This window comes from Nostoc sp. JL31, from assembly GCF_017114965.1.
Classification (GTDB): Bacteria; Cyanobacteriota; Cyanobacteriia; order Cyanobacteriales; family Nostocaceae; genus Nostoc; species Nostoc punctiforme_A.
Genome location: NZ_JABXKO010000088.1, coordinates 1 through 57,671 on the forward strand (window position 1 = coordinate 1; position 57,671 = coordinate 57,671).

51 protein-coding genes, 1 pseudogene and 2 riboswitches (1 of these 54 running past the window's edge) are annotated in these 57,671 nt (G+C 42.6%); of the genes and pseudogenes, 24 read left to right on the forward strand and 28 right to left on the reverse strand.

Annotated elements, in window-relative coordinates; all coding sequences use genetic code 11:
• The first annotated feature begins 282 nt into the window (after window positions 1-282).
• Window positions 283-522 (forward strand): hypothetical protein, encoded by a 240-nt coding sequence (locus HWQ43_RS20075; protein WP_292737314.1) that lies wholly within the window; start codon window positions 283-285, stop codon window positions 520-522.
• Between the two features lie 634 nt (window positions 523-1,156).
• Here the strand turns inward: HWQ43_RS20075 and HWQ43_RS20080 are convergent.
• Entirely contained in the window at window positions 1,157-1,504 is a 348-nt protein-coding gene (locus HWQ43_RS20080; protein WP_292737316.1) for a hypothetical protein, read from the reverse strand.
• A gap of 40 nt (window positions 1,505-1,544) precedes the next feature.
• Between HWQ43_RS20080 and HWQ43_RS20085 the strand changes: the two genes are divergently transcribed.
• From HWQ43_RS20085 to HWQ43_RS20120, 8 genes are all read left to right on the forward strand, one after another.
• A complete protein-coding gene (locus tag HWQ43_RS20085) occupies window positions 1,545-1,784 on the forward strand; it encodes a helix-turn-helix transcriptional regulator (protein ID WP_292737318.1) in 240 nt (79 codons plus the stop codon).
• Window positions 1,785-1,788: 4 nt separating this feature from the next.
• Window positions 1,789-4,923, forward strand: coding sequence for a PAS domain S-box protein (locus tag HWQ43_RS20090; RefSeq protein WP_292737320.1), 3,135 nt, complete (start codon window positions 1,789-1,791; stop codon window positions 4,921-4,923).
• Complete coding sequence (locus tag HWQ43_RS20095; RefSeq protein WP_292737322.1) at window positions 4,920-5,396, forward strand: response regulator; 477 nt, start codon at window positions 4,920-4,922, stop codon at window positions 5,394-5,396. Before HWQ43_RS20090 ends, HWQ43_RS20095 begins: the two co-directional genes overlap by 4 nt.
• Window positions 5,396-7,363, forward strand: a complete 1,968-nt coding sequence (locus HWQ43_RS20100) for a response regulator (protein WP_292737325.1) — start codon at window positions 5,396-5,398, stop codon at window positions 7,361-7,363. The genes HWQ43_RS20095 and HWQ43_RS20100 overlap by 1 nt, the downstream gene beginning before the upstream one ends.
• 152 nt (window positions 7,364-7,515) lie before the next feature.
• Complete coding sequence (locus HWQ43_RS20105; protein WP_292737327.1) at window positions 7,516-7,950, forward strand: hypothetical protein; 435 nt, start codon at window positions 7,516-7,518, stop codon at window positions 7,948-7,950.
• 200 nt (window positions 7,951-8,150) lie between these two features.
• A complete protein-coding gene (locus HWQ43_RS20110) occupies window positions 8,151-9,377 on the forward strand; it encodes a pentapeptide repeat-containing protein (protein WP_292737329.1) in 1,227 nt (408 codons plus the stop codon).
• Between the two features lie 165 nt (window positions 9,378-9,542).
• Window positions 9,543-10,649, forward strand: a complete 1,107-nt coding sequence (locus HWQ43_RS20115) for a TRAP transporter substrate-binding protein (protein WP_292737331.1) — start codon at window positions 9,543-9,545, stop codon at window positions 10,647-10,649.
• A gap of 286 nt (window positions 10,650-10,935) precedes the next feature.
• A complete protein-coding gene (locus HWQ43_RS20120) occupies window positions 10,936-11,424 on the forward strand; it encodes a type II toxin-antitoxin system VapC family toxin (protein ID WP_292737333.1) in 489 nt (162 codons plus the stop codon).
• A 305-nt stretch (window positions 11,425-11,729) separates the two neighbouring features.
• Here the strand turns inward: HWQ43_RS20120 and HWQ43_RS20125 are convergent, their stop codons facing one another.
• Entirely contained in the window at window positions 11,730-13,067 is a 1,338-nt protein-coding gene (locus HWQ43_RS20125; protein ID WP_292737335.1) for a TRAP transporter large permease subunit, read from the reverse strand.
• Window positions 13,051-13,593: a TRAP transporter small permease subunit gene (locus HWQ43_RS20130; protein WP_292737337.1), complete on the reverse strand. Its 543-nt coding sequence runs from the start codon at window positions 13,591-13,593 to the stop codon at window positions 13,051-13,053. The genes HWQ43_RS20125 and HWQ43_RS20130 overlap by 17 nt, the downstream gene beginning before the upstream one ends.
• Before the next feature lie 324 nt (window positions 13,594-13,917).
• Between HWQ43_RS20130 and HWQ43_RS20135 the strand changes: the two genes are divergently transcribed.
• On the forward strand, window positions 13,918-15,447 hold the full coding sequence (locus tag HWQ43_RS20135; RefSeq protein ID WP_292737339.1) for a YifB family Mg chelatase-like AAA ATPase: 1,530 nt from the start codon (window positions 13,918-13,920) through the stop codon (window positions 15,445-15,447).
• Here the strand turns inward: HWQ43_RS20135 and HWQ43_RS33855 are convergent.
• Window positions 15,417-15,734, reverse strand: a complete 318-nt coding sequence (locus tag HWQ43_RS33855) for a hypothetical protein (RefSeq protein ID WP_366932868.1) — start codon at window positions 15,732-15,734, stop codon at window positions 15,417-15,419. The two genes, HWQ43_RS20135 and HWQ43_RS33855, sit on opposite strands and share 31 nt — an antisense overlap.
• A 141-nt stretch (window positions 15,735-15,875) precedes the next feature.
• Between HWQ43_RS33855 and HWQ43_RS20145 the strand changes: the two genes are divergently transcribed.
• From HWQ43_RS20145 to HWQ43_RS20160, 4 genes are all read left to right on the forward strand, one after another.
• Window positions 15,876-16,892: a YihY/virulence factor BrkB family protein gene (locus HWQ43_RS20145; protein WP_292737341.1), complete on the forward strand. Its 1,017-nt coding sequence runs from the start codon at window positions 15,876-15,878 to the stop codon at window positions 16,890-16,892.
• A gap of 199 nt (window positions 16,893-17,091) precedes the next feature.
• A complete protein-coding gene (locus HWQ43_RS20150; protein WP_292737422.1) occupies window positions 17,092-17,643 on the forward strand; it encodes a DUF421 domain-containing protein in 552 nt (183 codons plus the stop codon).
• A gap of 40 nt (window positions 17,644-17,683) precedes the next feature.
• Window positions 17,684-18,979 (forward strand): adenylosuccinate lyase, encoded by a 1,296-nt coding sequence (gene purB / locus HWQ43_RS20155; RefSeq protein WP_292737344.1) that lies wholly within the window; start codon window positions 17,684-17,686, stop codon window positions 18,977-18,979.
• 487 nt (window positions 18,980-19,466) lie between these two features.
• Window positions 19,467-20,006 (forward strand): DUF4126 domain-containing protein, encoded by a 540-nt coding sequence (locus tag HWQ43_RS20160; protein ID WP_292737346.1) that lies wholly within the window; start codon window positions 19,467-19,469, stop codon window positions 20,004-20,006.
• A gap of 101 nt (window positions 20,007-20,107) precedes the next feature.
• Here HWQ43_RS20160 and hemH read toward each other — a convergent pair whose 3' ends face one another.
• Complete coding sequence (gene hemH / locus HWQ43_RS20165; RefSeq protein ID WP_292737348.1) at window positions 20,108-21,274, reverse strand: ferrochelatase; 1,167 nt, start codon at window positions 21,272-21,274, stop codon at window positions 20,108-20,110.
• Between the two features lie 93 nt (window positions 21,275-21,367).
• Here hemH and HWQ43_RS20170 point away from each other — a divergent pair, with 93 nt between their 5' ends.
• Entirely contained in the window at window positions 21,368-21,991 is a 624-nt protein-coding gene (locus HWQ43_RS20170) for a class I SAM-dependent methyltransferase (RefSeq protein WP_292737350.1), read from the forward strand.
• A 748-nt stretch (window positions 21,992-22,739) separates the two neighbouring features.
• On the forward strand, window positions 22,740-23,570 hold the full coding sequence (locus HWQ43_RS20175; RefSeq protein ID WP_292737424.1) for a dienelactone hydrolase family protein: 831 nt from the start codon (window positions 22,740-22,742) through the stop codon (window positions 23,568-23,570).
• A 12-nt stretch (window positions 23,571-23,582) separates the two neighbouring features.
• Here HWQ43_RS20175 and HWQ43_RS20180 read toward each other — a convergent pair whose 3' ends face one another.
• The 4 genes from HWQ43_RS20180 to HWQ43_RS20195 form a co-directional block, all read right to left on the reverse strand.
• Entirely contained in the window at window positions 23,583-24,524 is a 942-nt protein-coding gene (locus tag HWQ43_RS20180) for a PHB depolymerase family esterase (protein WP_292737352.1), read from the reverse strand.
• Window positions 24,525-24,637: 113 nt separating this feature from the next.
• Window positions 24,638-24,880 (reverse strand): hypothetical protein, encoded by a 243-nt coding sequence (locus tag HWQ43_RS20185; protein ID WP_292737354.1) that lies wholly within the window; start codon window positions 24,878-24,880, stop codon window positions 24,638-24,640.
• Between the two features lie 279 nt (window positions 24,881-25,159).
• Window positions 25,160-25,432, reverse strand: a complete 273-nt coding sequence (locus tag HWQ43_RS20190) for a hypothetical protein (protein WP_292737356.1) — start codon at window positions 25,430-25,432, stop codon at window positions 25,160-25,162.
• 447 nt (window positions 25,433-25,879) lie between these two features.
• Window positions 25,880-28,999, reverse strand: coding sequence for an MFS transporter (locus tag HWQ43_RS20195; RefSeq protein ID WP_292737358.1), 3,120 nt, complete (start codon window positions 28,997-28,999; stop codon window positions 25,880-25,882).
• Between the two features lie 490 nt (window positions 29,000-29,489).
• On the opposite strand from HWQ43_RS20195, the pseudogene HWQ43_RS20200 reads away from it, so the two are divergent.
• The 3 genes and pseudogenes from HWQ43_RS20200 (at window position 29,490) to HWQ43_RS20210 (ending at window position 30,197) form a co-directional block, all read left to right on the forward strand.
• A pseudogene (locus HWQ43_RS20200) lies at window positions 29,490-29,690 on the forward strand (high light inducible protein).
• 49 nt (window positions 29,691-29,739) lie between these two features.
• The gene (locus HWQ43_RS20205; protein WP_292737360.1) at window positions 29,740-29,943 is read left to right on the forward strand and encodes a high light inducible protein; all 204 of its coding nucleotides are present in this window, start codon (window positions 29,740-29,742) and stop codon (window positions 29,941-29,943) included.
• A gap of 41 nt (window positions 29,944-29,984) precedes the next feature.
• Window positions 29,985-30,197, forward strand: coding sequence for a high light inducible protein (locus HWQ43_RS20210; RefSeq protein WP_292737362.1), 213 nt, complete (start codon window positions 29,985-29,987; stop codon window positions 30,195-30,197).
• Window positions 30,198-30,453: 256 nt separating this feature from the next.
• Here HWQ43_RS20210 and HWQ43_RS20215 read toward each other — a convergent pair whose 3' ends face one another.
• From HWQ43_RS20215 to ntrB, 4 genes are all read right to left on the reverse strand, one after another.
• Window positions 30,454-31,074 (reverse strand): universal stress protein, encoded by a 621-nt coding sequence (locus tag HWQ43_RS20215; protein WP_292737426.1) that lies wholly within the window; start codon window positions 31,072-31,074, stop codon window positions 30,454-30,456.
• A gap of 202 nt (window positions 31,075-31,276) precedes the next feature.
• A riboswitch (cyclic di-AMP (ydaO/yuaA leader) is annotated at window positions 31,277-31,479 on the reverse strand.
• Between the two features lie 17 nt (window positions 31,480-31,496).
• The gene (locus HWQ43_RS20220; protein ID WP_292737428.1) at window positions 31,497-32,333 is read right to left on the reverse strand and encodes a nitrate ABC transporter ATP-binding protein; all 837 of its coding nucleotides are present in this window, start codon (window positions 32,331-32,333) and stop codon (window positions 31,497-31,499) included.
• Window positions 32,334-32,383: 50 nt separating this feature from the next.
• A complete protein-coding gene (locus HWQ43_RS20225; protein WP_292737364.1) occupies window positions 32,384-33,826 on the reverse strand; it encodes an ABC transporter substrate-binding protein in 1,443 nt (480 codons plus the stop codon).
• An 87-nt stretch (window positions 33,827-33,913) separates the two neighbouring features.
• Complete coding sequence (ntrB, locus tag HWQ43_RS20230; RefSeq protein WP_292737366.1) at window positions 33,914-34,765, reverse strand: nitrate ABC transporter permease; 852 nt, start codon at window positions 34,763-34,765, stop codon at window positions 33,914-33,916.
• 98 nt (window positions 34,766-34,863) lie between these two features.
• Window positions 34,864-35,092, reverse strand: a riboswitch (cyclic di-AMP (ydaO/yuaA leader).
• Between the two features lie 441 nt (window positions 35,093-35,533).
• On the opposite strand from ntrB, the gene HWQ43_RS20235 reads away from it, so the two are divergent.
• Window positions 35,534-36,724 (forward strand): HAMP domain-containing sensor histidine kinase, encoded by a 1,191-nt coding sequence (locus HWQ43_RS20235; protein WP_292737369.1) that lies wholly within the window; start codon window positions 35,534-35,536, stop codon window positions 36,722-36,724.
• A gap of 157 nt (window positions 36,725-36,881) precedes the next feature.
• Here the strand turns inward: HWQ43_RS20235 and HWQ43_RS20240 are convergent, their stop codons facing one another.
• On the reverse strand, window positions 36,882-38,192 hold the full coding sequence (locus tag HWQ43_RS20240) for an aminopeptidase P N-terminal domain-containing protein (protein ID WP_292737371.1): 1,311 nt from the start codon (window positions 38,190-38,192) through the stop codon (window positions 36,882-36,884).
• Window positions 38,193-38,511: 319 nt separating this feature from the next.
• On the opposite strand from HWQ43_RS20240, the gene HWQ43_RS20245 reads away from it, so the two are divergent.
• Together HWQ43_RS20245 and HWQ43_RS20250 are read left to right on the forward strand one after the other, a co-directional pair.
• Complete coding sequence (locus HWQ43_RS20245; RefSeq protein WP_292737373.1) at window positions 38,512-38,979, forward strand: NUDIX domain-containing protein; 468 nt, start codon at window positions 38,512-38,514, stop codon at window positions 38,977-38,979.
• Window positions 38,980-39,637: 658 nt separating this feature from the next.
• A complete protein-coding gene (locus tag HWQ43_RS20250) occupies window positions 39,638-40,879 on the forward strand; it encodes a VCBS repeat-containing protein (protein WP_292737375.1) in 1,242 nt (413 codons plus the stop codon).
• A 92-nt stretch (window positions 40,880-40,971) separates the two neighbouring features.
• Here HWQ43_RS20250 and HWQ43_RS20255 read toward each other — a convergent pair whose 3' ends face one another.
• The 13 genes from HWQ43_RS20255 to HWQ43_RS20315 all read right to left on the reverse strand — a co-directional run bounded on the left by HWQ43_RS20255 (window position 40,972) and on the right by HWQ43_RS20315 (window position 54,787).
• Window positions 40,972-41,739, reverse strand: coding sequence for an MBL fold metallo-hydrolase (locus HWQ43_RS20255; RefSeq protein ID WP_292737376.1), 768 nt, complete (start codon window positions 41,737-41,739; stop codon window positions 40,972-40,974).
• Window positions 41,740-41,742: 3 nt separating this feature from the next.
• Window positions 41,743-42,342, reverse strand: a complete 600-nt coding sequence (locus HWQ43_RS20260; protein ID WP_292737378.1) for an aminodeoxychorismate/anthranilate synthase component II — start codon at window positions 42,340-42,342, stop codon at window positions 41,743-41,745.
• 303 nt (window positions 42,343-42,645) lie between these two features.
• Window positions 42,646-43,098 carry a diacylglycerol kinase family protein gene (locus HWQ43_RS20265; protein ID WP_292737380.1) on the reverse strand — a complete coding sequence of 151 codons (453 nt, stop codon included), beginning with the start codon at window positions 43,096-43,098 and terminating at the stop codon, window positions 42,646-42,648.
• A gap of 153 nt (window positions 43,099-43,251) precedes the next feature.
• Window positions 43,252-43,779, reverse strand: coding sequence for an rRNA maturation RNase YbeY (gene ybeY / locus HWQ43_RS20270; protein WP_292737430.1), 528 nt, complete (start codon window positions 43,777-43,779; stop codon window positions 43,252-43,254).
• A 39-nt stretch (window positions 43,780-43,818) separates the two neighbouring features.
• Window positions 43,819-43,974, reverse strand: coding sequence for a DUF3285 domain-containing protein (locus HWQ43_RS20275; protein ID WP_094350437.1), 156 nt, complete (start codon window positions 43,972-43,974; stop codon window positions 43,819-43,821).
• A 130-nt stretch (window positions 43,975-44,104) separates the two neighbouring features.
• A protein-coding gene (prfB, locus tag HWQ43_RS20280; RefSeq protein ID WP_292737382.1) for a peptide chain release factor 2 occupies window positions 44,105-45,227 on the reverse strand; the annotation gives its coding sequence in 2 pieces (ribosomal slippage) (window positions 44,105-45,154 and window positions 45,156-45,227; 1,122 coding nt in all).
• A 165-nt stretch (window positions 45,228-45,392) separates the two neighbouring features.
• The gene (locus HWQ43_RS20285; protein ID WP_292737384.1) at window positions 45,393-45,635 is read right to left on the reverse strand and encodes a hypothetical protein; all 243 of its coding nucleotides are present in this window, start codon (window positions 45,633-45,635) and stop codon (window positions 45,393-45,395) included.
• Window positions 45,636-45,765: 130 nt separating this feature from the next.
• The gene (locus HWQ43_RS33860; protein ID WP_366932869.1) at window positions 45,766-46,071 is read right to left on the reverse strand and encodes a peptide chain release factor-like protein; all 306 of its coding nucleotides are present in this window, start codon (window positions 46,069-46,071) and stop codon (window positions 45,766-45,768) included.
• Window positions 45,993-46,169, reverse strand: coding sequence for a hypothetical protein (locus tag HWQ43_RS20295; RefSeq protein ID WP_292737386.1), 177 nt, complete (start codon window positions 46,167-46,169; stop codon window positions 45,993-45,995). The genes HWQ43_RS33860 and HWQ43_RS20295 overlap by 79 nt, the downstream gene beginning before the upstream one ends.
• 241 nt (window positions 46,170-46,410) lie before the next feature.
• Entirely contained in the window at window positions 46,411-47,139 is a 729-nt protein-coding gene (locus HWQ43_RS20300) for a Bax inhibitor-1 family protein (protein ID WP_292737388.1), read from the reverse strand.
• 112 nt (window positions 47,140-47,251) lie between these two features.
• Window positions 47,252-50,011 carry a DUF3962 domain-containing protein gene (locus tag HWQ43_RS20305; RefSeq protein WP_292737390.1) on the reverse strand — a complete coding sequence of 920 codons (2,760 nt, stop codon included), beginning with the start codon at window positions 50,009-50,011 and terminating at the stop codon, window positions 47,252-47,254.
• On the reverse strand, window positions 50,004-53,480 hold the full coding sequence (locus tag HWQ43_RS20310; protein WP_292737393.1) for a hypothetical protein: 3,477 nt from the start codon (window positions 53,478-53,480) through the stop codon (window positions 50,004-50,006). Before HWQ43_RS20310 ends, HWQ43_RS20305 begins: the two co-directional genes overlap by 8 nt.
• Window positions 53,480-54,787 carry a Fis family transcriptional regulator gene (locus HWQ43_RS20315; protein ID WP_292737395.1) on the reverse strand — a complete coding sequence of 436 codons (1,308 nt, stop codon included), beginning with the start codon at window positions 54,785-54,787 and terminating at the stop codon, window positions 53,480-53,482. Before HWQ43_RS20315 ends, HWQ43_RS20310 begins: the two co-directional genes overlap by 1 nt.
• Before the next feature lie 454 nt (window positions 54,788-55,241).
• Between HWQ43_RS20315 and HWQ43_RS20320 the strand changes: the two genes are divergently transcribed.
• Window positions 55,242-55,439, forward strand: a complete 198-nt coding sequence (locus HWQ43_RS20320) for a hypothetical protein (RefSeq protein ID WP_292737397.1) — start codon at window positions 55,242-55,244, stop codon at window positions 55,437-55,439.
• A complete protein-coding gene (locus HWQ43_RS20325; RefSeq protein WP_229498888.1) occupies window positions 55,400-56,185 on the forward strand; it encodes an RNA polymerase sigma factor SigF in 786 nt (261 codons plus the stop codon). Before HWQ43_RS20320 ends, HWQ43_RS20325 begins: the two co-directional genes overlap by 40 nt.
• 67 nt (window positions 56,186-56,252) lie before the next feature.
• Here the strand turns inward: HWQ43_RS20325 and bchD are convergent, their stop codons facing one another.
• On the reverse strand, window positions 56,253-57,671 hold the 3' portion of the coding sequence (bchD, locus tag HWQ43_RS20330) for a magnesium chelatase ATPase subunit D (RefSeq protein WP_292737399.1). Its footprint extends 615 nt past the window's final position; only the last 1,419 of its 2,034 coding nucleotides appear in the window; the start codon falls outside the window, past its right edge — the gene reads right to left on this strand; the stop codon is at window positions 56,253-56,255.

Sequence of the window (57,671 nt, forward strand, 5' to 3'; positions counted from 1 at the left end):
TGGTTTACCCATTCTTGTTACTGTACTTTACCAGACTGAGAAATGCTATATAGTTCTAATTTTATTTATTAGCAAGCTACGCATAGCGTATCGTAGAAGCATATTGATTCTGACTCCTGTTAGCGCAGCGGGGCGTAGCCCATTCTGACTTCTGAATTCTTCTTCAATCATTTAACGAAAAACAAGAAATAGATGAGAGTACTACCGCCCTCTAAAGGTTGTAGGAGAATATAGAAGAGAACAATCTTGCCTACAGTATTAATAAATTTTGAGGGAAAAACCATGCAATCAGCTTTACGTATCACAACCAAGGTTTTACCCGGAAACAAAATAGAAATTGAAATTCCAGAAGCTGAAATAGGCGATAGCGTTGATGTATTTGTGATTTTACCAGAAAAAACTGAACCCAAACATCGTTCTGTACTGGACATTATAGAAGAAAGCCGTAGGAGACACCCTTCTCGATCTGCTGAGGATATAGACAGACAACTACAAGAAGAACGCTTATCATGGGACAGCTAATACTTCCAACAAGCGGCTCTATTTATATAGATACTTCGGTGGCTATTTATACTATAGATACTTCGGTGGCTATTTATACTATTGAAGGCAACCCTGATTATTACTCTCTTCTGCAACAACTCTGGTCTAAGTTTTATACAGGAGACATTCAAATCATCAGCAGTGAACTAATATTAATGGAGGTTTTAGTTGTTCCATTGCGTAATATGCTATTCATGCTACAACAGCTTTATCTGTTAATTCTAACCAATTTATTACTAACGATAAAGGCTTTCGTAATGTTCCTGGTTTACCTGTTGTTATCCTCAGTGAAGTTTTAGCATCTTGAACAATGCCTACCCACGATAGAATTCACAATCGCAATTAAAAACTAGTAGATCAAATTAAACTCATTCTTAGAGGTTGTTTTAAAAGTGGTTGGCTGTTATTTTAGGAACTTGGTGATCCCCCCTAACCCCCCTTAAAAAGGGGGGAACTGGAATTAAAGTCCCCCTTTTTAAGGGGGATTTAGGGGGATCTAAAACTTTTTGTTACCGAGAAGAGGACTTTTAAAACATCCTCTTATGGCGATCGCACAACCATCCTACCGGAAAATCTTCAACTACCCGAACATTAGAAAGCTCAAGTTTCACCCTTAGATACTGAAACTTGAACCTCTGAGCATCATCGTTGAATCTTTTAGCTTCACCGTTGAACCTCTGAGCATCATCGTTGAACCTTTTAGCTTCATCGTTGAACCTCTGAGCATTATCGTTGAGCCTTTTAGCTTCACCGTTGAACCTCTGAGCATTATCGTTGAGCCTTTTAGCTTCACCGTCGAACCTCTGAGCATTATCGTTGAGCCTTTTAGCTTCACCGTCGAACCTCTGAGCATCATCGTCGAACCTTTTAGCTTCATCGTCGAAGCTTTGAACTCAAACGGTTCACTTCGAGACGAAAACAGAGAAAATATTTCCCAAGTAAGAGACAATGAATAAGACATCTATCCTACGCTAATTATCCTATCGGGATAAAATACAGAGATGTCTGTAACAAAACGGCTGGAAATTTTAGATTTAATTCGGGAACTTCGTCAGCAGATCAATCTTTCTCAAAAACAGTTTGCTGCTAAAGTAGGAGTTTCCTGCAAAACAGTCAACCGTTGGGAGAAAAGTCATACAGTCCCTTCACACATAGCGCTAAAACTAGTAGAAGAAACGTTACCGAAAATGGGTGAACCCGGCAAAAGACTGCTAAATCAGTATTTTCCAGAAGCAAAGTAGGGTTATGAGTCGTAAGGCGAAGGCATCTGAACCTCAAAACATCTTTGCTAGTGGTAGAGACAAAAGCACATTCATCCGAGAGAAACTGCTGCACTATAGTGTTGCTTTGCTATCCGTTGCCTTAGCACTGTGGGCAACTCTGCTACTCAATCCATATCTTATTCCAACGCCTGCGGCGCTGTTTTTTGCTGCGGTGATGGTGAGTGCCTGGTACGGTGGTTTAGGGCCAGGATTAGTTGCAACCCTTTTGTCTACTTTTACAGTCAATTACTTCTTTTTTAAGCCACTCCATCCGCAGAACATTACAAATCCGAATATTGTAGTTCCCTTGTTAGCATTCATGCTGACAGCAGGGTTAATCAGCTGGCTTAACGAATCACGCCGCACAGCCCAACAGCAAGCTGAGGCGAACCTGAAGTCACTACACGAAAGCGAAGCACGGTTTGGTCGCTTAACAGAGTCTAGTATTATCGGGGTGATTGTGTCCGATCTCAATGGCTTAATCATTGAAGCCAATGATGCCTTTCTCAAAATGCTCAATTATACACGCGAGGATTTGCGCTCTGGTCGAATTCGCTGGGGCGAGATCGTTCCACTCGAATATATTGAGGTGAGTGAGCTATCAATTCAAGAACTGACAATTACTGGGAGTTGTAAGCCCTTTGAGCAGGAATACATCCGCAAAGACGGCTCTCTAGTTCCCGTTTTACTCGGCTTTGCTAAACAGGGAGATCGGACAATCATTGGTTTTGTTCTTGACTTAAGCGAACGCAAGCAAGCCCAAGCAGAAGCCCAGTATCGCTCCCGCCAAGCAGAAGAAGCCCAGAGCATTTTGCAAATGCTCCTAGAACACGTCCCCGAGGGAATTACGATCGCTGGTGGCCCCCCTGATTTCCCAATTATCGCTAACAGCAAACTCGCGCAAAAACTTTTGGGCAGACCGAATGAATCTCTCGTGGGTATGTCTTCTGAATCTTATGTTCAGCTCTACAGCCTGTTCTTGGCTGATGGTGTCACGCCCCTCACTTTAGAGCAACTACCTTTATACCGAGCTACGCGCTATGGTGAAACGATCCGCGATGAAGAATGCATCATTGAACGCCCAGATGGTACTACAATTACAGCGATCGCTAATGTAGTGCCAATTCGAGATTCCCAAGATCAAATTATCGGTGCAATAGATTGCTGGTGCGATATCACCAACCGTAAGCTCATGGAAGAAGCACTGCGGCAACGAGAAACAGAACTTCGTTTAATTACAGATACGCTGCCAGTTCTGATTACCTTTGTAGATTCAGAACAACGCTACCGCTTCAACAATCGAGCCTATCAAGATTGGTTTGGGCATTCGACGGTAGAAGTTTATGGGAAGCATCTTTGGGAAGTTTTGGGTGAACCCGCTTATGAAGTGCTTCGTCCTTATGTGGAACAAGTACTAGCAGGAGTGCAGGTTACTTTTGAAAGTGAAGTTCCTTATAAAGATGGTGGGACACGTTACATTAATGCTATTTACGCTCCCCAGTTTAATAAACAGGGAATCGTTGAAGGGTATGTAGCGTTAGTCACCGATATTAGCGAACAGCAAGCTGCGCTACGCGATCGCGATCAGGCAGAAGCGGCGTTGCGCGAAAGTGAATTACGCTTTCGCCACATGGCAGACATTGCTCCCGTACTGATTTGGATGTCCGGCACTGACAAACTTTGTAACTACTTTAATAAACCCTGGCTAGATTTTACTGGGCGGACTCTGGACGAAGAGATGGGCTATGGGTGGACTGAAGGTGTTCATCCTGATGATTTTCAGCGTTGCTTAGACACATACACCAATGCCTTTGATGCCCGACAAAAATTTAAAATGGAATATCGCCTCAGACACTGTGATGGCGAATACCGTTGGGTTTTTGATACTGGTGTGCCTCGTTTTGCACCAACGGGGGAGTTTCTCGGCTATATCGGCTCTTGTGTTGATATCCACGATCGCAAGTTGGTAGAAGAAGCGCTACGTGACAGCGAGGAGCGATACCGAATTTTAACGGAAGTCTCGCCACAGGCCATTTGGATGGGCAATAGCGATGGTGGTATTACCTATTGCAATCAACACTGGTTAGACTACACCGGACTGACAATGGAGCAGACCACTGGCTATGGCTGGATTTATGCCATTCACCCCGATGATCGCGATCGCGTCTTAAAAACTTCGATGCAGGCTATTGCTAACGCGACCAACTACGAAGTAGAAATTCGCTTTCGTCAAGTTTCTGATGGTAGCTATCGTTGGCATATTGTCCGGGGTTTACCATTTCGAGATGCAGCTGGACAGATTATCAAGTGGGTGGGCATCGCCAGCGACATTCACGATCGCAAGGTTGCCGAAGCCGCCTTGCAACAACTCAATGAAATGCTAGAGCAACGAATTCAAGAGCGCACTGCCCAACTCGAAGCCGCCAATAAAGAACTCGAATCCTTCTCTTACTCAGTCTCTCACGACTTGCGGGCACCGCTGCGCCACATCGCCGGATTTGTAGAATTGCTTCAGAAACGCCATAGCTCAACAAGCTTAGATCAAAAAAGTCAGCGCTATTTAAAAATAATTGCCGAAACTGCCAAACAAGCAGGGATATTAATTGATGAGTTGCTGACATTTTCTCGCATGGGGCGCACCGAAATGCGCTACATCAATCTCAATATGGAGGAATTGGTACAAGAAGTAAAACGCGACTCGCTCGCAGAAACCCCAGGACGCAGAATCCATTGGCACATTGAGTCACTGCCAGAAGTGCAGGGCGATCCCTCTATGCTACGGCTGGTGCTTCGCAACCTGATAGGCAATGCCGTAAAATATACCCAGACTCGAAACCCAGCAGAAATTACTGTTGGCAGTATTGACAATGAAAACGAAGTTGTCTTTTTTGTACAAGATAACGGCGTAGGCTTTAATATGCAATATGTCCACAAGCTATTCGGAGTATTTCAACGCCTGCATAGCGACCCACAATTTGAAGGCACTGGTGTTGGATTGGCAAACGTGCAACGCATTATTCATCGGCATAATGGTCGAGTTTGGGCAGAGGCTGTAGTTGACAGTGGCGCCACTTTTTATTTCTCGCTGCCTAAATTGTCCAAGAAGGAGAGTGAATGAAAGAACTGAAGCGAATTCTGCTAATTGAAGACAGTGCCAACGATGCAGAGTTAATCCTAGCTGCCTTGTCAGAAAACCATCTCGCCAATGAAGTAGTGGTGGTACGTGATGGCGAAGAAGCACTAGATTATCTTTATCGTCGGGGGTTGTTCCGGTTACGAATGGAAGGGTATCCTGTTGTAGTTCTACTCGATTTGAAACTGCCTAAAATCGATGGGCTAGAAGTGTTGGTACAACTCAAATCTGACCCCGTAATGCGAGTAATTCCAGTAGTGGTACTGACTTCTTCACGCGAGGAACCGGATTTAGTTCGCTGCTATGAGTTAGGGGTGAATGCTTATGTTGTGAAGCCAGTAGATTACCATGATTTTGTCGATTCTATTAAAGGTGTCGGCCTATTTTGGGCAGTGATCAATCAGCCTCCCGTTGGTGCTTTACCTCCCGCACCTCATCCTCAAAAGGAGAGCAACTGATGAATGTCCTGCGTTTCCTTCTTTTGGAAGATAGCCTGTTAGATGTAGAGCTAGCCCAAGCAATACTAACTGAAGGAGGAATTAATTGCGAACTGATCCGAGTCGAAACCGGTGCTGATTTCCTAGCTGCTTTGGAAACAGAGGCTTTCGATTTAATTCTTGCCGATTATGCCCTACCGTCTTTTGATGGAATTTCTGCCTTAGAAATTGCCCGAAATCGCACTCCAGAGGTTCCTTTTATCTTTGTCTCTGCCGTACTGGGTGAAGAATTAGCGATTGAAGCTTTGAAGAACGGTGCAACCGATTATGTATTAAAGCAACGACTAGGGCGGTTAGTTCCCTCAGTGCAACGCGCATTGCGGGAAGCTAAGGAGCGGCGTAAGCGCAAGCAAGCAGAGGAGTCTTTACAAAAGAGTGAAGCCAAGTATCGCCGAATTGTTGATACCTCTTATGAGGGAATCTGGATGATTGACTCCCAAACCCGAACAGAGTTTGTGAATCAGCGAATATCTCAGATGTTGGGTTATCCGGTAGAAGAAATAATCGGTCGTTCTATATTTGATTTTATGGATCTGGGTGATGATATTGCAGATCGAGAGAAACTGGAGTGGTTCAAAGGAGAAGGGAGCGATCTTAAAGAAGGGCGATTGCGCTGCCAGGATGGTTTGTACATCTGGACACTGATTTCTGCAAAAGCGATTTTGAATGAACAGGGTGAGTGCTTAGGTGCGATCGCCATGTTAACTGATATCACCGATCGCAAACGCACCGAATCAGAACGCGATCGCCTTTTGCAACTTGAGCAAACAGCCAGGGTGGAAGCTGAAGCTGCTAATCGCATCAAAGATGAGTTTTTGGCGGTACTTTCCCACGAATTGCGATCGCCCTTGAATCCGATTCTCGGTTGGGCAAAACTGTTGCAGAGCCGGAAATTTGATCAGGAATCGCTCAACAAAGCCCTGAAAACTATTGAGCGCAATGCCAAATTACAAGCTCAACTCATTGAAGACTTACTAGATGTTTCTCGCATCCTCCAAGGCAAACTCAGCCTTAACACGATCCCAGTCGATCTGGTATCCACCATTGAAGCCGCAATGGAAACAGTGCATTTGGCAGCAGAGGCTAAAACTATTCAGATTGAGATGATGCTCGATCCCAGCGTGGGGAAAGTTCTGGGCGATCCAGCCCGCTTACAGCAAGTTTTCTGGAATCTTCTATCGAATGCCATCAAGTTTACTGAGACTGAGGGAAAAGTAAGTGTGCAATTGGAGTGCATCAATGCTCAGGCGCAGATTACCATCAGCGATACAGGTAAAGGCATTGACCCGAATTTTCTACCTCATGTATTTGATTATTTCCGTCAGGGTGACAGTACAACAACTAGAAGGTTTGGTGGATTAGGGTTAGGTTTAGCGATCGCTCGTCACTTGATCGAAATGCACGGGGGAACAGTTTGGGCGGAAAGTCCAGGCGAGGAGCAAGGAGCGATCTTCACAGTGAGGTTGCCCCTCATCAAAGACAATGCAACAATCAAAGATGACACAAATACTGATTCCTCAACTGCCGTTTTTCCCTCCTCTCCCCTCATGGGTTTACAAGTGCTGGTTGTGGATGACAATGATGATACCCGCGACTTTTTCAGCTTTGTGCTGGAACAGTTTGGTGCGATCGTCACCGCAGTAGCATCAGGATATGAAGCATTACAAGCACTAACCGAGTCAAAGCCAGATATCTTACTTAGCGATATTGGGATGCCAGAGATGAACGGCTATATGCTGATGCAACAGGTGCGGACTCTGGAAGCAAAAATCGGGGGAAAAAAGATGCCTGCGATCGCTCTGACTGCTTATGCAGGCGAAATCAATCAGCAATACGCACTAAGGGCAGGGTTTCAACAGCACATCGTTAAACCTGTAGCACCAGAGGAATTGCTCATAGCGATTTCTAACTTAGTCCAATCTACTTAGGGTTTATTATCAACCTGAGTAATTAGATAAAGCTGATTAACGTTATAGATTTTGAACTATTCTTCACAAGTAATATGGCCTTTTTAATTGCTTGGAATACTCCGGGTAATGCAGAAAATGTTGTGTCAATACGGTTCGGTTAAGGTTTTTTGATGAAAATTCGAGATCGCAAAGACGCGATAAATCGCCGTATCTTGCCTTACAGTTATTTTCAGATAAATAGACCACGCTTAGGGGCGCAAGGGCTTCATTGGTGTCAACTTAACGCGAAATGGGCGGTTAGAAACCGCGTCTACACAAACAAAACCCACCTCCGTGGGTTTCAAAGCTTTGATTTGACCTTAGTCCGAGGAGGCGGACTGTGCCTGTGTAGCTGCGAATTCCATGACTCTGCTGGCGAATTCATAGGGGGCCTAACCCATCATTATCTATTGCTCTTGATTTCCCTGATTGGAGTCCGTTTCAACGGACTTGAGCTATTAGCCCGAAATTTATTTCAGGGCGGGAAAGGAACGCCAAACCAAGGTTTTAGGGGTGAGGGGTCAAACCCATCAAGAATTCGCCAACAGTCTCATTCCATTTGCTAAGGCTTAAGTTGACTTTTCTAAAAAGTCGATAATCTTGTCGATTGCGAATGATTCAGGACTGTTATATAGATAATTTTTATATAGTAGATTTAATGGTTCGCAAATTTTATCCGTGTTTGTACTCTATCATAACCTTACGGATACTCTTAGAATCAACCTAGATTTACTTCCGTAAGGAGTCGGATATGAAGACTTATGACATGTCTTTCATAAAGACCAATGGACTCACCACTTTGTTGGCATTTGTCTCAGTTATATTTATTTTATCATTCACTTTAATTATTTTATTTTTTGAAAATATTCAAGGATTTTCAAATCAAGAAAAAATTGAATACATCACGCAAGCCTTAACAACGATTGCCATAATTATTGGAGGATTGGCATTAATTATTAATGGTTACTATACCTCCAGACTCTCTCTGGATGAGAACCACAGCTTGTTAATGCAACTCTTAGCTGGAACACTAGCTTGGGATAACAATACCGGAAATTGTATCAATCAGACACAATTAACTCCCCAAAAAATTGTTTCCGAACGCTTTTCTAAAGCGATTGAACAATTAGGAAATGAAAAGATTGAAACGCGATTTGCCGCCATTTATGCTTTAGAACGAATTGCCAAAGATTCTCCGAAAGATCATTGGACGATCATGGAAATCCTCGCTGCTTTTATCCGCGAGAATGCCCCGGTGAATAGGGAATATGAGGATGAGTCACTACAATTATCAAAACTTCCTACAGATATTCAAACAGCCTTAACTGTTATTGGCAGACGTGACTCATATAAAGATCAAGTCAATCAAAAACTCGATTTACGCAATACAGACCTCAGTAATGCAGACTTAACCGAAGCTAACTTTTCTAGAGCAATTTTTGTCGGGGCAAACTTGCAATGGGTCAATTTTACCAGAGTCAACCTCTCTGAAGCAGACTTATCTGTTACCTGCCTTTGTGGCTCAATCTTCTATGAAGCCAACCTGCAAAAAGCAATCCTCCCAGAAGCCAATCTCCAAGGCGCAGTTCTTAGAAAAGCGAACCTTTCCCAAGCCATCCTTTACGATGCCAACTTGGAAGGGACAGTTCTTTGTGATGCCAACTTGGAAGGAGCAATCCTTTGTGATGCCAACTTGGAAGGAGCAATCCTTTGTGATGCCAATTTAGAAGAAGTCAACTTCGAGGGTAGCAATCTCCAAGATACAAACCTGATTGGTAGTAACTTGCAAAGGGCAAAACTTGCTGGTGCTAATCTAGAAAGTGCATTACTGAGTACAGCTAACCTCCAAGAAGCTAATTTCCAAGAAGCTAACCTCTGTGGAGCTAACTTGAATGGCTCAGAAAATGTAGAATCATACCAGATTGAACAGGCTATTGGCGATCGCACAACAATCCTACCGGAAAACCTGAAAATACCTCAACATTGGTGGTAATAACAAGCGAAAGTTTCAGCATCTAAAACTGGATTACACGATAGGGACGCATAGCTATGCGTCCCTATCGTGTTTAATTTAGTACTTAAAGCTAAAAAATTGCCAAAAACCTGATAAATATTCTCTATCAGTCTAAATTTTCCGCAATTTAAATCACGAACAATTATGAAACGCCGAGAGGTTTTTAACACAGCTGCGATCGCCACTGCAACTGCTGCTACTCTAGTTTCCTGTAGCCAAGCTGGTAAATCCCCTAGTGTACAAGCAGGATTGCCGAATATTCGTTGGCGGATGGCAACTAGCTGGCCCAAATCTTTAGGTACTTTTATCGGCGCTCAAACAGTTTCCCGGCGAGTTGAAGAAATGACCAATGGACGTTTCCAGATTACGCCCTTTGCCGCTGGAGAGTTAGTACCGGGATTGCAAGTACTCGATGCAGTGCAAGCCGGGACTGTTGAATGCGGACACACATCTAGTTACTATTACATCGGCAAAAGTTCAGCATTAGCCTTTGCCACCTCCGTACCTTTCGGTTTAAATGCTCAACAGCAGAATTCTTGGCTTTATAACGGTGGTGGATTAGAAGCCATACACAAAATTTATACCAACTTTAACGTGATTAGTTTCCCTGCTGGCAGTACTGGGGCACAGATGGGGGGATGGTTCAAAAAAGAAATCAAGTCTATTTCTGACCTCAAAGGTTTGAAAATGCGAATTCCCGGATTGGGTGGCGAAGTCATGTCCCGTTTAGGGGTAAACGTGCAAGTATTACCTGGAGGCGAAGTTTATTTAGCATTAGATAGGGGAGCCATTGATGCTGCTGAGTGGGTAGGCCCTTACGATGACGAAAAACTCGGTTTAAATAAAGCCGCAAAATTCTACTATTATCCTGGTTGGTGGGAACCAGGGCCAACCTTGGATGTGTTAGTTAATCTCACCGCCTGGAATCGCCTACCCAAAGAATATCAACAGGTTTTGAAGACAGCGAGTTTTGAAGCCAATTTGAATATGCTGAGTCAATACGATTCCTTAAATGGACAAGCGCTGACGCGGTTATTAGCTGGTGGTACAAAGCTAGTTCCTTACAGCCAGGAGATTCTACAAGCAGCTCAGAAAATCTCCTTTGAGTTATTTGAAGAAAATGCCAGCAAAGATGCGGCTTTTAAACAAGTTTACGAACAGTGGAAAGCCTTTCGCCAGCAGATTTTTAATTGGAATCGCGTTAACGAATTAAGTTATGCCAATTTTGTCACTTCTAATAACATAAGATAAAATCTTTGCTTTTCTCTCTGCGCTCTCTGTGCCTCTGTGGTTCAAAAGTAATTTATTTAAGCGCAGAGGCGCAGAGTCCACACAGTAAAGAGAAATTCTTTGCTAACAATTTTCTCGGTGAATTTGGTCGTCAGACCGCTAATCCCCTCCATATCATAAGGTTATGGTAGTTTTGCCACTGAGCGATCGCTGATCTTATAGATTGGGTTGACATAAGAAAATCCAAGACCCTCAGAAGGAGAATTAAACGCTGTAGATGAGGGATAAATAAATTCTAGAGATTTCTGTGAGCGAAACCGTCTATATTGAAACCAGTATTTTGGGATACTTGACTGCCAGATCGACAGAAAACTTGATTTTGGCAGCAAACATGAAAATCACGCAAGATTGGTGGAATATTCGTCGCGGTTCTTTTATCCTTTATGCTTCTGAGATTGTAGAGGATGAAGCGGCTAGGGGAGATGCAGCGATCGCGGCTCAAAGACTGAATTTGTTAGAGTCCTTAACGTTTCTTGATCTCACAAAAGAAGCGATAGAGCTTGCACAAGAGTTTTTGCAACAAAGCAACCTACCACCAAAAGCCTCTAATGATGCTTTGCATATGTCATTAGCAACAGTTTACGGTTTAGACTACCTGTTAACATGGAACTGTAAGCATATGGCAAACGCCCAAATCCAGAGAAAGCTATCACAAATTAGCTCTGAACTTGGATATGAATTACCAGTCATCTGTACACCCTATGAGTTAATGGGATACGATTTTACAGGAGAATAATCTATGTATAAAAACGAAATTTTAGAGGAAATTCACAAGTACAGAGAGGAATACGCTAGCTCATTTAACTATGACCTAAACGCAATCTTTAACGATCTACGAAAGAAACAGATTGCTCATGGGCGTAAAGTTGTAAAACTTCCGATCAAACGTCGGTCTAACAAATCACTGCACCCGACGCAAACTGAGAGCGTGTCTCCTTTAGCGTAGAGTATCTTTGCGCGAGTGATGATACTGCTGGGGGATCTGACTTTTTAAACATTATTATTGGGTTCCTTGATATTGCGCGATGTTTCTTAAAGGCACTAGTTTCCCAAAGAAGGTAAGAAACTGACAATTCCAGGGAAAACAATAATTAACACCACCACCAATAGTTGCAACAAAATAAACGGTATTACACCGCGATAGATATCTTTTGTCGTAACTTCTGGTGGGGCGACACCACGCAGGTAAAACAGTGCAAAGCCAAAGGGAGGGGTGAGGAAAGATGTTTGCAAATTTGCTCCCAAAACTACACCATACCAAATCAAATCAATACCTAAATTTTGGGCAACTGGTACAAACAATGGCACGACAATAAAGGCAATCTCGAAAAAGTCGATAAAAAAGCCGAGGATAAATACTACCGCCATACTGACAACCAAAAAGCCAGTTTTACCACCTGGGAGATTGGCGAGAACATCGAACATGAAGCGATCGCCATTTAATCCCCGAAAGACTAAACTAAAAGCTGTGGAACCAAATAGGATAAAAACTACCATGCTGGTAATTCGCAAAGTAGCATCACAAACTTGACGCAGAGATTCTAAGGTAAGTTTACGATTTGCAGCCGCCAGTGCGATCGCACCACCACAACCCACTGCACCCGCTTCTGTCGGCGTAGCAATGCCAAAAAATATACTCCCCAGCACCAACAAAATCAGTATCAAAGGCGGTATCATCACCTGAATTACCCGCCTTCCCAAAGCTTTACCACCAATATCTCTGACCTCAGCAGGTAAAGCTGGTGCTAAATCTGGCTTCAAAAATGCCACAATCAGTACGTGTAGGGCAAATGCACTAGCCATCATCAAACCGGGAATCACCGAACCGATGAACAAATCGCCCACCGATACACCCAATTGGTCGCCCAGTACTACCAACACCACACTTGGTGGGATAATTTGCCCCAAGGTTCCTGATGCAGCTATCACACCAGTAGCTAATTCTTTGCTGTAACCATAGCGGAGCATAATTGGCAGAGAAATCAAACCCATCGCCACCACCGTCGCCGCCACTACACCAGTAGTCGCTGCTAACAGCGCCCCCACCAAAATCACAGCTAAAGCCAGTCCGCCGCGCAAGCGTCCCAACAAAATCCCCATAGTTTCTAAGAGTCTCTCCGCTATCCCTGATTTCTCCAGCATTGCCCCCATGAAGATGAAGTAAGGGATAGCTAATAACGTATAGTTTGCCATGATGCCAAAAATCCGCTGTGGCATGGCAGTCAGAAACACTGGGTCAAATACACCTAAGCTAATTCCCAATATTCCAAATAAAATTGCCACACCACCCAAAGAAAAAGCCACCGGATACCCCAGCGACAGCAACACCAAAGCACCAGCAAACATCACTGGCCCCAGCCATTCATAAGCCAGTGTCATGATTTTCCTCCTTGCTTTGAAGAATTGCCAAATTTTTGATCGCCTGAGAAATTCCCTGGAAAATTAGCAGCACAAAGCCAACAATAATCATTGCTTTAATGGGATAACGACCCAATCCTCCAGGATCAGATGAGGCTTCCTTGATTTGCCATGAAGCCACAACCGCATCCCAAGAAAAAGCGATCGTAATGATACAGAAGGGGATGAGGAAAAATATAGTCCCTACTAAGTCTGCAAGTGCTTTTCGTCCAGGCGGCCAATTACTGTAAAAAATATCAACCCGCACGTGTTCGTTGTGCTTGAGGGTGTAAGCTGCTCCCAACAAGAAAACTAAATCAAAAATATACCATTGAGATTCTATATAGGCGTTAGAAGTGAAGTTATTACCGCTAATTCTTCCGAGATATCGCCCGATAACATTCCACACGCCAAGTACTATCATTACTAGCACCAGCCAACTAGTAAATCGACCAATGCGTTCAGTGCAATTATCAATAATATTTGATATTCTTAATAATTTTTCCAATAGTTATTTTACCTCTTGAATTGCTGTAAGAGACTTATTTGCAGTTTTGAGGGTTTGTAGTAAGGACTTTAGTGCTTAGGAAATAAGGACTAAAGTCCTTACTACTAACTTGCTTACCCATCAATTTGAAATTTATGGGTGAACTCATTGTTAACTTTTCTTCCTTTGCGCTCTTTGCGTCCTTTGCGGTTCGTTCTTTTATCCCTCAAAATTAATGGGACAGACCACTACCCTTAATTCAGAAAAATCGTCTATGTGGTTTCACTAATGCCAATCTACCAACTCATCTGCTAGAGATTTTAAAGGTTTACTGTTATATAAGCAATGCTTGCTAGAGTCTGGAGTGCATCAATTGTGGGCATCGATGCCGTCAAAGTAGGCGTGGAAGTCGATGTGTCAGGGGGATTACCGGGAATTGTTGTCTTGGGACTGCCAGATTCAGCGATTCAAGAATCAAGAGAAAGAGTCAAAGCAACTCTGAAAAATACTGGCTTTGCTTTTCCGATGCGTAAAATAGTCATTAATTTAACTCCGGCAGATTTACGCAAAGAAGGCCCCTGTTTCGATTTGCCTATTAGTGTGGGAATTTTGGCGGCTTCTGAGCAAGTTAGCGCTGATTTGTTGGGAGATTATCTATTTTTGGGCGAAGTCTCTTTGGATGGCAGTTTGCGTCCCGTGGCTGGTGTATTACCGATCGCAGCAGCAGCCCAAAAGATGGGAATTGCAGGTTTAGTTCTTCCTGCTGATAATGCCCAAGAAGCGGCAGTGGTTGAAGATTTGGCTGTTTACGGCTGCAAGCATTTGTCTGAGGTGGTGGATTTTTTAAATAATCCGGGGCGTTACAAACCTGTGCAGATAGATAGTACAACACAGACAGCAACAGTATCCTACCCTGGCACAGATTTGCATGATGTGAAAGGACAAGCTCATGGGCGTCGTGCTTTAGAAATTGCTGCGGCTGGTGGGCATAATCTTATTTTTGTCGGGCCGCCTGGTAGTGGGAAGACCATGCTAGCAAGGCGCTTACCAGGAATTTTACCACCGTTGAGCTTTGCCGAATCTTTGGAAGTGACTCGCATTCATTCGGTAGCTGGTTTATTGAAAAATCGTGGTTCATTGGTACGCGATCGCCCTTTTCGCAGTCCCCACCACTCGGCATCCGGGCCTTCTCTTGTGGGCGGTGGTAGCTTTCCTCGTCCTGGAGAAATCTCATTATCTCACAGAGGTGTGCTGTTCCTTGATGAATTAACTGAGTTCAAACGAGATGTGTTGGAATTTCTGCGTCAACCTCTAGAAGATGGCTATGTGACAATTTCCCGCACCAAATTATCGGTAATGTTTCCCGCGCAGTTTACTTTGGTGGCTAGTACGAATCCTTGTCCTTGTGGTTACTATGGCGATACCATCCAACAATGTACTTGTTCTCCCCGCCAACGCGAGCAATATTGGGCAAAACTTTCTGGGCCGTTAATGGATCGAATTGATTTACAAGTTGCAGTGAATCGTTTGAAACCAGAAGAAATTACCCAACAACCGACGGGAGAAACATCAATATCAGTACGCGAACGAGTCCAACAAGCAAGCGATCGCGCAATTACCCGTTTCCAAGGAGAAGTAAATCTGCGTTGCAATGCCCATTTGCAAAGTCGTCATCTCCAAAAATGGTGCAAGTTAGACGATCCTAGCCGCAATTTATTAGAAGCAGCAATTAGAAAATTAGGCTTATCGGCAAGAGCAAGCGATCGCATTCTCAAAGTAGCACGGACTATTGCAGATTTAGCAGGAGAAGATGAGCTAAAAACCAATCATGTAGCGGAGGCGATTCAGTATCGCACGATAGATAGAATGCAATAAAAGGGAAAAGGGAACGCTAAGACGTAGGAGAAATTAACTGACCAATACGCTTGAGAATTTGACCTGCGCCGCACGACATCCACAGAGGCTTTTTCCGCTTCCGTAATTTCAGACAATCCCTCATACCACTCTGAGAAAAATTGCTCGTCTTCAACACGGACAAAACCAAATCGATTTTCTGCATCCTCAAGAGTGGTAATCGCTATGGTCTGTGTCATTGCTTCGATCAACATCAGCGCATCTTTATTATCGCCAATTGGCAGGTAGGCGTATCCCGTCTTAAACATCGCATTGTCATGTGACTATAAAATTCTAAATTCCTCCCCAAGAACGCTTCACAAATACCCTTGGGAGGATGCCACAACTCACGAAATCAGTATCCAATATATCAGGGACTAAGCAACATCCCCTACAAGGAGACTGATTGGATGAATTTGCAAGAAATTTGGAAGTTATTACAAGAGACGTTCAAAGAGTGGAGTGACGATAAAGCCTCACGGTTAGCGGCGGCGTTAGCTTATTACACGATTTTTTCCATTGCACCATTGCTAATTATTGTAATTGCGATCGCAGGAGCAGTATTTGGAGAGGAAGCGGCAAGGGGTCAAATTGTCGGACAAATTCAAGGTTTAGTCGGGGTAGATGGCGCAAAGTTTCTCGAAACAGCTATCAAAAATGCTAACCAACCAAAAACAGGAGCGATCGCTTCGATCATTAGTGTTGTAGTTCTCCTATTAGGTGCTACAGGCTTATTTACTGAGTTGCAAGATGCCATGAACACGATTTGGGAAGTTAAACCCAAACCTGGACGTGGCATAAATAATATGATTCGCCTCCGCGTTTTGTCTTTTGCAATGGTGATCGGAATTGGCTTTTTACTTTTAGTTTCTCTAGTAATTAGTACGATATTAGCAACATTAGTAACGTACTTTAGTAACTTGTTGCCAGGTTTCGATTTCATCTGGCAGATTGCCAATTTAATCATCTCTTTTGCGATCACGACAGTGCTGTTCGGACTAATTTTTAAAGTTCTACCAGATGTCAAAATTGCATGGAGTGATGTTTTAGTTGGAGCGGGTCTCACCTCAGTTTTGTTCTCTATTGGGAGATTTTTATTAGGACAATATTTAGGTAATGGCAGTTTTGGATCGACCTATGGTGCTGCTGGTTCACTAGTGGTAATTTTAGCTTGGGTTAATTATGCCGCACAGATTCTTTTCTTCGGTGCAGAATTTACTCAAGTTTATTCTCGAAGGCATGGAAGCGGTATAGTTCCAACTAAAAATGCTGTACATATATCTGATGACACAAACTATAATGGCAAACCTCCAAGAGAACAAGCATCGGCTAATAAAAAGCCATCTTCTCGCTTTATCAATCGCTTCTTTCAGTATTTTAGAAAGCCCAAACGCTTAAAGCAGAAAAGAAAAAACCAGCGATTTTAATCATTGATTACTGGAGATTTATATTTGTAAATCTGATAGATATTGAAGTATCTAATATCCAGTCCAGTTAATTATTTTTTCTTGCCACAGTTTATGAGTAGAGTATTCAGCAATTCTGAATTCTTTTTATACTGGATTTTTTCTAGAAGTCCATTGAACAAGCCAGAAGTCCATTGAACAAGGAAGAATATCAGTGCTAATGGAAAAATGGTTTTTTATCAATTGGCAAGCAATTTTTATTCCTAGCATCAGCATCTTTGAGTTGATTATCCGCGGGTCGCTGGTTTATTTAGCGCTGTTCTCAGTGCTACGCCTACTTCCTAGCCGACAACTAGGAACACTAGGAATTACTGATTTACTCGTAGTTGTGCTATTTGCGGAAGCTGCTCAAAATGCTATGGCAAGTAATTACACATCAATTACTGAAGGCGCTATCCTGGTAGGAACAGTGATTTTTTGGAGTTACTTGCTGAACTGGTTGGGTTACAAACTTCCCCAGTTCCAACGTTTCCTGAATCCGCCACCGTTGCTACTGGTAAAAAACGGTCGGATGATTGAGCGCCATCTGCAACGAGAGTTAATTACAGATGATGAGTTGATGAGCAAGTTACGTCAGCAAGGTGTAGAATTTTTAGCTGATGTGAAGTTCGCGTATATAGAGGCTGACGGCAGGATTAGTATTATCATGTCGGATTCAAAAACTAGTATCGTCCCTGAGCAAAAAGTAGCGTTAAAAAGCGATCTACATTAATTAAACTGTAAAATATGACGGTTGTATTCTGTGCTGAACTGTGATTGAGCGTTATACTTTACCCGAAATGGCTAATCTGTGGAGTGAAGCCTATAAACTAAAAACTTGGTTGCAAGTCGAAATTGCTGTTTGTGAGGCTCAAGCTGAACTTGGTTACATTCCATCTGAGGCGGTTGACGAAATTAAAGCCAAGGCAGATTTTGATCCAAAACGGGTGCTGGAAATTGAGGCTGTAGTCCGCCACGATGTCATTGCTTTCTTGACAAATGTCAATGAATATGTTGGTGATGCCGGACGCTACATTCACCTGGGTTTAACTAGTTCGGATGTTTTGGATACAGCTTTGGCACTGCAATTAGTTGCCAGTTTAGATATATTGTTGCAACGTCTGGAAGATTTAATTCAGGTAATTCGCCAAAAAGCACGGGAACATCGTCATACAGTGATGGCTGGCCGATCGCACGGTATTCACGCTGAACCGATTACTTTTGGTTTTAAACTAGCTGGTTGGTTAGCAGAAGTGTTGCGACACCAAGAACGCCTAAGAATACTCCGCAAAACGATCGCTGTGGGTAAGATTTCTGGTGCAGTGGGAACATACGCGAATATTGAACCGCGTGTAGAAGCGATCGCTTGCCAAAAACTCGGACTCGAACCTGATACGGCCTCAACTCAAGTTATTTCCCGTGATCGCCACGCCGACTACGTGCAACAATTAGCTTTGGTAGCAGCAACCATCGATCGCTTTGCTGTAGAAATTCGCAACCTGCAAAAAACAGACGTTTTGGAAGTTGAAGAATTTTTCGCCAAAGGTCAAAAAGGCTCCTCAGCCATGCCACACAAGCGCAACCCCATCCGTTCGGAACGACTGACGGGAATGGCACGACTCGTCAGAAGTCATGCTGGTGCAGCTTTAGAAAACGTTGCTTTATGGCATGAGCGAGACATTTCTCACAGTTCTGTAGAACGGGTAATTTTGCCAGATGCTTGTACTTTGACGCATTTTATGTTGTCAGAAATAACCGATTTGGTCAAAAACCTGTTGGTCTATCCTGAGAACATGAAACGCAATCTCAACTGTTACGGCGGCGTTGTGTTCAGCCAAAAAGTGTTACTGGCTTTAATAGACAAGGGAAGCAGCCGAGAAGAGGCTTATGCGATCGTTCAAGAAAGCGCTCACGCCGCTTGGAATCAGCCAGAAGGAAACTTCCAAGACTTAATTAGCAAAGACCCGCGTGTTACCCAAAAATTGTCTTTAGCAGAACTAGAGGTTTGTTTCGACCCCCAGCAACATCTGCGGCATTTAGAAGAAGTTTACCAACGATTAGGTATTTAGGATTAATTTGCTTGTAGTAAGCGTTTAAGCGCTTACTACAAACCAGTTACCCAACAAGTACGCAGATATCACAAAAAAGATATACAGCGAATTTGAAGTTAGTGAGGTACTGAAGTTATACCATTTTGGATTTTAGATTTTGGATTGTGAAACATCCATTGGATAAGTGTTTCAGTTTTCCATCTGTCGCAATCATTTTTCAAGTATTTGAAGCACACCCGTCATCGGGGCGCAAGGACTTGTGCGCCTACTGCGTGGTCTATTTACCTAAAAATAGCTGTAAGTCTCAAAGGCAGGTATAAAGCCTGTTTTACTTCTGTGAGCGCATCGGAGCGTAGCCCATTCTGACTCCTGAATTCTGAATTATGCTGTATTAAGATACCAACAACATTTAAGATTGCAATCTGTTTAATGCTGGAATTATTGATAGCACTGGGTAGTATATAGAACAAATACTTACTTATTTATTAGTGTTAACAGTGCTTTGATGATTGAAATCCTAGCCACACTTTCTGCCTCTGCGGCAGCAGGAATGAGAATAGGCATACCTTTGCTAATTATTGGATTATTGCAGGGTAGCAACTTGTGGTCACAAGTTCCTATTTTATCTCACATTTCTCCACCAATATTATTAGGCTGCCTCACTAGTTTGTCATTAATTGAATTATTAGTCTCAAAAAAGCTATGGGGGCAAAGATTGCTCCAACTGATTCAGTTACTTATGTCTCCCTTCGTGGGCGCAATTATGGGGTTAGGAGTAGCTACCGCAACAGCAACCCCAAACTGGCTGATTGCCATAATTGGAGGTTTATTAGCTTTGGTACTCCAGCTTGTCCAAATTGGTTGGTTCTATCGGTTACGTGGCTTACCGTTGTGGGCAGTTTTTCTTCAAGATACCTTGTGCATTGCTCTAGTACTATTTGCCTTTGATGCTCCTTGGCAAGGAGGAGTAATTGCTTTAATAATGCTCTGGTTCGCAGTTCGTAGTGCGAAGCAGTGGTATGACTGGTATCGGCAGAAAAGTTAGGAGTTAAAAGTGAGAAGTTAGGAATGAAGATAGAAGTTAAGAGTGAAAAGTTAGCGAGAAAAATTTAAAACTCCTAACTCCTAACTCCTAACTCTTTTCATTTACTGCAAAAGCCCAATCATGTGCAAAAAGCCGTGACCGGTAATCAGCTCTACGATTAAGGCAATAAAACCCAGCATCGCAATCCGACCATTCCATACTTCAGCACTAGTTGTCAGACCCCACTCCCAACGCTCTTGAGGGTACATCTTGACCATCTTTTTCATTTGGGCAGCTTGCGAAAGCTTGAAACTGGGGTTTCTCAGTGCATCAATCACTAATTCAGCTAGTGCATTAATAAATACTGGATGGGTATTGGGAGCCGGTACGCGGCGGAAGTTGTGAATTCCTGATTCTTCAGCTACTTCTCGATACTCAATATCAATTTCTTGTAGTGTCTCGATATGCTCTGAGACAAAACTGATTGGCACGACAACCAAATCTTTCACGCCTTGTGCGCCTAGTTCTTTGAGGGCATCTTCAGTATATGGTTGGAGCCATTCTACTGGGCCGACACGACTTTGGTAAGCTAAAGTGTGGGCATTAGGCCGATTGAGAGTCTGCATAATTAACGCAGTACATTCTTCAATTTCCGCTTGGTAAGGGTCGCCTGCTTCTTCAACGTAGCTTTTCGGAACGCCATGAGCGCTGAAGAAGATATGAACCTCATCGGGGTTAGGGAATTGCTCAAGTTCCTGGGCTATGAGTTGCGCCATTGCTTGAAGATAGCCTGGTTGTTTATACCAAGAAGGAATGACGGTGTAATCAATCGGTTGAAGTTTTGGATCTTCTTGCCAAAGCTTGTCTAAAAGCCGGAAACTGGAACCACTGGTACTGATAGAAAACTGGGGATATAGTGGTAATATTACCAGGTGTTCTACCTTATCTTGGGTAATTTGTGCGATCGCTTCTTCTGTATAGGGATGCCAATAACGCATTCCCACGTAAATATTAACTTCTTGCCCCAAAAAACCTAACTGTTCTTTTAAAGCTTCCCCTTGGGCTTCTGTGATCCGCCGCAATGGAGAACCACCACCAATTTGCTTATAATTTTCTTGAGATGTTCTGGTTCGCCGCGTGGCAATAAACCAGGCTAGGGGCTTTTGCAACCAGCGAAATGGTAGGCGAATAATTTCCGGATCGGAAAATAGATTGTACAAAAACGGTCCAACATCTTCTAGCTTATCAGGGCCACCGAGATTGAGTAATAAGACGCCTACACGACCCATAGCAGTTACTTTCCCCCAATCTTTTCAGGTTTTTTACTAATGTTAACAATATATCTTTATTAAATATAAAGCTTAATAGCAAGGAAATATGCAATGGCAACAATTTTAAGAGATTGGAGTTACCGTTATCAGTGGTTATATGATGGTATCTCTCGTTTAGCAGCCTTAAGTGTAGGTGGTGAAGCGCGTTTTCGGCAACTTGCTTTGCAAGGCTTAACAATTCACTCAGATTCTCAGGTTTTAGATTTATGTTGTGGTAGTGGTCAAACAACGGAGTTTTTAGTAAAAACTTCACAAAATGTAACAGGTTTGGATGCTTCACCAAAGTCTTTGCAACGGGCGCGGCTAAATGTACCGCAAGCTTCATACATAGAAGCTTTTGCTGAAGAGATGCCATTTGCAGATAATTTGTTTGATGTGGTGCATACCAGCGTTGCATTACACGAGATGCAGCCTCAGCAATTACGAAAAATTATTAATGAAGTTTATCGGGTGCTGAAGCCAGGAGGAGTGTTTACGCTAGTGGATTTTCACGCTCCGACAAATCCGATATTTTGGCCTGGGATATCGGTGTTTTTGTTGTTGTTTGAGACAGAAACAGCTTGGGAATTACTGAAAACTGATTTAGCTGAGTTGTTAGCTAAGACTGGCTTTGAAGTGATTAAGTCTACTTTATATGCAGGTGGAAGTTTGCAAGTGATACAGGCGAATAAGTGAACAATACTACTTTATTAATGGCAGCTAATAGGTTGTTTGAAAAGTATTTAGCTGTGATTTTAGGTACTTGTTGATCCCCCCTAACCCCCCTTAAAAAGGGGGGAACTGGAATCAAAGTCCCCCTTTTTAAGGGGGATTTAGGGGGATCTAAAACGTTTTGCCACTAAGAAAAGGACTTTTCAAACATCCTTTAATTCTTAATAGGGATTATCATGAATTGCAATTTTGTCATCATTATGATTCTTTTCCACCCATTACTAGATTTCAATCCCTAATAGGGATTTTGATTAATTGCAATATTGGGAGCTATGGCAGGTAATAGAGGCTATTGAGTTTCAATCCCTAATAGGGATTTTGATTAATTGCAATATTTACAACTTAGGTTTTGTCAAGAGTATGTCAAAGTTTCAATCCCTAATAGGGATTTTGATTAATTGCAATAGCGGGAGCCTGAAAGCCAAGCTATATTTAGTTTTCAAGGTGCGGTTGCGCGATTGTAGAGCAATCATAGCATTAGAGAATTTCTTTGGGAAGAGTGTTGGGAAAGGTTGAAGGCTGAAACTCAATTATTGTAAGCATTTCAGAGATTGCGCGGACGAATTTGGACAATTAGTGGGGTGAAACGCTTGCTGGTGTTGAGATAGAAGCACTTTTTTTAGGTTGTGAAATTTGTACACCTACCCCTCCGCGCTATTTGACCATACAGTAACCTAAATATAAGGGAACTTAGTAATTCAACGTAGAGATGATGAAAGAAATAACGCGCCGCAAATTTATTGCAACAGCTACAGTGGCGACAGGTTTTGCCCTCGCAGTACAACCCATTTCTGCCGGAGTCATCACTACTGATGCCAAGGGGTTAGTAGCTGGTGCAGTGAAAATTCCCGTCAAAGATGGCGAAATTCCTGCCTATAGAGCAGCACCAGCAACTGGTGAAAACTTCCCAATTGTTCTGGTAATCCAGGAAATCTTTGGTGTACACGAGCATATCCAGGATATCACTCGTCGATTTGCTCGGTTGGGATATTTAGCGATCGCACCCGAATTATTTGTGCGTCAAGGCGATGTCTCGAAGTTAAGCAATATAGACGAAATTCGTCCAATTGTCGCCAAAGTACCAGATGCCCAGGTTTTATCCGATCTTGATGCGACGGTAGAGTGGGCAAAGAAGTCAGCTAAGGGTAATGGCGAGAAGTTGGGAATTACAGGCTTCTGTTGGGGCGGTCGTATTACCTGGTTATATGCTGCACATAATCCCCAGGTGAAGGCAGGTGTGGCTTGGTATGGGAAACTTGTGGGCGATGCTACCAAACTTCAGCCCCAGTATCCCGTCGATATTGCATCAAAACTGACAGTCCCTATTCTCGGACTTTATGGTGGGAAAGATACTGGTATTACTCTTGATACAGTAAAGCAGATGCGCGATCGCTTAAAGTCCAGCAGTAGCAAATCTGAAATTATCGTCTATCCCAATGCACCCCACGCATTTTTTGCCGATTATCGCCCCTCCTACCGCGAGAAAGAAGCTCAGGATGGTTGGAAACGCCTCTTGGCATGGTTTAAGCAAAATGGTGTTTAAAAAATTAGCTACTCATGAACTGTGACGCTGAAAAAAGTCCCAAATTGTTTCACTGGCGTTTAGTCCCAGCTTGGCATTGAATTTGTTTAGGCTCTCGTCAGTTGAAGAACCACCAGGCCAGAAATGTCCACCGTTTACTACCGCTAGCTGCCAGACTTCGGAGTTGCCACTACAACCTGTGTAGATAGCGGTTTTCACTTTATCTTCAGAAAAATTCAAAGATGCATTCGATAAGGTACATCGATCGTGCGATCGCCAAAACTCTACCATGTCTGAGATCGAAACTAGCGCTCCTCGTTGAGTGTGGTCATCACCTTCAAAAAGTACGTCGCGATCGTTTGTACCGTTGATCGTTAGCATCGATATGGGAGTTTCAGGCTGGCAACTAGGTTTAAGTCTGGCTGGGAGGGAACCAGCTACTGATGCAAAACCAGCAATTTTATTAGGTAACTTACAAGCCAGTGCTTGGGTAAGTATGCCACCTCTAGAAAAACCGGTGGCATAAACTTTATGACTATCAATATTAAGTTGCTGCTGAAGATGATTAATCAAAGTACTAATAAACAAAACATCATCTACCTTTCCTTGAGCGTTACCTCTAAGACTCCATTTTTGGTCAATTCCATCTGGGTAAACAACAATAAATCCTTTTTGCTCTGCTAATTCATTGAAGCGGGTCACATTACTGATAGACCGACCATTACCATCATCTCCATGAAACACTAAAACTAACGGCATCGAGCGGTCTAGATTATAAGATTTTGGAGTGTAAAAATAGTAAGTACGTAATTTACCTTGATCGTATAGTTCTCCATAATTATCACCAATCAAGATTTTGTCTTTAGTTATACTTTTTTCATCAGCCTGAATTGAATCACAGGCTGTTACTAAACTAATTCCTAGTAGAAATATCAAAAGTTTTTTAAAAAACTGAGAATTTTGATATATATTCATGTTGATTAAATTGACTTATGTCAGCTACTTGTATTTACTTCTAAGTCTTATTCAGTAACCAAATTTTAACTAATAGAGGCTAACAACTTTAGTTGTTAGCCTCTATTTAGATATTAAACTCTGACATTTACATAACGAGCAGGAACTCTAACTTTAACCCACCTGTTACCGCGTCGTACTGTTTCCCAATGTGCAGGAATTAACTTTCGTTGATATCGGACGACAACAGGTCTACGCACAATAGCAGCTCTATGAACATTGGGTCTAACAATAATTTCTGCTGCTGATGCTTGTGACGGCAAGGAGGAAATTGCAAATGGGAGAGCAAGTAATGTACCTAATAAAATACGTTTCATCTTCAAATCTCCATTCCATTATTTTTTTGAGTTTTATACAGTATTTATCAATATTTTGTGAACAGATATTCTTACCTATTAACTTTATAGGAAGCTTTGTTTGTTGCACGAGTTAATTGATTTGCTGTATTGTTCTGAGTTTAAGATACTAAATCAGAAAACACAGTGGAATAAAGTCATAATTTCAGTATGACTTTATTCACATTTGGAACTTTGGAAAAAAAAGGAGTTTAGAAACTCCTCTAGTGTTAGTATTATTTATTACTTAACTAGTTAGTTTTACTGAATTTTATATACGATCATAGCAATCAATACCGCAAGACCTAGCGCTCTGCGAAAATAATTAACGCCTTGAAATATCTCCATCCATGCCCAAGTAAACAAGGAGCCATTTGCCAGAAAGTCTAACACTGTATTGATTTTACCACTTGTAAAAACTAGGGTTAGTAAACTAGCTACTATCCAAAGAATCAGTGGTGGGTTTGGCATTTGAGCCAAAACAATTTTGCCATTGCTGTCACGGAAGGTTTTATCAACTAACGTATTTTCCATTGTTTGAGATTGCTACTTAGGTAATAGTTATTAACTTGCAAAAATTACTGAGTGATGTATTGATAAGAGGCTGAGGTTTGATTGCAAGTTATTTTATAACATTAAAACATTAAAGCAATTCTATTTTCACCCATCTAATTGCTGAGATTATAGCAACAAAGAATATTCATATATGACTATATTGAAAGGCATACTTGTACCAATTCAATTAATGATTGCAACACATCTTTAGGTCAAGATGTGATGAATCGCGTCTCTACAAATGGTCTATTTGTTGTATTCTTTTTTCTGGTATTGCACAAAATTCACCAATACATATTTGTTCCTTTTCTTTCTTCTATATCAGATGCTACGCGTAGCTTGCTTCTGCGTAAAAGTATGCGTCCTGAACATAGAAAAGCCTCCCATTCCGGGAGGCTAAAAAGTTAGCGGAGACAACTTGTTAAACTACGGTGCAACTACACCAATTGCTCCTCCTAATGCAGAGAAAATGGCGGAGACGAATGCTGTGGCAAATAGCCACCACGCTGCTGTAGCTGCGGCTTTGCGGGTTTCTTCTGCTTGCCGCTGTGCTTGATGCTTAACCTGTTCTAGACGGCGTTGGGCTTCATGCTGTATGCGTTCTGCACGTTGCAATACTGTGTTGCGTGCCCGTTCAATTTGGTCGATGATCCCGTTGGCATCTTCTTCGGAGATGTCCTCACGAGAACTCATAATGGCCACTAGGGTATCACGGTCAAAGGAGGACAAGCGATCGCGCAGGGCATCAAATCCCGCCTGGGGATCGTCAAAAACTGTGCGAATATCGCGCTTAATACTATCATAGTTAAGTTCTGGGCGATCCAAGGAGTTGAGATAGTTACGAATGCGGCCAAAAACCCCATCAATTGCATCTTGAATGCCCCGTTGGATGTTCCGCACTTGTTCGACAAATTGATCCCTTACGGACACCATATTATCGGCAATCCGCGCTGCTTCTTCATCAGAAATATCTTCCCGAATTTTCAGTAGAGCGATGATGGTATCACGGTCAAACTGAGAAAGGCGATCGCCAAAACTTTCCACCCCAACTCGCGGATCGTGCAACAATAATTGCAAGTCGCGTTTGATACCTTCGGGATTGAGTTCTTCTTTGCCAGTTTGGCGGAGATACTCTTCTAGATAAGCTTTGAATGTTTCTGCTCTTTGTTGTGTACGGCTAGCTAGGCGACGAGGCGCACGCACAAAGTTACGAATCGAATTCTGGGTGGAATCAATGATTTCATTGACTTGTTCTTCACTCAAGTCTTGGCGTTGACTGAGCAATTTCACCAGTGTATCCCGGTCTAACTGCGACAAGCGACGACGCAGTGCGACGGCTCCCTCTTTGGGATTTTCAAACAATTTGGTCAAATCTCGCTGAATACCTTCTGGATTCAGTTCTTGTTTACCAGTATTCCGTAGATAATCTGCGATCGTGGTGCTAACAGAGTCGTATTGCTCTTTAGCTTTATCTACTACAGCTTGGGGTGTGTGGCGAATATTATGCCATGACTCTTCAGTAGTATTGATGATTTGATTAACTTGATCTTCACTCAAATCTTGTCGCTGACTCAACAATTGCACTAAGGTATCGCGGTCAAAGCGAGACAAACGCGCCCGAATTGAGCTAATCCCAGCTTGAGGATCTTCCAGTAGCTTTTTGAAGTCGGCGCGGATGGCATCAGGATTCAGTTCTGATTTTCCGGTGTTACGCAGATATGATTCTACATTCAGCCACAGGGTTTCTGCTTGATATTGTGCCTGTTCTGCTAGTCCTTTGGATTCTACCAAGACGCGATCGCGTTGTTTTTCCAACTCATCGACAATGCTATCTACTTCATATAACTGGACATCATTACGTTGTAGCAATATCTGCCGAATTTCTTGGCGGTCAAGGTGCGCCAGTCGCAATGTCAGGGTTTCATAATCTGCCTCTGAGTCTTCCAACAGTGGTTTAAAATTCTGCTCAATGCCTTCGGCTGTCAAATCTGCCTTGGGAGTAACGAGTAGATAACTTTCTACTGCGCGTTGCAAGTCTTGGACGATATCTCTTTCTTCAATAGCTCTGACTGTTACTAGCACTTCTTGGCGGACAGTTTCTAGCTGATTGGCAATGCGCTGAATTTGACCTTGAGTAAGCAATCCTCGTTGTTGCAAAATTTTGACGAAATCATTGCGAGATAGTCGTTCTAGTTCCCTACGGACGATTCCAGGGTCAGCGGCTGGATCGTAGATGACATCATGAAATTCCTGGGCAATTCTTTCTGGACTCAGTTGCCAAGCATAAGTATTGTACAGGTAGTTTTCGATATCAGCCCGAATTGGGCTATAGGGTTGTGATGGTGTTGGCAAGCCTAGCTTATCTGCTTGTTCGGTGACTTTATCTTTAGCGCTAGTGAGACTACCCAAGATTTTTTCCACATCCAAGTCAGACAAATCTGTGCGTCCCAACACAATGCCGGTTAAGGCAGATAATCCTTGTTGGAGTGTACTTTGAATTGGCCCGGTAGCTGCCTTTTGGTCAGATTCTTTGGAACTACCCTTTTCTGCTAATAACCGATCTAGCTTGGCGTTGAGTTCGTCTGTCTTGCTTTGTCCTGGCGGAAGTGATTTCAGGTAATCCATCAACTCACCCAAACGGTCTTCGGTTGGCGGTTGTTGACTTACCACTTGCTGCCAAACTTTATACAAGGTATCAGCAATACGGCTAACGTCTTTTTTGGAAAGATCGGTGCGGCTGCTGACTAACTCGATAAACTTTTGGCGGTCGATGTTGCGGATATCTGGAGTTCCAGCGATCGCTTTTAATTGTGGATCGTTGAGTAAATTTTCAAAATCACTCCGAATCTTTGACACATCGAGTTCTGGAGGACGGAGCTTTTCTAAGTAATCTTCAATGTTTTCCCGGATACTCACGGGGTCAATGGCGCTTCCTAGTTCTCGACGGACAGCGGCGGCGGCGGCTTCGGCTGTGGCTACCACTTGGTTATTCACTGCTTTCGCACCTAGTGCGGCGGTAGCAGTCCCCATAATCGCTTGAAACCCAGATGTTGCCGTATTGACAACTGAGCCAATTAAGGAGCCTACGGTAGTGGAACTTACCCAAACTAGGAGCAAAAAGTAAGCACCCCAAATCACCAAACCGAGAATCGCTCCCAATCCTCGGTCTGAGATCACAAGGCTCAATTTTACTGCTAGATAAGAAGCGATTAATAAGGCGACCGTCACAGTGAATAATGTCCAAATCCCAACTGCTGTGCCGATTTTGCGAATACTGCCGCCCAAATTTCCGGCTTCCCCATTATCTGAATCCGAATCAGATGAGTGCCCCAGGTAGGAAATACCGGCTGCAAGGGAGAGATTAGTTAGAACTAATTGGAAAGCAAAGGCTAGAATCACACCGGAGATTAAAGCCACAAAAAAGCGCGGCCCAGAAATGAGAGCCGAGGCCTGTACTGGCGTGACATTTGAGGGTTCTCCTGGAACCTGTGCTAACCATAATAGTGGTTTATAGAGTCCCACTATGATTTCCGTACTTTGGAACATTGGATTTCCTTCTACCTACTAAGTTTAAATTTGGGGGAATTAAGAATTTCTTGAGAAGCAACTCTTAGTATTTATGTTTGTACCTATGGCAATACCTAACTCTTTAGATCAGAATCGTAGAATTTAGCTGCTTAAAGCATCTCTCCAAGGGCTGAAAATTGTATCCAGCGGAAGATATAACTTTTAGTTTCTCTCAGTATTAATAATTGATAAAATTAGCAACCATTATTTATTATGTAACGCTAATTTTTAATTTTAATTGCTTACTTTATAGCGAGTGATTCTATTTAAATACTAGTTGGCTTGCAGATAATAGTTTAAATTTATTTAAATATCTATTTTTTATCACCGTCTCTAGGTGGATTTATTTTAACAATACCTTTCCGATGTCGTCCATAAGAAGTGCTTGTGGTTTGTGCCTACAGGCAGAAAGCATTCTAGTTATTAATAGCTACATTAAAGTTAACAAACGAATCGTTGAGGTCAAAAAATGGCAACTTGGTTTTCCAGACATTTGCCAATAATTTGAACAGAATAAAATGGTTGCGATCGCAATCATTTTATGTTTGCCCAAACTCCTCAAGCCGAGATATGGAACCGTCGTTTGGCAATAATTGGCTTTATTGCGTATTTACTTTGGGGCTTAGTTGACTATAGCGTTCTGCATGACATTTTGCGCTTGATTGGTTAGGAAAGCATTTAAAGAATCAAAAACTAACTTGATTTGGAAGGAAAAAACAATGGAAACTCGTTCACCTAATGATTTACCACCTATTCCTAAAGCTTACAATGGCCGCGATCGCAATGAATTTCTGTTTGGTTTTACTCCCCAAGCCGAAATTTGGAATGGTCGCTTGGCAGCCATTGGATTTCTTGCCTATTTACTTTGGGATTTAGCTGGTTATAGCGTCCTACGCGATCTATTGCACTTAATTGGCTACTAGAAACTAAACACCTAAAAAGCTACTAAATTTTGGAGAAAAAAATGGCAACTCAAGAAACTCGTCCTTCTACCGATTTACCAGTTGTGGCACCCGAATACAACGGCGTAGACCGTAACGCATTTTTATTTGGTTGGACTCCTCAAGCCGAAATTTGGAATGGTCGTTTGGCGGCTATTGGATTCCTTGCTTATTTACTTTGGGATTTAGCTGGTTATAGCGTCCTGCGTGATGTGTTGCACCTAATTGGCTACTAGTAAGTAGGTTGTCTGCCACAAGCATTATCACAGTTTAAGATAGTTCGTAGCAAGTACTTAAGTACTTGCTACAACCTTATCAAAAAATTGAACAACTTGCCCTTTTACTGATTTACCAACTATTGCACCAGAATACAACTGCGTCAGTTTTCCATACTTCCTTCCCGAAGTTTAATTGGTTATATGGTAGTGAAAAAAGCCACCTAAAACTAGGTGGCTTATCTATAATAAAAATTACTTAAATTTCAAACAGCGATTATTCTTCAATACAACTGGGAATACCCAAAACAGCACAGGGAAAATTAAAACCTAAAGCCTCAATCATCGGATGATTGACAGAGTTGCAACCTAGAAATAAAATATCAGCAGCTTCTGATTCAACAACTTTGTTCAGTTCTATAGCAATAGAGCCAAACCGCAGGTGAGATTTGAAGGAACCTTGCCATTCTTCAGCCAGACTTCGGGCTTGCCAAAGAATTATATCTGCTTGTTGTAGGGGAGCGATCGCTGTCTGTAATTTGGGTTGAGTTAATACCTGTGTGACAGACTTTGATACCTGACTAACTTCACATTCCAACGAAGGCTGTTGTTGGGGAAAAGTCAAGATATTTGGATACTGAATACTTTGATTATCTTCTATTACATAAACGGCTTGAACTGTAACTTCTGCATTAGTGGCTAAACGCGTTTGATGGGCAATCCAAAAGGCAATATCTAATGCTGTATGACTGTTAGGAGATGCGTCATAAGCAACAATTAGATTAACTCCTTTTGCTGTTTGAGGTTTTTTAGAAAAAGGTTTTTTTGGTTCTGGCAACAGTACCATTTGTTCAATTAAGTCATCCCGACCTGTGGCACTTTGCAGACGTGCTAACATTGGCTTGATTTGCACAGCTTTACTTCTCCTAATGAAATGAATTAGCAATGAGAAGCAGGGCGACCAATTTTAGATTTTGGACTTCGGCTACGCTCAGTCGAAGGATTTTGGATTTTAGATTGAGTGACGATAACCAAAATTTCAAATCTTAAATCAGTCAAGGAAACCCCAATAATAACTGTATTACAGCCAAAGTCTTGGGGGTTCCTTCCATTGCCTACGGAGTTAGCTGACGGGCTAAGACTGGAAGGTGTCTCTCTCTGAGCAGTACTGAGTGCTGAGTGCTGAGTTAATATTAATAATTCCTAACTCTTAACTCCTCACTTTCTATGAGATACGCCCCACAATATGGTTCCTCCGTTCCAAATCCAGCTTTCATGAATTTGAATTAGGCTACCCACTAAAAAAAATGATAATCTAATTTACTCGTCTTGGGCAAAATATCGATCCAGGAAATTCAGGGCGTGGTTGCGGAGTTCAAAATACTCTTTTGAGTTTCGCATGGCGGCGCGATCGCGCGGACGCTCAAAAGGAACTTCTAAAATTTCTCCGATACTAGCAGCCGGGCCATTGGTCATCAAGACGATGCGATCGGACATATAAATTGCTTCGTCTACATCGTGGGTAATCATCATCACTGCTTGACGATTATTTTCCCAAATATCTAATACCTGCTGCTCTAATTTGCCACGAGTTAGTGCATCTAGCGCCCCAAAAGGTTCATCCATTAGCAACATTTTGGGGCGAATTGCTAAGGCTCTGGCAATACCTACTCGTTGTTTCATACCTCCAGAAATTTCATCGGGATATTTGTCAGCCGCCGCCGTCAAGTTTACCATTGCCAAGTGTTGATTTACAATGCTGATTTTTTCAGAGCGATTAGCATTTTTTAACACTTCATCTACGGCTAAACGGATATTTTCTCGTACTGTTAACCAAGGTAACAGCGAATAGTTCTGAAATACCATCATCCTTTCGGCTCCCGGCTGACGAATTTCTTTCCCATCTAGCCTGACTGAGCCGGAAGTTGCTTTTTCTAAACCAGCGACTATCTTTATTAGAGTTGATTTCCCACAACCTGAGTGACCAATTACAGAAATATATTCATCTTCACTAATCGTTAGATTAACTCCATCTAAAACGACAAAGTTATCTTTATCAGGTGTCGGATAAGACTTGACTAAATTTTCAATTTCTAAAAATCCAGCGCGGGGCATAACTTTGGTCTGGGTATTAATAGGTAATGAGGTATATTCCATCATCAAAGGCTCCGGAAATAATTTAGTCAATCAATATTTGAACTTGGGATTTAAGACATGAAAAAACGAGTGGGAGCGTTAGCCCTGATAGCAAAACTATTCAAATAACCCACCGGATCGCTGGGGTCGAAGCCTTTCTTATCTATAAATACCTCTGGTGGTTCGACCTTGTAATCATCCTTGGGACATTGGATGCCCATTTCCGATGCTATCTCGCGATATAAATCTGTTCTCCAGCCTTGTCCGGCTAGTTTCTCGGCATTTTTGGGGAATTCCTTGATTTGTCCCCACCGCGCTGCTTGTGTCATTAACCAGATACTTCTGGATCTCCATAAGAATGTGGAGTGTTCTCCTGGCTGTTTGGGAAGGTTGTCAGGAATATCGAAGAAAATCGTGGTGTCGGCGGCTTTGATGGTGCGGTCTTTGCCGTCAAAGCCGCCATAGTTGTAGTTGCCGAGAATTGCCGGACTTGTAAACTTCGCAATTGGGGCATTTTTATTTTTAGGTCTAGCACCTGTAAAGGAACGATCTGTTATCAGTTCGGCTACTTCTTGGCGGTTTTCTGCTTTGCTGCAATACTGACAGGCTTCAATCATCGCCTTGACTAGAGAACGATAGGTTTTGGGATATTGGTCTATGAAAGATTCCATCACCCCCAAAAGCCGATCTGGGTGTCCCAACCAGACTTCTTTACCTTGTGCAAAGGTAAAGCCGATGTTTTCGTTACCTGTTATTGCTCGCGTATTCCAGGGTTCTGCAACCATGTAAGCTTGCATGGCACCAATCCGCACGTTTGTCACCATTTGGGGGGGCGGAACGATGATCACGCGAAACTCTTTAAGCGGATCGACACCTGCGGCGGCGGATAAGTAACGGATAAAGTATTCGTAAATGGAGGAACTTAATACTACTGCCCAAACTCTGTTTTCTGGCGGTTGCTTGTCAAAGTAGCCTCGGAAATCGCGCCCAAAGGCTTCTAAAGCGCCATCGCCATATTTTTCTTGATACTCGTACCACGGACGTAGCCCAAAATCCCACATGGCTTTGTTCATCGTCATGGCGTTACCGTGGCGGTGAATTGTCATGGCTGCACATAAGGGGGCGTGGCGTGCGCCTTCAGCACCAATTCTGGCATTAGTAACTGCACCAGATACCACGGGTGAAGCATCCAGGCGACCAAAAATTACACCGTCGCGGGAGGTGGCCCAACTAGCTTCGCGGTTAAGTGTAACGTTCAAACCATACTTGCGGAAGAAGCCTTTTTTCCAGGCGATCGCAAATGGCGCACAATCATTAACGGGAACGTAACCAACTGTAAGATCGGCTTTTTCTAGGTCGCCGCTTTTAACTACTGGTTGCACAGCTAAAGCTTCTTCGGTCAATCCTTTGGCTGACCTATCTCCTGAAATGCCACAGGAAGACAGCGCCATTCCCGCCGTTGTTGCTCCTATTCCCTTGATAATATCTCGTCGAGTCCAGTTAATATCACCCATTCTTGTAGCTCCATTGGTGATTAATTGCTCACGCTTCAGGCGCAGAGTCTCGTTAAATCTTGCTGTTTTGATAGCATGCGAATTTTGTTAGTTGGAAGTTTTAGGGCGATGGGTTACTAATTCTTCGATTTTGCCCACGGCATAATCCAGAATTAACCCAGTTACACCAATTACCAACACAGCTAAAAAGACTGAACTCAGGTTTAAGCGACTCCATTCATCCCAGACAAAGAAGCCGATACCAATACCACCTGTGAGCATTTCCACGGCGACGATTACCAGCCAAGCTATGCCTAAACTAATTCGTAAACCTGTAAAAATATACGGCAAACTTGCAGGCCAAATGATTTTTGTAATCCGTCGCCAACGTGGCATTTCTAGGACTCGTGCCACATCTAAATAATCTTTGGGAACGCTAGAAACTCCTAAAGCGGTATTAATAATTGTTGGCCATAAGGAGGTAATAAAAATGACAAAAATAGCTGAAGGATCTGCTAAGTTGAAAATTGCTAAGGCGATGGGTAGCCAAGCTAGGGGCGATACAGGTTTAAAAATTTGAATGATCGGATTAAGCGCTAGCATTGCCGGTCTGGACATGCCAATTAGAAACCCCAGAGGAATCGCTACTACCGCACCCAACAAAAAGCCTATTAATACCCGGCGCAGACTTGCGATCAATAGCCAACCAATTCCTAAGTTGCCTGGGCCTCGCTGGTAGAAGGGATTTAAGATGTAGTCTAGATTCGCGATTAGCGCTTCTGGTGGGGTGGGCATCAATTCATGGTTGGCAAGCGCAACAATCCACCACAACACAATTATTCCCAAGAAACCCAATATAGGTAGAAAGAAAACATCCTTGACAATTACAGGTTTTGTTTTTTTCCAAGCAGCTTGTCCAGCGATCGCCGCGATCGCAGCCAAATTTAGTTGAAATATCATTTACGACCTCAACAGATTTAAGTGCAGGTACAAAAAATCCGAGCAGTACCAGCCTTGGACACCGATGAGATCGGAACATTATAAATAATGCCGTCTCTTCAGTCTCCTCCCAATGCCTACGAAGTTAGCTGACGGGCTAGGGCTGAGAGATGCCCTTCTGAAAGAAAGATAATGAGTTATGAGTTATGAGTTATGAGTTACTAAATTTTATTTAATTCCTAACTCTTTACTCTCAACTCCTCACTTTCTTTGAGATACGCCCCACAATTTGGTTCCTCCGTTCCAACATCACGCACTGCGATCTGTTGAATTAGGCTGACTTACTCTAATTAAATATGAAGCTATGTAGATTATAACATTGATATACATAATATAACATCCCTGCTTCAGTGAAAGTATCTGTTTTCCGGTCTATATTGTTACTTTTGTTACTCACGTCAACTAGCTACCCTGACTTTTCGGTAATCCAGAAAATTTATAATTTTGGTTATCTTGTGAATTAAATTCTTGCACAGCTAGCTAAATACTTTCACCAGGTCAACCATCAAGGCTGTTAACGGCTAGATTTTAAGTTTGCTAAAATTAAGATATATATTATACCCTTTGAATTTTGTATACTGCCATTAATCTAGCTAAGGAAAGAATCTATAGAATCTCTTTCTTTTGATAGGTGAAATATATTACTAATTTTGGTAAAACACAGCTCTAGTCGCTAAACTATTGGGATATGGAAGTTTACTCATCTATCTCCTAGCTGAATTTAACATAATGGATTTTAGTCAACTACTGGCTGAAAAAACGGATAATATCCTTGAAAAATGGATTTTAGCAGTTCGCAAGGATAGACGGATTGAAAGTGCTGATGACCTATCTTATACAGCGGTAAAAGATCATATTCCTGATGTTTTGAAAGCTATGGTGACAGTTCTTTCAAAGTCTCAAGAGAATGATATTCAGTCAATGGTTATTGCCAGTTTTCAGCATGGAGCGATTCGAGCCGAACAAGGCTTTGATCCAGCAGAAATTGCCAGAGAATATCATCTGCTGCGAACAGTAATATTTGATGCTCTACAAGCAGATTTATTGAGTGGAACACCTGTAGAGATAATTCGTTCCATGCGTTTGATTGACGCTATTATAGACGAAGCGATCGCTCGATGTTTTAAGAGTTATGTTGAGGAACGCTTGCGGGAATTACAGCAGTTGCAAGCATCACTAACGCTCCACAATGAAGAACTCATGCGGCTAATTAGCGCTAATCAAGAGTATCTTTCCCAATTAGCCCACGAATTAAAACATCCTCTAACTTCTATTATTGGTTATTCGGATCTGTTTTTACGCCAACAACGACGAAAGACTGAGATCAAAGACAAATCTACCAATTTAGAACATATTGAGCGGGTACTACGCAATGGTAGACAATTACTCCATCTAATCAATGATGTATTAGAACTTTCGCGCTATGAGGCAGGGCAGATAAAACTCCAATTAGCACCTACCGATGTGCGTGAATTAATCGATAATGTGTGTGAAATGTTGGAACCTTTAGCTGCGGGAAAAAATTTACAAATTGTAGTCGATTGCGATCGCATCCCGGAAAAATTGATTACAGATGCCTTTCAATTGCAACAGATTCTTACAAATCTTATTAGTAATGCGATTCGTTATACAGAGTCGGGGACTATTATTATTATGTGTCAGGTGTTGGAGAAGCAGAGATGGGCGATCGCAGTTTCTGACACTGGAGTTGGCATTGCTCCCGAAAACCAAGCCCAGATATTTGAACCCTACTTTCGCGTGAGTTCTAGCGATCGTCCCTATCTTCCTGATAGTACAGGATTGGGGTTAGCGATCGTCTCGCGCTTAGTAAAACTATTGCAAGGTGAAATTAACCTAGCCTCGCAGCTAGGCGTTGGTTCTACTTTCACCGCAATTTTTCCTTTAGAAGTGGAATTTTAAAAGGGCGACTGGAAGTCGCGGCTACACAAGCAAAGTCCACCTCCGTGGACTAATACAAAACCAAGGATTTTAAACCCACGGAGGTGGGTTTTGTCTGTATAGCCGCGATTTCAGTCGCCGGGGCTTTTCTTAGGGATGGTGTCTACCATCGCCATTTCTATCTTTCGATTTCATCTATTTCTTTGGGAACCCCCGCAGTTAATACCTCATGTCCCCCAGATGTAACTAACACATCATCCTCAATCCGAATGCCAATCCCAACCCATCGAGGATCGGTCTGTGGCTGGTCTTCTGCTAGTTTGGTATCTGGGACAATATATAGTCCTGGTTCCACTGTCAAAATTTGACCTGGTTGTAAAATCTGTGGTTTGTCTTCACCATGCTGATAAACACCGACATCATGGACATCTAAACCTAACCAATGGCTGGTGCGGTGCATATAATATGGTTTATATTTCTCTTCTTCAATTAACTTATCAATTTCACCTTTGAGAATGCCAAGTTCGACTAAACCTTCTGTGAGAACGCGCACTGCTGTATCGTGAACTAACTTGAAAGGATTACCTGGTTGGATTTGAGCGATCGCTTGTTTTTGTGCCTCCAAAACAATCTCATACAACGTCTTTTGTTCTGGCGTAAACTTACCTCCCACAGGAAATGTCCGCGTAATATCGGAGTTGTAATAACCGTAAGCACAACCGGCATCAATTAGCAGTAATTCTCCATCCTGCATTTGACGATTATTTTCAATGTAGTGGAGTACACAAGCATTTACACCAGAAGCCACAATCGAAGGATAAGCAGGCCCTAACCCACCCCGCACTCGAAAGATCCGTTCCATCTCCGCCTGGATCTCGTACTCATAACGTCCCGGTGCGGCGATTTCTTGGGCATAATTGTGTGCTTCGGTGGCGATCGCAGCTGCTTGACGCATCAATTCCACCTCAGCTTCGCATTTGATCAATCTCATACTGTTGAGGACAGGGCCAGTATCTTCTATAGCGATCGGCCCTGTACCGCGCTTCGGATAAGTCCGCAATAAACTTTGATAATGTTTGAGGATTTGATCGTTAAAATTGCGATCGCGTCCTAAATGATAATAAATCCGGCTGGCTTTTTCTAAATACTGCGGCAACTTTTCATCTAACTCGCTAATCGGGTACGCTTCATCAGCACCATAAATTTCTTTGGCTGCATCTACCCCACAAAGATAACCAGTCCATACTTCCTTTTCGCGATCCTTGGGTTGGACAAACAGCACAAATCGATGTTCTGAATGATGGGGCGCTAACACTGCTACTGCCTGTGGTTCATTAAAACCAGTCAAGTAGAAAAAATCACTGTCTTGGCGATAAACATACTCGACATCGTTGTGCATCACTGCCATTGGCGCACTGCGAAAAATGGCTGTTCCATCACCAATTTTTGCCATTAATTGCTCGCGACGCTGCCGATATTCTGCTTGCATAGTTGATGTACTTTTAAAAGCATTGTATTATTTTACACTTTTAGCAACTAACAGATGTACAGATAATGCCTCTTAATAGTTGCTAATCTAAGTTATTCTAACCAATATTTGTTTCCACTCAAGTTATACAGCAGAATGCAGAATTCAGGAGTAAAAGATACTTTATACCTGGGTAACACAATTAGCTTGTATACCTCACCAACTTGAAATCTTGTGGTTATCAAATGATTTAGGATATTCCTGAAGTTAAATCAGTTTTAAACATTTATTTTATACAAATTTTGGTATTTCATAAATCTAACAACACACAGTAAAAAATATGTCTACTCAACCCATAATAAAAAAAGCGATCGCTTACGTAACCAATAAAGATGAATTAATGGTGTTTACACATACTGATTTTCCTGACGCTGGCGTGCAAGTACCTGCTGGTACAGTTGAACAAAGTGAGGAGCCATCTGAAGCTGTACTGCGAGAGGTTTATGAAGAATCTGGTGTTAAGGGAGTTTGTATTATTGAGTTATTGGGTATTTATCAATACAATATGACTCCCTATCGCAATGAAATTCAAGAATGTTATGTTTATCATCTCGAATTAACTCAGTCTACACCATCTACTTGGCGGCATTGGGAAATACATCCAAGTACGAGCAAAAACCCTATAGCCTTTGATTTTTATTGGGTTAAATTGGATAGCTCAAATGTAGCTCTAGCTGGTGGTCAAGGTCATTTTTTATCTAAGCTTGTTCGCAAAATAAAAAATAGTGGATTTTCAACCAATACTTGAGAAAGTGCCAAGAAAACAAAGTTAATATTATACAAATCTATTAGAAATAATGTAGCGATCGCTTCTATCTTAATGAAGTCGATCTAATTAAACATTAAATAAATTTCTAGCCTGCCCTGGCGAATGGAATAGAGCCTCCGGCACGCTGACGCGTAGCTTGCTTCACCGTAGGAGTACGCGGCTATACAAACAAAACCCACCTCCGTGGGTTTCAAGTTCTTCGAGTCCGCGTAGCCGCGATTTCTAATCGCCTGGTATCTTTACTTTAATTTATTTACGCCTAGCTACCTAGTATGTTTCTAGTTTTAGAAAAAATATATGACTAGTGTAGATATTTTTATCTGACTGATTACCAGTTAAAGATACAAGTAGATTTTTGATGCAACATTTAAATGTCAAAGAAAATAGATAAAGTAATCTTTTTTTATCTATAAACAATCATGTATAAGTTACAAAAAAATATTTTATAATTGCTTATATAGAACTTGAAAATTTTAGGGCAATAGTTTAAAACAAATATTTATATTCAAAGAGTGACATTAATAAAGAAAAAATAGTTATAAAGAAATCTTGAAAAACAGGTAAATGTTATTTCGTTACAGAAAAAGATTGCCAAAAAAAGTTAAAAAAATATGACAGCCAATAATAAAAATTAACCATGCCTGAAAATACAAATTCCTCACCCTTAGCTTTGAATACATCTCGATTAGCATCAGATTCTTTTGCAAAATCACAAATCTTGACAGCTTCTTTTAAGAGTTTAAATTATGATTTGGGGTTTGGAAATAAGAGTTCTTTTCTAGCACTAGAAAGTCAGCCGCCAACTGTGCCTGTTAAAACGTCAGCAAATCCCAATCCTAATCCTTACTTAACTAGTGCGGCGATTACTCCTGACTTTAACGGTGATGGTAAAACAGACAAAGTTTGGGTCAATTCTTCAACTGGTGAGATTATCATTCGGTTGATGGATGGCACAACAGTCGTCGAACAGGGTTCTTTGGGTCAATTTGACCTATCTGCCTATGATTACAAAATTGCTGACTTCAATGCTGATGGCAAAACCGACTTCTTATTACGCAATAAGACAACCGGTGAGAATAGCGTTGTCCTGATGGATGGCACCAAAGTTGGTAGTGCGGCTGCTCTAAGTAGCGTTGATCCAGCCTGGAGTCCTCAGATTGGAGATTTCAACGGCGATCGCAAAACCGATATCTTCTGGCATAATGCCACAACTGGGGAGAACGCTATTTGGGAGATGGATGGCACCACAGTTCTGAATGCAACTGTTCTAGACCCTACAGACACAGCACTAACTCCTACCATTGTTGATTTCGACGGCAATGGCAAGAGCGATATCTTCTGGCGCAATGGCACAACAGGCGATAACACCGCTTGGTTTATGGATGGTACGCAAAAGACTGAATTTGCTCTACAATCACAAGATGCCGCCTGGACTTCTAGCCTTGGTGATTTCAACGGCGACTTTAAAACAGACATTCTGTGGAGAAATGCCCAAACAGGTGAGAACAAGGTTTGGACAATGAGTGGTATCTTAGTCACAGAGGGTGCTTTGGGCACACTTGACTCATCCTGGACTTCCAAAATTGGTGACTTCAACGGTGATGGCAAGACCGATATCTTCTGGCACAATGGAACCACAGGTGCGAACACCGCTTGGTTGATGGATGGCACAACAGTTGCAACTGAAGCTTTCTTACCAGCTAATAACGCGGCCTTAACACCATCCCTTGGCGATTTCAACGGCGATGGCAAGACTGATATCTACTGGCGCGATCAGACAGCAGGTACAGACAACATTTGGACTATAAATGAAACGACAGCAGTTGAGACTCCCATCAGCGATGCAGATAAGCTGACCGGAGAGTGGTATACGTTCTAAAATCAGAATTCAGAATTTCTGAATTCAGGAGATGGAGGCAGGAGTCATTATTTTCCCCCTGCTTCCTCTGCTTCTTTCCCAATCATCTTTATTCAAAATTTGTAACTCAAAACCTGAATTTCCCCTTTTTCCGGCAAATCTTTAGGGCTAATGGAAATACTATCTCCATTGCTACGCCGCACTGTCATCCCTTGCATCAAGGTCAGAAAATTATCCAATGGCGAAAGATCGCACTTAGCAGCATCAGCCGCTTGTGTACGGTAATGAGTCGGAATCACTAACTTGGGATTTAAAACTTGAACAGCCTGCTTTGCTTCCTCAGCATTGTAGGCTTTTGCACTGCCTCCCACTGGAATAAATGCCACATCGGGACGCCCCATCAAGATTTTTTGCTCAATGGAAATGGGTGCAGCAGCCCCGCCTAAGTGTAGGATATTAATTCCGCCTTGCTTCCAACTCCAAGCGGTATTTAAGCCAAACTGCTTACCACCTTTGCGATCGTGGTCTATGGCAACTCCTTGGAATTTAATGCCTTTGAACTCGTAAACTCCAGGTTCGTAGATCAGTTTTACATTTCCCGGTAGTACATCCACAGCACCTTCATCTAGCAGTTGGCTGCTAATCAGCACCAAATCTGCTGCAACTTTTGGGGGACGATATCCAGCAGTACAGCCGACCGTCCGAAATGGATTGACGAGAACTTTCGCACCACCACCAGTAAAAAGAAAGCAAGTATGACCCAACCACTTAACTGATAAACCGCTAGATTGTGCGTCAGCTTGAGATTCAGAACCCAAGGTAGTAACCAAAGCTGTTACCAACCCCGCCCCAGCATAGCCCATCAACTGTCGTCGTTTCATTAATTATGCTCTTGACTGTAACTGTTCCAGAAAATTTCGCAATAACTGTTTTCCTGAAGATGTCAGGACACTCTCTGGGTGGAACTGGACGCCCTGAATGTGAGGATAGTTCCGGTGTCGCACTCCCATAATGGTGTTATCTTCAACCCAAGCGGTGATTTCTAACACATCTGGGCAAGTCTCACGTTCGATTACCAAACTGTGATACCTGGTGGCGGTTAGAGGATTTTCTAATCCCCGGAAAACTCCCACTCCAGTGTGAGACACCTGAGAGGTTTTGCCATGCATCAACTCTGGAGCAGGAATTATTTTACCACCGAACACTTGACCAATGCTTTGATGTCCCAAACAGACACCCAAAATTGGTAACTCTTGTCCTAGCTGTTCAATCAATGCTAAAGAAATACCGGCATCTTCCGGGCGACCAGGCCCAGGAGAAATAACCACAGCTTCCGGCTTGAATGCCCGAATTTCATCTATGGATATCTTATCGTTACGAAAAACTTTAATATCATTTGCCACTGGGAACTCTGATGCCAATTCTCCCAGATACTGCACTAAGTTATATGTAAAACTGTCGTAATTGTCGATAACTATAATCAAAGCTCATCACTCCTGGTTTTTACCACTCATCAGTTGTAAAAAGCATAGATAAGTGTCTCATGCTATTTGTTCGTTAGGTGTAAAAATAACGCTGACGTAGACACGTAAATATAAAGCGGCTACTCTGCGGCCACTTTCTAAAGATTACCAAGAATCCTTTAGCCAGGACGCTTGGTGCGTTGGCGTAGCCCGTCGTAGACATCGCACGACTTAAATTTTGAATATATTGTGCAAAGGGGATTCGGACAGAGTGTGAGTCAATTGGCAATGCCTGCGCTAAATGCTCGCCTACGCAACTCACGTTTACAAAGCCGATATAATTAACCTTACCAGAGGGGGGAGCAATAGCGTACCTGCTACTAGCATCGCTACAAAAGCAGAGACAAGGACTGCACCAGCCGCACAATCTTTAGCAATTTTTGCCAACTCATGGTATGTCTGCTTAACGGTTAAGTCCACAACGGACTCGATCGCTGTATTTAGTAACTCTAATGCCAAAACTAAACCACTAGTTATACCAATTACAGCTATTTCTACCGCTTGCAGATGCAAGAAAACGCTTAAAGCGATCGCCATTGCACAAACACTTACGTGAATGCGAAAATTACGTTGAGTTTGAAAACTATAGCTGATTCCAGCCCAGGCATATTTAAAACTAACAAATAAATTAGAGGCTACTTTCCAGGAGAATTCCCGTTCGTTAGACACCAGTGTTTGTAACGAGGTAGGCGTTGGTGGAGAAATTTTTTGGGACATAGACTTAAAAACACAAGAACAGAGTTGCTACAGTGGGAATATTCGCCGATCTTAATGGCAGAATTAAATTTGAGGCAATCTTTAGGCAATTTTCCACAGAAGTATTATAAAAGTATTACCCAAAATTGACATTAAGAGATACATCAGCTACTGCTATTCCATGTCAATAGCAATACCTATTGCATTCAGCAATCCCACTTGCTGTTTTAACATTCGCTCCAAACTTTTTTCATCAGGATGATCCCAGCCCAACAGATGCAATAAACCGTGAGCAGCTAACCAGGCTAGCTCAGTTGGTAAGCTATGTTCCTGTTGTTGAGCTTGGCGTTCTGCTGTATCTACAGACACAATAATATCACCTAAGTATAATGGGACAGAGGCAAGCATTTCTTTGCTTTGAGGAAAATCCACCTCTAAAGCTGCAAAGGCTAAAACATCTGTCGGCTTATTTTGCTGACGATATTGAGCATTCAGTTCTTGAATTTGTAAATCATCTGTCAAACGCAGTCCGATTTCATAACTTGGCGCTGGTGGAATCTGAGGCTGAAGTATTTCCAACCAGTGATTAAACCAGTTTTCCCAAGTTTCAGGGGTAATTCGGGCATCAGTCTCGTCAATCTTTACAGATGTTGTCGGGGACAACTCATAAAAATACTCCTCCACATATAGTTCAACTCTCAGGGGCACACAGTCTCCTTGTCTGAGGTTTACGATTTGTCGTTAGTGAGTGAGGTAAGCAAGACCAACAAGCAGAGCTAAAAGCCCTACAGCAGTCAATCCAAAATGCTTTAGGGAAGTTCCACCCTTCCGCACCATGTTTCGCATGGCGAGTTTGACGTAGCTAGGTTGAGGTTCTGTTGAAGGTGAGTTGCTCATAGTTATTTGTCTACAGACTCTTTTATAACTGTAACAGTTGGTCTGGGATAGAATTGCGATCGCCCATATATTGCTAAGGCGTTTCTCAGTGAAACGCCTTAGTAATTGGGATTTTATGTAATGAGTGCCTTTATGCCGGAGTGTTTTCTACTAGTTTATTTTCTTGGCGCAGATAAGCTTGAATGAATGTATCAAGTTCGCCATTCATCACATCACCAATCGCTGTTGTTTCCGTGTTTGTACGCAAATCTTTCACCATTTGATAAGGGTGAAACACATAGTTACGGATTTGGTTTCCCCAGGAGGCTTCCACCATATCGCCACGAATTTCGGCAATTTCTTGGGCACGTTGCTCTTTAGCTATGACCAACAGCTTTGCTTTGAGACGATTTAGAGCTTTTTCTTTATTTTGCAGTTGCGATCGCTCTTCTGTACAGCGCACGGCAAGACCCGTGGGAAGGTGAACAATCCGTACCGCCGTTTCCACTTTGTTGACATTTTGCCCACCTTTACCACCAGAGCGAGTTGTAGTGATTTCCAAATCCTTGTCTGGAATATCCAATTGCACAGAGTTATCAATCTGTGGCATCACTTCCACCCCAGCAAAACTGGTTTGTCGCTTCCCGTTGGCATTAAAAGGTGAAATCCGCACTAAGCGATGTGTACCCATTTCTGAACGCAAGTAACCATAAGCATAGCGACCAGTAATTTCTAGGGTTGCCGATTTAATTCCAGCTTCATCACCCTCCGACTCTTCAGCTAAAGTTACCTTATAGCCGTGAGCTTCGCCCCAACGGGTGTACATCCGCATCAGCATAAATGCCCAGTCTTGAGCATCTGTGCCACCAGCACCAGCACTAATCGTCAGTACAGCACCTTCCGCATCATAGGGGCCAGAAAGTAACTGTTGTAACTCCCATTGATCAAGGTCACGATTCAGTTTAGTGATAGTAGATTCCGCTTCTTGGAGTAGTGCCTCATCGGTTTCTAACTCCAACAACTCAACAACTGCCTTAGTATCTTCTAGATTGGCGTGCCAGCGATCATATTGCTGAAGATGGGCTTTCAGGTCATTGAGTTCTTGTAGCGTTTGTTGGGCTTGGCTTTGCTCATTCCAAAACTCTGGTTGAGCGGATATTTTTTCGAGGTCTTGAATTTTGGCTGTCAGTGCAGGTACGTCAAAGATAGTCCTGGGTTTTACCCAGGCGGCCAGACAACGTTTCGATTTCGCGTTTGAGTTCTAGGACATCCATAATGCTTGCTAAATAATAGATGGAGCGCTTTAAATTGGAAAATTGCTCTTTATTATACTTGTATTTATTAATTTTAGCTGTAGTTGGGCAAATTCCTCTGCATCACTTGGTAAGTTCCAAAAATTACTTGAAATTATCAAGCGCTTCTTTGGTAAGAGAAGTGGTTTAATTTTGTTGCAGATAGGCTTTGATAAACAAATCAATTTCACCGTTTAAGACTGCTGTCGCAGCAGGTGTTTCTAAATTAGTGCGTAAATCTTTCACCTGAGTGTAAGGATGCAAGATATATTCACGGATGAGCTTGTTGGATAGGGATTTTATCTGCCGGGGTTGAATTTCGTCAATTTGCTCGACAATTTGGGCTAGTGCGATCGCAAACAGTTTACTCTTGAGAATAAATAATACCAATTCTGTATGAAGATGCGCCTATAGTGCAAGAAATAAAGAACGAACCGCCAAGACGCCAAGTACGCCTTCTCTACGAGAGGCTTCGCCAACGCGAAGCGTCTCGAAGAGAAGAAATAAGAAATTAAGAGATTTAGCGCAGCTTCACAAAGAAATGGTATAAGGCTTTCTCTTTGTTTCGCATCTGACTGCGCTCTCGATCGGAAAATACACTAATCCCGTTAGGAATATGAAACACCCGCACCCATGTTTCTGGGCGGTTGACATTCCCCCGATGGCGCGGCAAAGTAATTTCTAAATGCTTCTCTGGAATCTCAAAATCAATAGACTCATCTAAAATAGGGCTGACTTCTACACTGGCTAGACAAGTATGCCGCCTGCCACTAGTAGTTCTAGTGCAGCCTTGATATCTTCTAGAATGAAGTGCGATCGCTGATATTGTTTCTTTGTAGTGTTGAGGAAGTCAATTTCTTGAAGGATCTGATAGAAAGTGACAGAATTATCCCAGAAAGTAGCTTGAGAAATTGATTGATTCAAGTCCTCAATTCTTGCACTCAGTTCTGGGAGGTCAAAGACAGCCTTTAGCCTTGGTCAAGATATTAGACAACCTTTCTACTTCGGTTTTGATATTTAAGAGTTCAAGAATAGTTTTGCTCACTTGAGGCTTAACTTCATCTACATATATTACTGTTAAACGGATGAAAAAAACCGTGGCTGCGAAAAATTTAACCACGGTTTCGCCTTATAAAAATTTACTTGTGTTAGCGTCTACAGACAATTAATCGCGGCCATTGATGGCAATTAGCAACCGCAAGATAAAGACGAACAAGTTGATGTAAGTCAGGTACATCGACAAAGCAGCAGGCAGATATTGGTCATCGCTGTAAGTGCGGGGCAAGATGTAGAAATCGACAACAGAAACCCCAACAAATAGGAATACTCCTAAGCCGGAGATGGCAATTTCTAACCAATTTGGCGTGTAAACACCAAACATGGCTAACCCAAATTGCGCTAAACACACAACCACCAAGGCAATGACACCAAGATTGATGGTTTTCGTCAAAGCCATCCCATCTTGTTCAGAAAGATTTGAACCTATTTGACGGGCAGCAATAAAGGTGACGCCACAACCAAGGGCAGCCAACCCAATGCCTTGAATGCCAACACCTTGGGATCTCAAAGCGACGAATATCAAGCCACTGAGGGTATATCCAGATAAGAGGCTGTAGGTTGCCAACAGTGGTAGTGCAAGCCCCTTATTACCTTTTTGAGCAACATTTTGGGCAACAAAGAACAAAATTAACTCCAAAATCACCGCACCGATGAAGGTGGGAAAGAATATTTCGGGGTTAGTACGGATAACTCCCAAACCGCCGTAGGTTCCTAATGCCGTTAGCACCAATCCACCACCGACGTAGGGGAGGGCGTTGGCGATTACGTTTGGGCCAACGAGGGCATGAGATTTAGCCTCACGGATAGCTTCACGAAAATTACTGGTATTGCTCATATTGAAAAACTGTTTTTTAGGAAACGTTGTGCTTATTCCTATTGTTACCAATCTTTGCTGTTAACAGCCAAGGATTTAATATTGTTGCAAAATCTGAAAGGTAGCTTCGTTGTTAAAAATTGGAATCCTCAGTCTCTGGCGATTCCACTGGATCTTGAGTACTGATAGCATACTCTTTAGCCTTGATTGCAAAGGGAAAAGGCAAAGGCAGGGAAACATCATTGGCAAAATAAGGCCAGCGACTCCTGAGAGAGTGGACAAAGTGAGCTAGCTTGTCGCCCTTGATTTCTGGGTGATGAATCAAGGCTATTTCTAAGATTTTGGCTCTTCCAGCTTGCCTGCTGCCATTATCAAGGCGAGACTGATTTTTTTGTAATATTGTTGTGCCTCGTTCAGTATACAACGCCTTTCTAACGCTCAGGTAGAGCGATCGCTCCCCATCATCACACACACCCTGCCATCGGTAAACTCCACTAGTTCGGCTCCCAGGAGAATCTTTAACAATAGCGACTGGTACTTCACCACTATCTGCAATTCGTAAGCGCACAACCCATAGACGATTGATTTGTTCTTGTGAAAGGTACTGTTTTAGTGCTTGCAGTGGATCATTAGTCAGTAAATTTCGGTTTTGTAGCCAGTTCAATATTTTGCGGGCATTTAGTGCTTCTGCCATGAACAGTACACGCGGGGGTTTCTTATCAGTAATTGGAGTATTGAAACACTCTTGCAAACATTCAGCAACGAACTTATTGATTAGCCTTTGTTCTTTCGTTTGTTCTTTGCGCTTTTGTTCATCATCAAGCTCTTCATTACTTTCATCATAAGAGTTAGAATCCCAGTCTTCATCAAGAAGATGCGCGAGTCCAACAGGATATGATATCCAGCCTTGTTCTTTAAATAAATCATGAGTTGTTAATTCTACTTTAGCTATTATTGGATTAACTCTGATCATCAAAACAACAGTTTTGGGAACATTTTCGGCATTGGTTTTGCGGGTGCGGCGTAGGACATAAAAACACGTTAACCAAACATTAGGATCAATGCCATCTTTTTTGAAATTAATTAAAGGAGTATCAGGTAAAATTCCAAATTGCCTTAGTAAGTCTGATACTGCTCGTTTTACTGGTTCCAAACCAGATTTTTTCAGCTTATCTGCATCGGTTTCGGTGGTTATTCGGTGAATGTGTTGATTGAGATAGCCTGCTTTCATTGCCCCAATTCGCCAAGCCAGCTTGGGATCAGCCTCGGATATACGAGGTTTCGGTCTAATTTCGATTAATGCCCCACTTAGTTCTTTAGTTTGGGCTAGGAATGCGGTAATTTGATTAATGCGCTCTACTAATAAATTAGGACGTTGCTGTTGATAAGTTTTCCTTGCTTCAGAGAAATGTTTAATTTCCAGGTCTTGTGTGAGGTCGCCAACATGTTGAGTCTTGATACATAAAGAACCATAGGAACCTTGATAGATATTTTCTATCTTTGTGGGCGATAAATACAGTAACTGGGAAATTTCAGCAATTAGTGCATCACGACATTGTGGAGTTTCCCACAAAATCAGTATGGTACGGAGGGGATTTTCAGCTTCACGAAATACTGCTGGTGCTGCTAGTTTTGGTCGCAGCATTGGAGTGTATGAATGATTTGGATTGTCAGATTTCTTGGCTTTTTTTGGCTGGGGAGATTGGATATCTTCGTCAGCAAGCAGAGGAACAATTTTCTGTTTGGGTTTCTCTAAAGGCCAGAAAATAAAAATGTTACCTGTCACTCTCTCAGCTTCACCCACTCTCTGAACAGGGAGATGTGCTTCAATAGCTTGATCTAAACTAGCCAAATCTTGTGGACTGACACCAGCAAAGCAGGGTGGTTCTCCTAATTTAGAAGTGTAGGCGATCGCAGCTTGGATACCACTAGGAATTGTGTTGACACCTGACCAGTTATGATTTGGGTTAGAAACGAAATTATTTGCGTCAGGAAGTTGAGAGTCATTGAGAGAAAAAAGATTGCTGATGGCTTGAGGCCATTTCACTTCCTTTCCATAACGGTTCATCATCAGTGGAATAAAGCAAAAGGTTTGGCGTTGTCCATCTAACCACCGACGGTTATCACCAATATGAGCTTTCACGCCTGGATAAGGTACATAATTCAAAGGTTTAGTCAGCCACCGTCGAATTGATAAATGATGATAAACAATAGGTTTTTCGCGCCAGGGAACTGTTTGCAAAACAAACTCAAGGACAAATGAGATGTATGCTGTTTCTGTTGTTTCGTTTCCTTTAGTTACCGTAATTTCGCTGGGAGGCCATGACATTAACTCAGCGCCTTGGAGGCTGACCACTCGGTAAAATGTTAGTTGATACTGCTCATCGACACCAAAAGAAACTCTTGGGTTTTTGAGAAACTCCTTGGCAAGGTAATCTGGAATTGCTTGGTAAAGGTTGCTTGTTTCGACTTTATTTTGAGGATGCAGTAATTCATAGATTTGTGAATTTTCCCATTGCCAATCATCATTATTCAGATTTATAAGCTGTGACTCGACATCCTGCAAGGAACTGAATTCTTCTATCAACCAATCTTTGATCAAATTACCCAAGTCAGAAAGGTCTGTAGTTTCTGTTGCTAATAACCAAGGTATATTGTCTTTTTGCCAGCCATTACGCAAAGTCTTGATAATTTTGGGAAAACTACCAACTACCAGGGGATCGAGGGAATAAACTGGTACAGCCCGATAACTTTTACCTTGGAGTCTGGCACGCTGTTGAGCAAGGCTGTTGGCGACTTGTCGCCATGTTGTAGGGACATAGATTGCATAAAGTTCGTATGTTGGATTCGTTGCAGTAAGTTCCCAAGCACCAGGAAGAATAGTTTTAGTCATAGTTTAAGTTTCTTTCTCTCATTTGTTTCAACGCATTTAAAAAAGCTCCATAGAGCGATCGCGCCAGCACATCCTCACCTTCTACATAAGGTTCCAGCACCTTGATGATGGCAACCAAAAGTGAAGTACTTTCGCTGTCTTGTTCGCCAATTGCTGAATTTGGGGCGAATTTCACATCTATAAAATGGACTACTGCTGGTACACCACCACGCACCAAACGCCCGATGATTTGCCAGATACTTACTAACTGAGTCCAGCAAAGTACCGATCGCTCTCCTTGTGTTAGTTGCTTAAAAGCCCACGCTGCATAGTTCAAGTTGACCATCTCGGCAACGGCATTCTGGTAGAAGATATCTGCAACCTGAGTTAGGGTTAGGTTCCCCGATATTGATTGAGCTTCTTCATAAAGAGTGGAGTCTTTTTCGTGTTTCAGCGCCCAAGCGTTGAGTTGCTGAACAGTAGATTGCCAGTTATCAGGTACTGGCATAGGTCTATTGAGGAATAAAACTGCACCAAATGCAGCTTTGCCTTGAGCATTCAAGATGTTATGACCCCGCTCTAGAGCCATCAAAGGAGCAACTACAATCTGGGTGGGTAAATGTTGTAAATTCCTGATTTCGCTTCGCAGAATCCCATGAAGATGAGTAGGAGCATTGTCGCGCCGGAGGGTGGCAATACCGTCATCGTTGATGTTTACATCGAAGCGGTAGCGCGATTGTAAAATAGACGTGACCCACTCCGATTCGTCGTAGCTACCCACGACAATCAAGATGCGATCGCGATCGCTCCACCATTCAGGTTGCTGTTGTTTTCGCTGTTCTAAATCCTGAAATACCCCATCTAGAAAACTCTCTCCACCTCTTACCGAGTAGCACATAGCCTCCACCATTTCTTTAGCTGCAAGTTTGCGTCTTGCAGGTGGCAATCCTGATAAAGCAATATAGTTTGCTTGCGGATTCTGTTTCGGACTAAAGAAAAATTGACTTTCAGCTATACCTGCCTCACCAGTTCTAGATTGCAACAATACAGTGGGTTTTATATTAATGTGATAGGCTGGCGAACCCGGAGCGTAGCTAGTACCTGATATCAAAACAGTATGTGGCCCGTCCCAATCGTCAACTGCAAACAGTTTTGGGAAATTTAACAGTAACGCACGACCTACACCCACATAGCGGAAATAGTCCAACTTGCCAGCTTTTTTAGCACTACGTTCTTGCTTATACAAAAAACCTAGAATATTTCCCACTGGCGATTCTGGTAAAACTGGGAGGAAGTCATCCGGTGGACGATGTAAAAGGTCTTGGCTTGAGTCGTGCAAGTTAATTACGCGACCGAGGTCGCTCAGATTATCAACTATAAAACCCAGGCGGTTGTCGAGTATGGTGACTAAAATCGCAAACTGGAGATTTCGGGTTAGTTCCTCAAATTGAGTCTCATCTGGTAGGCAAAGATTATGGATTTCTATCCATCTTTTGCACCAAGGAGCAATTTCAGCTAAGGCTTGACGGTCATCTTCCGCAGTTAGTATTGTCAACGCCAAACCTGAAAGTTCACCACCACGACGGGGATTGAGCGGATGTTGTAAAAATCCATCTAGTTGATCCATCATTTGTTTGCGGCGGCGACGTTGCTCTGTGGGAGCCAAGTCTGCTTCAATGATACGTTTACGCCGTTCTTCCATGATTTCTTGGCGAGTTAGTTTCGGCTTCGCTGAGACAGGAATCTCAGGTGGATCAACTAGGTCACGGATAATCCGAGCAAATAGAGAACGACCTGTAAAAGGAAGTGGCCCCAACCACGCAACCAATTTTGAGTGGGTGAGGAGTAGGTGATAGATGCGGTTAGTAGCATTTTGGGTATGGTAGTGTGCGCTTGTCCAAGCAACAAAGCGATCGCCTGCCATATCACCGCGATCGGAATTGTAAATCGTCGCCGAGTTAAGTCCGAGTTTATTTAAAAATGAGTTTCCAGAACCATCGACTAAGACTTCATCAGGGGCAAACTCTTCGTCAAACTGAATCTGCACGCGATCGGCTTCGTCAACGAATAGATATTTACATTCTCGATAAACAGCCTCAGCAAAGGTCAAGTCTTGTTCAAATCCCTGGCGGGGTACACGAGTATGAATGAAACTAGCAGGGGTGAAAATCCATACTGAAGCTGTAGCAATGTCGTGTTCTAAATGGTGACGTGGACATTTGTAATAACAGGGACAAGTGTATTTTTCATCACTTTCCTGCCAGTCTTCATCATCAGAATCATCATTATCAGCTACAAGAACTTTTTGGTAAAGCTTGTGACAAGGTTCATTGCCAAATTCCCACTTATCTTCTGATTGCACTAAAGGTAAAAGTGGACAGACTGGACTAAACCAACGCCATGCAGGATGCATCCCTCCCTTAGTAATTTCCTTACCCTCATTTTTGAGAATAGGTTCGTAGACTTTTGCAAGTTGCTCTTGGCGTTTACTACCCAACACTGGTGCAGCAGGAATTCCTAATTTGTGGCAGAACAAAGAAGCGAGGCGCACTGCTGTAGCAACATCATTCACCATCAACCCACAGCGATCGCCCTGTTTAGCGAAGAAGTAAATCAGAATTTCCAACAGGGTAGACTTGCCCACATTCAAAAGCCCGACAATGTGGATAAGACCCTCTAAAGTTAGCTGATTACCGTGCTGGAAATTATCTGATTCAGCATCGTATAGCTGGAAGAGGATATTTTCCAAGCGGTTACGATAATTTTCTTGTTGCCCAAACTGGGACAATTTATCGTCCATTTCTTGGGCAGCTAGTATTAATTCTTCACGGGTAACGCGACACTGTGGATTCTGCTTAGTCCGTGTGCGACGAAGGGATACTACAGACGAAGGTGCTATGTTAGCAACTTCCTTGGGAATATCAATAGGAACCTCAACTGGAGAGTTACCTTTTTGGGAAATCTTGGCATACCACCGCCCCTCATTTGCTAATTTGACTTTTCGTTGTCTATGCTGTGGAGTTTTTAATAAGGTTGGAAGATATATCTTCTCTAAACGAGTTGGGTAGGTACTGGATGGAATAGTTTGAGGAACATTCCTTGCCTCTTCAAGGCTATAGATTCTAATAATTTCAGGTAAGTTGATATACTCCTGAAGAACTCGCAGCCATTGTCTGCCTTTACGCTTAATCAAATAGAAACGAGCATTTTGTATAAGTTGCCAGTTGCGATCGCTTTGTAATTGTTCAACTGAAAAGCGATATCCTTTCAGCAAGGCTTCCACAGAAGTTGCAGGTTCTTCTGGTGCTACTTCCTTAAGTAAGGTTAATCCCAATTCCACATCAGCAATGAGTTGGGCAAGACGCTTAAGTTCTCGCTGTTGTACCTTAGTATCTGCGTTAACTAAACTAGATACTACATGCTGTTGTAATTCATCCGAGTTGCGGAGTTTTTTACACAGATCCTTGCGCCAGCTAATGGTGTCACGCATTATTTTTTCTTCCCTAAAATTGCTTGAGCCTGAGTGATGATTTCGCTAAATAAGCGCAAGCGCACCCCTTCAAGTTCAGGTTCTAGTTGTTCGCGCACTACCTTTATCCGCAAATAGTCTTCGCGTTCATCTGGAAAAACTACAAAAGTTTCTGTTGCATCACGCCGATACTGCACCTTTTGCAAACGTTCTTCATCCACAGATGACCAATCTTTAAAATCAATTGCCCAACGAACTTTGCGCGGGAACTCTACAAGTAAGTCAAATTCATCGACAAAAGGCCAGAGAGTAACGCGCAAACCCAATTTTGTAAGTTCTTCTTTGAGTTGAATTTCCCAAATTCCCGGCAGTGTACCGTACAAATGTACGCCAGGGGTAACAGCTTTCCAGTCCTCTGCTTTTTCTTTAGGAATAGGTGGCAATGGTTGAAAGCTACTACTTGCACAAAGTCTTTCACACCAAGGGTTACGGCAGGTATATGTACCATCAGGGCGTTGGCGTTGCACATACTTGCAGCGTGGACACAGATGATAGACCCTGCCTTCTGCCAACTTATCCATATCGACATAGATTTCTAACCGTGACAATAACTCCCGCAGTGGTCTGAGTTCGGGTAAACGTAGCTGTTGGCAATATTCTGAGTAATGAAGAGTGGGTTTAGTAATAATCAGTTGTCGAAAAGCGCGATAAGCATCTTCTAACTGATTTCCCCGACAGTATTCCAGTACATCTTTCAGTACTGACTCTTGTACCTGCGCCACCACATCATTACCCGAAACTTGCCATTCTGTAGCAAAATCGGAAACTACTCCGTCTTCTATAACGCTGACATCTGGCGAAAGATATTTAATCTCTTGGGCTGGTTTCCAGGAAGTAATTGATGTTTCCGCCCAATCAAAAAATTGAGGTAGGTTCTCTGGGGCTTGTTCTCCCCGTAGTAAGGAAGTTAAGTACATACGGGACATACCAATGCGAAGGGCTTCTGGTACTTGACTTCGCTTTTCTAGCTCAAGTTTTTCCCACTGCACCACGCCAGTAGCCAGATACCGCAGAGTATCGGTAACAGATAGCTGTAAGGAGGATTTTTCCGGTTCAGATGTGAGGAGGCGAAGACTGCGGGCGCTGTGGTCATCCCATTCCACGTCTATACCGCGCATAGTTTGCAACCACTTCTGAACTGTTGCTTTGTGACGTGGTTGCATTCCGAGTTCTTGACACAACTCTTCTAGAGTTGGCCCTTGTTTATGGATACTAAACCATTGCTGAAGTGCATCGAGAATTTTTTGTCGGTGTTTGGTGATTTTCATTGTTCACCCTCCTGTTTAGCAGAAGTGTGACACCCACCAAACTGGCATGTCAATCACCTGTTTCTATGTTTCCACTAAGTTTCCAAAGTTTCCATCTTACCAATCAATATTGAATAGAAATGCACCTCAAGACCCAACTAAGTACAAATTCCCATAAAAATGAGTCGGAATTATGTTTTTTGTAGCTTAGGTTTTGTTCTTCGACCCAACTTTCAATTTGGATTTTCGACCTTTATTAATGACGGTGCGTACTAAAAGATAAAGTTGCCCAGTTTCTTTTGCGATTTATTCAGTACCAATTCACGTCGCTCTCATTATGACAGATGGCTATTCGGTCAGTTAGGCATTGTTCAGCATAAATAGCTAGTTTTTGTTGCAAAAGCTAAAGATTATTTACCATTCAAGAGTTATATAAAAAGTAAAAATAACCTGTAACAGAGAGGTTCGCAAAATCATGCGTACAAATACTGAATTGTGGAGTTCGGCCCCTGATAAGTTCAGTGAAACGACGATGGCTTATTCTTCCCTGACTAAGCAAAATAATAACAGCTTAGAAGAAAATATACGCAACTCCATTATCTCAGGAATAGGAGTTACAACAAAGGAATGTATATGGCAACAAGTGAGTCCTCTTTACGAACTGATGGTATAGAATTATTACACTTGTACCACCAGAATCCTTCTATTAAACTTCGTAATAAACTTGTACAGTTACACACTGGCTTAGTGCGAAAGATGGCTCATAAATTCAGCCATCAATGTAATGAACCTTATGAAGATTTAGAACAAATCGGTTATTTTGGTTTGATTAGGGCTATTGAGCGCTTCGATCCTAGCCAGGGATATGCTTTTAGCTCCTTTGCAGTGCCATATATTCGTGGTGAGATGCTGCACTTTTTGCGCGATCGCAGTACTCTATTAAAAATTCCCCGTCGTTGGCAAGAATTATACAATGAAGGACAAAAGATTCGCAAGGACTTGTCAATCTCTTTAGGTCGTCCGCCCAAGGATGCTGAAATTGCCAGCCAACTTCGGGTATCTGTACAAGAGTGGCAAGAAACCAAGTTGGCTGCTCAAAACCGTATGCCCTTGAGTTTAGATGCAACCGCAGTTAATTATGTTGATTGCCAAATAACCTTGGGTGAGGCACTTCCTTGTCCTCGTTCTCATGTGCTTCTGCAACAAGAAGAAGAACGCCAACAACTCCAAGGCGCAATAAATATGTTAGAAGAAAAGCCCCGTATGGCAGTTGAAATGGTATTTTTGAAGGAACTTTCTCGCAAGGATGCTGCTAAAAATATTGGTACTAGTCCAATGACAGTAACGCGCTATCTGCAAAAGGGAATTCAAGATTTGATTTGTTATTTGCAACCACAGGTAATGCCTACTGGGTCTTGATGTTATTAGTCAATGGTCAGTGGTTAGTAGAAAAGCAACTGACAAATGACAAATGACAAATAACTAATTATCTAGATTTTAAATCAGCGATCGCACCTTTGGTCATAGCAGCAATAGCTTGGTCTGTCGCTTTTGGCAAATGATAATATTTACCACCTGCTGTTTGCGATAATTCTTTAGCAAAGCCAGTAGACACAAATTTACTTTCCGTATCAATTACTAATAGTTGCATCCCCAAAGCACGAATTCTAGCAGCAATTTCTAATAATTCTCCTTTGATATCTGGCTTTTCTCCTGGTTCAAGCTGTTCACCTAAAGAACGCGCTAAGGGAATATTACCCCGCCCATCGGTGATTGCTACAAGGACAACTTGTCCAATATCTCCACTCATCTGAGCATTTAAGCCGACGCGTACAGCTTGAGTTAAACCATGCGCTAAGGGCGAACCCCCACCACAGGGCAACCTTTCCAAACGGTTACGTGCCAAAGCAATAGAACGTGTTGGAGGCAATAATACTTCTGCCTGTTCTCCTCGAAAGGGAATTAATGCTATTTGGTCGCGGTTTTGATAAGCTTCTGTTAACAGTTGCATCACCGCACCTTTAGCCGATTGCATTCGATTCAGGGCCATTGAGCCAGAAGCATCTACCACAAATACTACCAACGCCCCGGCTTTGCGTACCAGGCGTTTCGAGCGAATATCAGGTTGTTCGACAATAACTTTTCTATCTGGTTGCCTTTCTCTGCGTGCTTTTTGATAAGGAGCCGCAGCTCTGAGGGTGGCATCTACTGCAATGCGTCGCGCTTTCCCCTTGGGTAACATTGGCTTAATGTAGCGTCCCCTGTCATCGGAAAAGATGACACTGCGACTACCAGATTTACCTTGCCGCTTCGCCATTTGAGTAAAATACAGCACGTTGTCATCAAGAATTACCCCTTCTGGATCAAAGATAAACTCTTCCGGGATGCTAGGGGGTTCTTGCTCTTGATTTTCTTCTTGTTCTTCTTGTTCCTCTTCTTCCTCTTCTGATTCGTCCTGCGGTTCTTCTTGATTCTGTTGTGGCGGCGGTGGAGGCGGTGGCGGTGCTTGATCTGGTGGTGGTGTCTGCACAACTGTGGCGCGTGGTACAATTACCAGTTCTACAGCACGGCGCAAATCTTCGGCATTAACTGTTGTCCGTCCCTCCAAAGCCGCCGCAGCTCTAGCAACCCGCGTGGCGAATAACTCAGCGCGATGTCCTTGAACTCCTCCACGAATAGCCTCATCCACTAAATAGGCAATTTGTTCATGGGTGATGATTACTTCTTTTAACCATTCTCGCGCCAAGATGATTTGGGTTTTGAGTGAGTCTAAATCTTCGTTGTACTGTTTGAGGAAGTCTTGGGGAGATTTAGAATAAGCGATCGCTTGTTCAACTGCTTCTACTCTTTGATCTAAGCCGAGTACACCGTCAGCAGAGAGTGCGATCGCAATTCTATCTAATAA

Excerpts from the sequence above, each read along its gene's own strand:
- HWQ43_RS20075 (WP_292737314.1), top strand. The coding sequence starts at position 283 with ATGCAATCAGCTTTACGTATCACAACCAAGGTTTTACCCGGAAACAAA.
- HWQ43_RS20080 (WP_292737316.1), bottom strand. The coding sequence starts at position 1,504 with ATGTCTTATTCATTGTCTCTTACTTGGGAAATATTTTCTCTGTTTTCG.
- HWQ43_RS20085 (WP_292737318.1), top strand. The coding sequence starts at position 1,545 with ATGTCTGTAACAAAACGGCTGGAAATTTTAGATTTAATTCGGGAACTT.
- HWQ43_RS20090 (WP_292737320.1), top strand. The coding sequence starts at position 1,789 with ATGAGTCGTAAGGCGAAGGCATCTGAACCTCAAAACATCTTTGCTAGT.
- HWQ43_RS20095 (WP_292737322.1), top strand. The coding sequence starts at position 4,920 with ATGAAAGAACTGAAGCGAATTCTGCTAATTGAAGACAGTGCCAACGAT.
- HWQ43_RS20100 (WP_292737325.1), top strand. The coding sequence starts at position 5,396 with ATGAATGTCCTGCGTTTCCTTCTTTTGGAAGATAGCCTGTTAGATGTA.
- HWQ43_RS20105 (WP_292737327.1), top strand. The coding sequence starts at position 7,516 with ATGAAAATTCGAGATCGCAAAGACGCGATAAATCGCCGTATCTTGCCT.
- HWQ43_RS20110 (WP_292737329.1), top strand. The coding sequence starts at position 8,151 with ATGTCTTTCATAAAGACCAATGGACTCACCACTTTGTTGGCATTTGTC.
- HWQ43_RS20115 (WP_292737331.1), top strand. The coding sequence starts at position 9,543 with ATGAAACGCCGAGAGGTTTTTAACACAGCTGCGATCGCCACTGCAACT.
- HWQ43_RS20125 (WP_292737335.1), bottom strand. The coding sequence starts at position 13,067 with ATGACACTGGCTTATGAATGGCTGGGGCCAGTGATGTTTGCTGGTGCT.
- HWQ43_RS20135 (WP_292737339.1), top strand. The coding sequence starts at position 13,918 with ATGCTTGCTAGAGTCTGGAGTGCATCAATTGTGGGCATCGATGCCGTC.
- HWQ43_RS33855 (WP_366932868.1), bottom strand. The coding sequence starts at position 15,734 with ATGTTTAAGACGGGATACGCCTACCTGCCAATTGGCGATAATAAAGAT.
- HWQ43_RS20145 (WP_292737341.1), top strand. The coding sequence starts at position 15,876 with ATGAATTTGCAAGAAATTTGGAAGTTATTACAAGAGACGTTCAAAGAG.
- HWQ43_RS20150 (WP_292737422.1), top strand. The coding sequence starts at position 17,092 with ATGGAAAAATGGTTTTTTATCAATTGGCAAGCAATTTTTATTCCTAGC.
- HWQ43_RS20160 (WP_292737346.1), top strand. The coding sequence starts at position 19,467 with ATGATTGAAATCCTAGCCACACTTTCTGCCTCTGCGGCAGCAGGAATG.
- hemH (WP_292737348.1), bottom strand. The coding sequence starts at position 21,274 with ATGGGTCGTGTAGGCGTCTTATTACTCAATCTCGGTGGCCCTGATAAG.
- HWQ43_RS20170 (WP_292737350.1), top strand. The coding sequence starts at position 21,368 with ATGGCAACAATTTTAAGAGATTGGAGTTACCGTTATCAGTGGTTATAT.
- HWQ43_RS20175 (WP_292737424.1), top strand. The coding sequence starts at position 22,740 with ATGAAAGAAATAACGCGCCGCAAATTTATTGCAACAGCTACAGTGGCG.
- HWQ43_RS20180 (WP_292737352.1), bottom strand. The coding sequence starts at position 24,524 with ATGAATATATATCAAAATTCTCAGTTTTTTAAAAAACTTTTGATATTT.
- HWQ43_RS20185 (WP_292737354.1), bottom strand. The coding sequence starts at position 24,880 with ATGAAACGTATTTTATTAGGTACATTACTTGCTCTCCCATTTGCAATT.
- HWQ43_RS20190 (WP_292737356.1), bottom strand. The coding sequence starts at position 25,432 with ATGGAAAATACGTTAGTTGATAAAACCTTCCGTGACAGCAATGGCAAA.
- HWQ43_RS20195 (WP_292737358.1), bottom strand. The coding sequence starts at position 28,999 with ATGTTCCAAAGTACGGAAATCATAGTGGGACTCTATAAACCACTATTA.
- HWQ43_RS20205 (WP_292737360.1), top strand. The coding sequence starts at position 29,740 with ATGGAAACTCGTTCACCTAATGATTTACCACCTATTCCTAAAGCTTAC.
- HWQ43_RS20210 (WP_292737362.1), top strand. The coding sequence starts at position 29,985 with ATGGCAACTCAAGAAACTCGTCCTTCTACCGATTTACCAGTTGTGGCA.
- HWQ43_RS20215 (WP_292737426.1), bottom strand. The coding sequence starts at position 31,074 with ATGTTAGCACGTCTGCAAAGTGCCACAGGTCGGGATGACTTAATTGAA.
- HWQ43_RS20220 (WP_292737428.1), bottom strand. The coding sequence starts at position 32,333 with ATGGAATATACCTCATTACCTATTAATACCCAGACCAAAGTTATGCCC.
- HWQ43_RS20225 (WP_292737364.1), bottom strand. The coding sequence starts at position 33,826 with ATGGGTGATATTAACTGGACTCGACGAGATATTATCAAGGGAATAGGA.
- ntrB (WP_292737366.1), bottom strand. The coding sequence starts at position 34,765 with ATGATATTTCAACTAAATTTGGCTGCGATCGCGGCGATCGCTGGACAA.
- HWQ43_RS20235 (WP_292737369.1), top strand. The coding sequence starts at position 35,534 with ATGGATTTTAGTCAACTACTGGCTGAAAAAACGGATAATATCCTTGAA.
- HWQ43_RS20240 (WP_292737371.1), bottom strand. The coding sequence starts at position 38,192 with ATGCAAGCAGAATATCGGCAGCGTCGCGAGCAATTAATGGCAAAAATT.
- HWQ43_RS20245 (WP_292737373.1), top strand. The coding sequence starts at position 38,512 with ATGTCTACTCAACCCATAATAAAAAAAGCGATCGCTTACGTAACCAAT.
- HWQ43_RS20250 (WP_292737375.1), top strand. The coding sequence starts at position 39,638 with ATGCCTGAAAATACAAATTCCTCACCCTTAGCTTTGAATACATCTCGA.
- HWQ43_RS20255 (WP_292737376.1), bottom strand. The coding sequence starts at position 41,739 with ATGAAACGACGACAGTTGATGGGCTATGCTGGGGCGGGGTTGGTAACA.
- HWQ43_RS20265 (WP_292737380.1), bottom strand. The coding sequence starts at position 43,098 with ATGTCCCAAAAAATTTCTCCACCAACGCCTACCTCGTTACAAACACTG.
- HWQ43_RS20275 (WP_094350437.1), bottom strand. The coding sequence starts at position 43,974 with ATGAGCAACTCACCTTCAACAGAACCTCAACCTAGCTACGTCAAACTC.
- HWQ43_RS20300 (WP_292737388.1), bottom strand. The coding sequence starts at position 47,139 with ATGAGCAATACCAGTAATTTTCGTGAAGCTATCCGTGAGGCTAAATCT.
- HWQ43_RS20305 (WP_292737390.1), bottom strand. The coding sequence starts at position 50,011 with ATGACTAAAACTATTCTTCCTGGTGCTTGGGAACTTACTGCAACGAAT.
- HWQ43_RS20310 (WP_292737393.1), bottom strand. The coding sequence starts at position 53,480 with ATGCGTGACACCATTAGCTGGCGCAAGGATCTGTGTAAAAAACTCCGC.
- HWQ43_RS20315 (WP_292737395.1), bottom strand. The coding sequence starts at position 54,787 with ATGAAAATCACCAAACACCGACAAAAAATTCTCGATGCACTTCAGCAA.
- HWQ43_RS20320 (WP_292737397.1), top strand. The coding sequence starts at position 55,242 with ATGCGTACAAATACTGAATTGTGGAGTTCGGCCCCTGATAAGTTCAGT.
- HWQ43_RS20325 (WP_229498888.1), top strand. The coding sequence starts at position 55,400 with ATGGCAACAAGTGAGTCCTCTTTACGAACTGATGGTATAGAATTATTA.